This is a genomic window from Paenibacillus sp. BAC0078, assembly GCF_054483875.1.
On the sequence record NZ_JBTLRW010000033.1, the window covers coordinates 1 to 42294 of the forward strand.

The 42294-nt window shown below is 50.1% G+C and carries 47 protein-coding genes and 1 riboswitch; of the genes, 12 read left to right on the top strand and 35 right to left on the bottom strand.

Annotation, left to right across the window (positions count from 1 at the left end):
• Window positions 1-133: 133 nt before the first annotated feature.
• Both ACX1DY_RS30275 and ACX1DY_RS30280 read left to right on the top strand, forming a co-directional pair.
• Complete coding sequence (locus ACX1DY_RS30275; protein ID WP_458967828.1) at window positions 134-520, top strand: VOC family protein; 387 nt, start codon at window positions 134-136, stop codon at window positions 518-520.
• A 105-nt stretch (window positions 521-625) separates the two neighbouring features.
• Complete coding sequence (locus ACX1DY_RS30280) at window positions 626-886, top strand: hypothetical protein (RefSeq protein WP_458967829.1); 261 nt, start codon at window positions 626-628, stop codon at window positions 884-886.
• A gap of 62 nt (window positions 887-948) precedes the next feature.
• On the opposite strand, the gene ACX1DY_RS30285 is transcribed toward ACX1DY_RS30280, so the two are convergent.
• The 13 genes from ACX1DY_RS30285 to ACX1DY_RS30345 all read right to left on the bottom strand — a co-directional run bounded on the left by ACX1DY_RS30285 (window position 949) and on the right by ACX1DY_RS30345 (window position 8725).
• On the bottom strand, window positions 949-1869 hold the full coding sequence (locus ACX1DY_RS30285; protein ID WP_458967830.1) for a nucleotidyl transferase AbiEii/AbiGii toxin family protein: 921 nt from the start codon (window positions 1867-1869) through the stop codon (window positions 949-951).
• Window positions 1869-2477: a type IV toxin-antitoxin system AbiEi family antitoxin domain-containing protein gene (locus tag ACX1DY_RS30290; protein ID WP_458967831.1), complete on the bottom strand. Its 609-nt coding sequence runs from the start codon at window positions 2475-2477 to the stop codon at window positions 1869-1871. Before ACX1DY_RS30290 ends, ACX1DY_RS30285 begins: the two co-directional genes overlap by 1 nt.
• 160 nt (window positions 2478-2637) lie before the next feature.
• Window positions 2638-2982: an oxidoreductase gene (locus ACX1DY_RS30295; RefSeq protein WP_458967832.1), complete on the bottom strand. Its 345-nt coding sequence runs from the start codon at window positions 2980-2982 to the stop codon at window positions 2638-2640.
• A 162-nt stretch (window positions 2983-3144) separates the two neighbouring features.
• Complete coding sequence (locus ACX1DY_RS30300; protein WP_458967833.1) at window positions 3145-3726, bottom strand: hypothetical protein; 582 nt, start codon at window positions 3724-3726, stop codon at window positions 3145-3147.
• Window positions 3723-4094 carry a hypothetical protein gene (locus tag ACX1DY_RS30305; RefSeq protein WP_458967834.1) on the bottom strand — a complete coding sequence of 124 codons (372 nt, stop codon included), beginning with the start codon at window positions 4092-4094 and terminating at the stop codon, window positions 3723-3725. The genes ACX1DY_RS30300 and ACX1DY_RS30305 overlap by 4 nt, the downstream gene beginning before the upstream one ends.
• A gap of 42 nt (window positions 4095-4136) precedes the next feature.
• Complete coding sequence (locus ACX1DY_RS30310) at window positions 4137-4325, bottom strand: hypothetical protein (protein WP_458967835.1); 189 nt, start codon at window positions 4323-4325, stop codon at window positions 4137-4139.
• 4 nt (window positions 4326-4329) lie between these two features.
• On the bottom strand, window positions 4330-4782 hold the full coding sequence (gene lepB, locus ACX1DY_RS30315) for a signal peptidase I (protein WP_458967836.1): 453 nt from the start codon (window positions 4780-4782) through the stop codon (window positions 4330-4332).
• 477 nt (window positions 4783-5259) lie between these two features.
• Entirely contained in the window at window positions 5260-5409 is a 150-nt protein-coding gene (locus ACX1DY_RS30320; protein ID WP_458967870.1) for a DUF3953 domain-containing protein, read from the bottom strand.
• Between the two features lie 340 nt (window positions 5410-5749).
• Window positions 5750-6301 carry a hypothetical protein gene (locus ACX1DY_RS30325; protein WP_458967837.1) on the bottom strand — a complete coding sequence of 184 codons (552 nt, stop codon included), beginning with the start codon at window positions 6299-6301 and terminating at the stop codon, window positions 5750-5752.
• 178 nt (window positions 6302-6479) lie between these two features.
• The gene (locus ACX1DY_RS30330; RefSeq protein WP_458967838.1) at window positions 6480-6935 is read right to left on the bottom strand and encodes a hypothetical protein; all 456 of its coding nucleotides are present in this window, start codon (window positions 6933-6935) and stop codon (window positions 6480-6482) included.
• A gap of 23 nt (window positions 6936-6958) precedes the next feature.
• Window positions 6959-7294, bottom strand: a complete 336-nt coding sequence (locus ACX1DY_RS30335; protein WP_458967839.1) for a hypothetical protein — start codon at window positions 7292-7294, stop codon at window positions 6959-6961.
• 281 nt (window positions 7295-7575) lie between these two features.
• The gene (locus ACX1DY_RS30340) at window positions 7576-8337 is read right to left on the bottom strand and encodes a SagB/ThcOx family dehydrogenase (RefSeq protein WP_458967840.1); all 762 of its coding nucleotides are present in this window, start codon (window positions 8335-8337) and stop codon (window positions 7576-7578) included.
• A 163-nt stretch (window positions 8338-8500) separates the two neighbouring features.
• Window positions 8501-8725, bottom strand: coding sequence for a helix-turn-helix domain-containing protein (locus ACX1DY_RS30345; protein WP_019908812.1), 225 nt, complete (start codon window positions 8723-8725; stop codon window positions 8501-8503).
• Between the two features lie 386 nt (window positions 8726-9111).
• Between ACX1DY_RS30345 and ACX1DY_RS30350 the strand changes: the two genes are divergently transcribed.
• The 7 genes from ACX1DY_RS30350 to nagA all read left to right on the top strand — a co-directional run bounded on the left by ACX1DY_RS30350 (window position 9112) and on the right by nagA (window position 18596).
• Window positions 9112-10089, top strand: a complete 978-nt coding sequence (locus tag ACX1DY_RS30350; protein ID WP_458967841.1) for a LacI family DNA-binding transcriptional regulator — start codon at window positions 9112-9114, stop codon at window positions 10087-10089.
• Window positions 10090-10368: 279 nt separating this feature from the next.
• Window positions 10369-11256, top strand: a complete 888-nt coding sequence (gene efeO, locus ACX1DY_RS30355) for an iron uptake system protein EfeO (protein WP_458967842.1) — start codon at window positions 10369-10371, stop codon at window positions 11254-11256.
• A 5-nt stretch (window positions 11257-11261) separates the two neighbouring features.
• On the top strand, window positions 11262-12551 hold the full coding sequence (efeB, locus tag ACX1DY_RS30360) for an iron uptake transporter deferrochelatase/peroxidase subunit (protein ID WP_458967843.1): 1290 nt from the start codon (window positions 11262-11264) through the stop codon (window positions 12549-12551).
• A gap of 477 nt (window positions 12552-13028) precedes the next feature.
• A complete protein-coding gene (locus tag ACX1DY_RS30365) occupies window positions 13029-15275 on the top strand; it encodes an FTR1 family iron permease (RefSeq protein ID WP_458967844.1) in 2247 nt (748 codons plus the stop codon).
• 521 nt (window positions 15276-15796) lie between these two features.
• Window positions 15797-16675: a MurR/RpiR family transcriptional regulator gene (locus ACX1DY_RS30370; protein WP_458967871.1), complete on the top strand. Its 879-nt coding sequence runs from the start codon at window positions 15797-15799 to the stop codon at window positions 16673-16675.
• A complete protein-coding gene (gene nagB, locus ACX1DY_RS30375) occupies window positions 16675-17403 on the top strand; it encodes a glucosamine-6-phosphate deaminase (protein WP_458967845.1) in 729 nt (242 codons plus the stop codon). The genes ACX1DY_RS30370 and nagB overlap by 1 nt, the downstream gene beginning before the upstream one ends.
• Window positions 17391-18596, top strand: coding sequence for an N-acetylglucosamine-6-phosphate deacetylase (gene nagA, locus ACX1DY_RS30380; protein WP_458967846.1), 1206 nt, complete (start codon window positions 17391-17393; stop codon window positions 18594-18596). The genes nagB and nagA overlap by 13 nt, the downstream gene beginning before the upstream one ends.
• Before the next feature lie 127 nt (window positions 18597-18723).
• Here nagA and ACX1DY_RS30385 read toward each other — a convergent pair whose 3' ends face one another.
• Window positions 18724-19668, bottom strand: coding sequence for a YhcN/YlaJ family sporulation lipoprotein (locus tag ACX1DY_RS30385; protein ID WP_458967847.1), 945 nt, complete (start codon window positions 19666-19668; stop codon window positions 18724-18726).
• Between the two features lie 209 nt (window positions 19669-19877).
• On the opposite strand from ACX1DY_RS30385, the gene ACX1DY_RS30390 reads away from it, so the two are divergent.
• Window positions 19878-20948: a glycosyltransferase family 4 protein gene (locus tag ACX1DY_RS30390; RefSeq protein ID WP_458967848.1), complete on the top strand. Its 1071-nt coding sequence runs from the start codon at window positions 19878-19880 to the stop codon at window positions 20946-20948.
• 79 nt (window positions 20949-21027) lie between these two features.
• Here ACX1DY_RS30390 and ACX1DY_RS30395 read toward each other — a convergent pair whose 3' ends face one another.
• The 9 genes from ACX1DY_RS30395 to ACX1DY_RS30435 form a co-directional block, all read right to left on the bottom strand.
• Window positions 21028-21744, bottom strand: a complete 717-nt coding sequence (locus ACX1DY_RS30395) for a glycosyltransferase (protein WP_458967849.1) — start codon at window positions 21742-21744, stop codon at window positions 21028-21030.
• Window positions 21741-22748, bottom strand: coding sequence for an NAD-dependent epimerase/dehydratase family protein (locus ACX1DY_RS30400; RefSeq protein ID WP_458967850.1), 1008 nt, complete (start codon window positions 22746-22748; stop codon window positions 21741-21743). Before ACX1DY_RS30400 ends, ACX1DY_RS30395 begins: the two co-directional genes overlap by 4 nt.
• Window positions 22745-23584, bottom strand: a complete 840-nt coding sequence (locus tag ACX1DY_RS30405) for a dTDP-4-dehydrorhamnose reductase family protein (RefSeq protein WP_458967851.1) — start codon at window positions 23582-23584, stop codon at window positions 22745-22747. Before ACX1DY_RS30405 ends, ACX1DY_RS30400 begins: the two co-directional genes overlap by 4 nt.
• On the bottom strand, window positions 23581-24567 hold the full coding sequence (locus tag ACX1DY_RS30410; RefSeq protein WP_458967852.1) for a polysaccharide biosynthesis protein: 987 nt from the start codon (window positions 24565-24567) through the stop codon (window positions 23581-23583). The genes ACX1DY_RS30405 and ACX1DY_RS30410 overlap by 4 nt, the downstream gene beginning before the upstream one ends.
• On the bottom strand, window positions 24557-25651 hold the full coding sequence (gene wecB / locus ACX1DY_RS30415) for a non-hydrolyzing UDP-N-acetylglucosamine 2-epimerase (RefSeq protein WP_458967853.1): 1095 nt from the start codon (window positions 25649-25651) through the stop codon (window positions 24557-24559). The genes ACX1DY_RS30410 and wecB overlap by 11 nt, the downstream gene beginning before the upstream one ends.
• A 4-nt stretch (window positions 25652-25655) precedes the next feature.
• Window positions 25656-26039 (bottom strand): hypothetical protein, encoded by a 384-nt coding sequence (locus ACX1DY_RS30420; protein ID WP_458967854.1) that lies wholly within the window; start codon window positions 26037-26039, stop codon window positions 25656-25658.
• Window positions 26040-26069: 30 nt separating this feature from the next.
• Complete coding sequence (locus ACX1DY_RS30425; protein WP_458967855.1) at window positions 26070-27566, bottom strand: glycosyltransferase family 4 protein; 1497 nt, start codon at window positions 27564-27566, stop codon at window positions 26070-26072.
• A 239-nt stretch (window positions 27567-27805) separates the two neighbouring features.
• The gene (locus tag ACX1DY_RS30430; protein ID WP_458967856.1) at window positions 27806-28939 is read right to left on the bottom strand and encodes a CgeB family protein; all 1134 of its coding nucleotides are present in this window, start codon (window positions 28937-28939) and stop codon (window positions 27806-27808) included.
• A 31-nt stretch (window positions 28940-28970) separates the two neighbouring features.
• A complete protein-coding gene (locus ACX1DY_RS30435; RefSeq protein ID WP_458967857.1) occupies window positions 28971-30068 on the bottom strand; it encodes a CgeB family protein in 1098 nt (365 codons plus the stop codon).
• A gap of 203 nt (window positions 30069-30271) precedes the next feature.
• Here ACX1DY_RS30435 and ACX1DY_RS30440 point away from each other — a divergent pair, with 203 nt between their 5' ends.
• The gene (locus ACX1DY_RS30440) at window positions 30272-31033 is read left to right on the top strand and encodes an AAA family ATPase (RefSeq protein ID WP_458967858.1); all 762 of its coding nucleotides are present in this window, start codon (window positions 30272-30274) and stop codon (window positions 31031-31033) included.
• A 64-nt stretch (window positions 31034-31097) separates the two neighbouring features.
• On the opposite strand, the gene wsfD is transcribed toward ACX1DY_RS30440, so the two are convergent.
• From wsfD to ACX1DY_RS30500, 12 genes are all read right to left on the bottom strand, one after another.
• Window positions 31098-32522, bottom strand: coding sequence for a glycan biosynthesis hexose transferase WsfD (wsfD, locus tag ACX1DY_RS30445; protein ID WP_458967859.1), 1425 nt, complete (start codon window positions 32520-32522; stop codon window positions 31098-31100).
• A gap of 9 nt (window positions 32523-32531) precedes the next feature.
• The gene (locus ACX1DY_RS30450) at window positions 32532-34430 is read right to left on the bottom strand and encodes an LTA synthase family protein (RefSeq protein ID WP_458967860.1); all 1899 of its coding nucleotides are present in this window, start codon (window positions 34428-34430) and stop codon (window positions 32532-32534) included.
• Between the two features lie 406 nt (window positions 34431-34836).
• Window positions 34837-35040, bottom strand: coding sequence for a hypothetical protein (locus ACX1DY_RS30455; protein WP_458967861.1), 204 nt, complete (start codon window positions 35038-35040; stop codon window positions 34837-34839).
• A complete protein-coding gene (locus tag ACX1DY_RS30460) occupies window positions 35033-35155 on the bottom strand; it encodes a hypothetical protein (protein ID WP_458967862.1) in 123 nt (40 codons plus the stop codon). The genes ACX1DY_RS30455 and ACX1DY_RS30460 overlap by 8 nt, the downstream gene beginning before the upstream one ends.
• A gap of 59 nt (window positions 35156-35214) precedes the next feature.
• Window positions 35215-36414: an MFS transporter gene (locus ACX1DY_RS30465; protein WP_458967872.1), complete on the bottom strand. Its 1200-nt coding sequence runs from the start codon at window positions 36412-36414 to the stop codon at window positions 35215-35217.
• A 70-nt stretch (window positions 36415-36484) separates the two neighbouring features.
• The gene (locus ACX1DY_RS30470) at window positions 36485-37498 is read right to left on the bottom strand and encodes an ROK family protein (protein WP_458967863.1); all 1014 of its coding nucleotides are present in this window, start codon (window positions 37496-37498) and stop codon (window positions 36485-36487) included.
• A gap of 130 nt (window positions 37499-37628) precedes the next feature.
• Window positions 37629-38966: a 5'-deoxyadenosine deaminase gene (locus ACX1DY_RS30475; protein WP_458967864.1), complete on the bottom strand. Its 1338-nt coding sequence runs from the start codon at window positions 38964-38966 to the stop codon at window positions 37629-37631.
• 65 nt (window positions 38967-39031) lie between these two features.
• A riboswitch (purine riboswitch) is annotated at window positions 39032-39130 on the bottom strand.
• A gap of 190 nt (window positions 39131-39320) precedes the next feature.
• Window positions 39321-39842, bottom strand: coding sequence for a GNAT family N-acetyltransferase (locus ACX1DY_RS30480; protein ID WP_458967865.1), 522 nt, complete (start codon window positions 39840-39842; stop codon window positions 39321-39323).
• 158 nt (window positions 39843-40000) lie between these two features.
• Complete coding sequence (locus ACX1DY_RS30485) at window positions 40001-40423, bottom strand: hypothetical protein (protein WP_458967866.1); 423 nt, start codon at window positions 40421-40423, stop codon at window positions 40001-40003.
• On the bottom strand, window positions 40420-40731 hold the full coding sequence (locus tag ACX1DY_RS30490) for a hypothetical protein (RefSeq protein ID WP_458967867.1): 312 nt from the start codon (window positions 40729-40731) through the stop codon (window positions 40420-40422). Before ACX1DY_RS30490 ends, ACX1DY_RS30485 begins: the two co-directional genes overlap by 4 nt.
• Complete coding sequence (locus ACX1DY_RS30495; RefSeq protein ID WP_458967868.1) at window positions 40728-41066, bottom strand: restriction endonuclease subunit S; 339 nt, start codon at window positions 41064-41066, stop codon at window positions 40728-40730. Before ACX1DY_RS30495 ends, ACX1DY_RS30490 begins: the two co-directional genes overlap by 4 nt.
• A gap of 25 nt (window positions 41067-41091) precedes the next feature.
• Window positions 41092-41379: a hypothetical protein gene (locus ACX1DY_RS30500; RefSeq protein WP_028530565.1), complete on the bottom strand. Its 288-nt coding sequence runs from the start codon at window positions 41377-41379 to the stop codon at window positions 41092-41094.
• A 244-nt stretch (window positions 41380-41623) separates the two neighbouring features.
• On the opposite strand from ACX1DY_RS30500, the gene ACX1DY_RS30505 reads away from it, so the two are divergent.
• On the top strand, window positions 41624-42136 hold the full coding sequence (locus ACX1DY_RS30505; protein WP_458967869.1) for a GNAT family N-acetyltransferase: 513 nt from the start codon (window positions 41624-41626) through the stop codon (window positions 42134-42136).
• Window positions 42137-42294 lie beyond the last annotated feature (158 nt).

Here is a 42294-nt window from a genome sequence, read left to right on the forward strand (position 1 = left end):
GTTTTGATTATATCAGATCAAACCATGTAGGACAATTAAGCTGTCCAAAGACAGCCCTTGTCCTAAGCCGATTCATCCCATGCCTGAAGACGTTGGGCTTTCTCGGCTATATACTGTAAGGGAGAGATCGTCAATGAGTGCAGAATTTATTATTAACGGTATTGGGCAAGTGTCCATTCGTGTGCATGACATGGAGATTTCCACACGATTCTACCAAGAAACTCTAGGTCTTAACATGCTGTTTCAGATTCCAAACATGACGTTTTTCGAATGCAACGGCATTCAAATTATGCTGAGCATTCCCGAAAATCCTAAATTCGATCATCCCAGTTCTGTATTCTATTTCAAGGTTGACAACATTAACGCTGCGTACGAAGCATTAGTTAATCGTAATGTAGATTTCTTAGGTAAGCCACATAAAATTTCTGAGGTAGGTCAAACCGAAACTTGGATGGCATTCTTCCATGACCCGGACCAAAACGTACATGCCCTAATGAGCGAAGTAACTGTCAGCAAATAACTGGGTCCACTTTTCGAGCATTACTGAAGCTCCCAGCCTTGATCATACCTAATGAGTATTTCATCACGTTCATAGAAGCATTGCAATCGAAAGCGAGGTGATGCCATGAAATGGGGAGAGATTACCGAACTGCATCCAGGTCGTTTTATATTAGTAGAGGCTATTAAAGCAAACTCCATCAACCGTGTACGCCAATTGGAGGAGATAGCGGTCATTCAGGACTACGATAGTCCTCAGGAAGCCTGGAGTGGCTATAAAGAGCTGCACAAGCTGCATCCGACACGTGAATTATATGTATTTCATACCAGCCGAAACGATATTGAGGTCGTTGAGGAGTTTTTCTCAGGAGTGCGGCAGCGGACATGAACATACGACTCCGGCATGGCTTACCTATCGTTTCCATCAGTAAAACACGAAAGGTAATTAAATCAATTCCTGTTAAGCCATACCCTTTCATTACATTTCCATAGACCAAAGAACTCTTGTTCGTCCAGCATTGATTGATATACAGGTTCAAGAAAATCAAAAAGACAAGTCATCACATCCTGAAACGCAAGTTGTTCCTCAATCCCTAAACGACGCATGAAAGCTATCCATTGCTTTGTTCGGCTGTCATCATCAGCAAATTTAGTCTGAAACAAAGGATGTTCTTTTTCCAGTGCTGTGCCTCGACGTTGGAAGGTTTCGAACACTGCCTCATAAAGTACGCGTCCATCAAAATCATTGGTAGTCAACAGCATATATATATCGTAAAAATCCTTCATTCGACTATTCATGACCGACAATGTAATCATCGCCTCGAACTTTTCTGAAATGACGGATTCCTTCGAATATGCCTGCACCTGTGGAGTTTCCATATCAAGCAGAACAGGGTAGTCGATGAGCTGTGGCTTCGGAATCACAACATCGCCAAATCCGATGTCAAACTGCAGGCTCTTTCTCATTCGACCTAGAAGAGCCGTTACCTTGATTCTTACGCCCTTATAATCAGCATCCTCTTTAATTCTTTCCGTTGTCATTTCGTCTAGCTGAAATACAACTCCATCTTCAGGAGTGTCTATCGAGCAAATCGTCACAAACAACTCCCTTAATATTTCCAATTCATTTGCAATCTGTTTGGCCAGAAAGTCAACATCTTTCGTTGGACGCGCCTTGAATTGGGTCTGTGAAAACAGAAACAGTCCGCCCTTTAAGATGAATTTGTCCCTATAATCAGAAATAGACAAACGGTACAAGAAGCGCTCTTGAAAGTAAAGCAACAGCAAGGCATCAAATGCTTTTCCCGATGCCTTGGCTATATTTTTCAAACGCTCAGAAATGGAGGCAGGGATATTTTTAATATCACTCACTAGATCAACACCTCAAGATATTTTTGCAAAACAGTTCGAATCCGCAGCTTATCAGCATAGGAGACCAGCTTTGTTATATTTTTGTGGGGAGATTGAAGGTAACTCCTTAATCCCTCCTTCATCAAATCAATCCCAAGCTTCTCACGGTACCGCACAATATCGCAGATCGTCTTCTCGCGATCATAGATTTTAACGGCGAAGCCATCAATGCAAACCTCGTCTATACCCACTTTGTATTGTACATCTGCTAAATATATTATTTTAATGGGAGGATAGCCTGGAAGTTTTGGTTTTTTTCCACCACGATGAATGGCAATATGGTATTCCCAAGGATTGTAGGTTGTCAGTTCATAATAAGATAGGGCGGAGAGAAGACAAATGACCCCTTTGGGAACCAGCTTTGATACTTCAACCATTTCGTTTAATGGTTCGTTATCTTGGCTCGAATGCCGATAAACGCCTTGCTTTACTCGTTCGATTTCACCGACAGATTCCAGCTTTTTTATGTAGTAAGGGGATATGCCCGCCTCAATGAAATCTTTCGTTCGAGCAAGACCATTATGTTTATTCAGAACACGCTTGGCCGCAGTTATAATTTGCTCCTTCATATGCTCACCACCATTCACATTTACTAAAAAATTTCCGTTTCATAAGATATTCAATATTTCTTTATAATTTCCTTTCATTATTCACAAAAAGTTCTGCACTTAGACGCAAAAGCAGAAAAAACCTATAACCCCTAGTAGGGTATAGGGAGAGTTTTTCTGCTTACCCTGCAGTTCCAAATGTCTCATTTATAACTATTTCGTATTCTTCCCACTTAAAATAAAAAGGCCCTATATTAATAGCTTTATTACCAGGTTCTAGCTTGAAATCTCTCCATATAATAAGATCCCCTTCTCTCTCAATAAATACTGATATAAAGCCACATTCTTCATCTCCACACCAAGGGCAAACTAGGATTGGGTATCTGTAGTATAAATATTCGTGAGGTTGCTTCAATAAGAAATAATTAATTATCTGTCTTTGATGCTCTTCACTGCCCCAACCGAAAGACGGAACCATATCATGCTTTTTTAGCATTTGGTAAAGTGACTTGTCATCAATGATCATGTCATGTCAGCAAATTTAGTGTTTTTATTTCCTTCTTGTTCTGGATCACAGCTATCGTATCGGCTTGAAGGTTTAGTTTGTAATTGATTTATAGTTCTCATGAACCCTCCGCTCAAAAAATTATATGTGTTGATATGCGATGTATCCATCCGGCTTCTTCGACTATTCTCTCCACACAATCCTTACCTTTGTAATTTCATATTTTCTTTTTGTTGGCTTTTTCGGCTTAGAAAATATGCTTTGATGCTCAGGTAATTCGTCATGTAAGCCCTTTATAAACTTATATTCTTGACAATCGTTCTTTTCTGTAAAGTAGATATCATATTCTTGTACCCTTCCATTAATAATGGCTACTTGATAAGTAGTAAAAAGATTGGTTATTCCAGCGCTATTCGTAATCTGCTCTTCAATCTCACTCAATGATATATACTGCCTTAAATACATATCTTCACTGTGGCCAGTATAATCAAATAACAAAAAATCCCCGACTACAATTTCATCCCCTGTTAAGGGAGTCTCTCTTTTTCTGAAATAAAAAACGGTCTTGTCCAGATTCAACGGGTTTCTAAGATGAAGATTGTTCTCACCAATAACATCTACGTGTTCAAGTATATAATTAACTTCATTCTGGAGTTCTTCTGATGAGTACGACTCATTTTTTAGAAATGAATTACTTGCAATAATTTCAGCCAACTTAGAAATTTTCATTTCCATAATTAATAGTCCTTCCTGGATGTTTCTCATAACGTTTCCTCATTCCCAAATCCAAGGGCCTTGAGGGCCATAGCGTCCTTTAATCTGATCAATTCTTTTTTACCGCGACTTCCTTTTTTCGTTGTTATATTTCCCTTTTCGTCGGTTCTTCGCTGGATGAATTCTCCGGTCAAAAGATTGATATCATCTTCGTCAGATTTATCAATTGTCGTTGTTCCTGTAAAGTAACTCCCCATCGTTGCTCCTATTAAAAACCAGTCATTATTTTGATACCTGAATCTATATTTGTTGTACCATCTCCAATTGCTTCCCCCGTAATCGCTAACAAGGACAGAACCCCGATCAATGATTAGACTATCAAAAGGGTCACCCCATCCCCCACCCTCATCAGCTTTCAAAATGACATTATCGGCTTTATTGAAACGGAATATGTATTATTTTTACCGCCAAATGCAATTAATAGTGATCTTCTCAATTACTGTTGCAATGTCTGGAATACTATCTTTATTTAGATCGCCTTCAGCGATAACTGGCTCTCCTTTGATAAGCTCTAAAATATGCCATCCTTCTGGAATAATTGAATTTATACTTTCCACTTCCAATGCTTCTTTATCATCTTCGATTTTCAATCAATTATTCTATGATCTTCCCAACAATTTGTTCTTTACTAATCGTACCGAAAATTCTGCTATCCAAACTGTCGTTATAATTATCTCCGATTACAAAATATTGATTTGCTTCTGTCTCGTATTCACCAACTCTGGAGTTGTCGACCATTTTAACGGGTAATTCGACTTGAACATCATTAATTAGTACCTTGTCTTTCATTACTTTTATCTTTTCGTTTGATAACCCTACAACTCGTTTAACATACATTTTATTTTTCTCATCTATATAAAAGCAAACAAGCTCATTACGTTTTACTTCATGCTGATTATAATAATCTGTGTCTAGCTTAACAATTTGACCATCTTTAAATGTCGGTTCCATAGAAGGACCCATTATTTCCATTTTTTTAAAGTTTGTACTTTTACTACAAGCACTAATGACCACAAAACCTAATAATGCTATTATGCATCTCTTCATATTTACCGCCTTTTTTTGAATTTCTTCAAAATAATTATTGCCATACCAGCAGTTCAGGAAGGATTGGTTTCAGCTTATATAGAGGTTATTTGTTGACTGAGCCGTTCCTGGATATAGCGAAGTGCATGAATGCTAACCTTCTTCGTTACACCAGAGGTGGATAGAGCTTTCTCAAATGACTTTTTGCACAGAATGCTCGGTCTGGTGCCGGCTGAAGGTTTACCCAGGAATTAACCATTGACCTCATTGATAAGGTTGCTGCTGCTCGGTTTATTTACGTATTTTTCCTCCTCCAGTATATCAGCCATTCTAAATACTGGAAATCAAAAAAGGAACCCTTAATGTTCTTCAACCTCAAAGGGTTTTTGTAGTCATTATTAAGCTGTCACTGTATCCAGATCTTTCACACAGCCAGATTTTCACAACAAAAAACCTCCCCTCACCCCTAGGGATGAAAGAAGGCTTAAAAGCGTCCCGTTAATTCACTAACAAGGTCTGTATACTAACAACAAAAATAAACAATGAGACAACAATACTCATATACCAAAATCTCTTTTTACCTTTTTGAAGCTCTTCCAGACCCATCAACAACATAAGAGTTCCTAAGAAGAACATCATATACGGCATAAACTCAAAATTCTTAGTAATTAGAGCATAACTTGATGAAATAATTATAATTATTGCTACAACAAATTTACTGATTTTAAGCAAATTAACTCCCCCCCAACAATACAATCATCATATACCGCATGTTCATACATCCACTTTTGCCGATCTGGATTTGTACCCTAGTGTACTCCACTAATCATCCAGGATGCATTAACATAGGTTAATACTGATCGGTATGAAGCTATCTGCTCAGTGAAACGGATATGCTTCTTTGAAAATGCTCTTCGCGGACCCAAGGGCCTCATGGTTCGATGCTTTAATACTGTGAAGTTGCTGGCCTACTTTGAGTAAACCAACATTAAATATTTAGTGCCTCTAAATACCACCACATGACCTTATGATATCCGATCAACTTTGACCCGATTTCATTTACATCATCTATACTGTAATCATAAAAATATTCATTATCTTGCTGATAGAGCTGATATGTGCCATCATTGAGTATTTCATCTCTATATTTGTACAAGGCTACTACATATCTTGGATTATTAACGTTTCCGTTAACATTTAGATCTTCTTTCGTAATGTTATCAATTTCTTGAATAGCATGAATTGCGTTCTTGCTCTGTACTAATACGGGTGGGTTAAACTCTTGCGGATAACAAGCAATTGTTATCCATATCGTTATTAAAATCGTTATTAATATCTTTGAGATTTTAATCCATAGTACTTTCTTAGTAATAACTAAACAGAGTAAAATGACTAATGAATTCATAAATATTGTAACTGGAATTGATACAACTCTTCCTAATCCTGTATAGGGAAAAAGGTAGATTAGTAACACTAACAACAATACGGTTGGTAACAACAACAAGATAAATTTGAGAATGTATGACCATATATTCTTCACAGACACCCTACTCTCGAAAGGTTTTTTCCTTTTTACCAGAATTTTTATGTAACGTTGTTATATTCACGAACCCGTAAGGTTGCAAGCCTGCCATTCCTCGTTCTAGCGTCTGATAGACCAAGGAGCGTTAGCAACGTAGCATGAATCCGGTGTTTTGCGATTCCCTTGTCCTCTCGATTCAACTTTCAAGTAGAGGTATAGTTATGTCTATCAGTTCATTTTGGTTGTCCAAGTACTTTAGTGTTTGCTCAACCACTTCTGTATTCAGGGTCTTCATAATGATTAAATGCTTCATATGTATACTAGGCGGGTCCATAAATTCATTATTGAAGTGTTCAACTAGTTTTTCCGGAGTCGTTAAGTTACACCATCGCTTAGAACCATCACTAAAGCTTAGGGTCACTTCTACAAAACGATTGGATTCAATATCATCATCAAAATACCAATTCTGCATAATCAATACCGATTCATTGCTCGTTGAAAAGTAGTCCTTTGAAATCCATACTCTTCTTCCGTGATCTCCAACAATCCTGTATTTATCCTCAACCGCATCCACTACTTCATAGTCTTTTCCGCGAGTTAATGTATGCTCGTATACACCAATATTAGTGCACCTAATGATTTGATCATCCATGAGTTCACTTCCATCTCCTTGAATTACAGGCAAGATTTCTGTTGCCACTCGTTTATCTTTTGGATTTGACTGTTATTGTCTACATCCTTTGTTTCCAAACCGAACATTTGGGAGTTAATTCCTTGCATGAGTGGATTAAAAAATGAGATCACCTCTACTTCTTTACCAACTACATCCAGTCCTTTACCAATAATAAATCTCTCTTTCGTTTCATCTTCATACTTTTCCATTGTAATTTCTTCATTGTCTGTTGTTTCATCAAAAATGAGATTTCCTTTTAAGTTTAAGTACAACACATCTTTCTCGACTCTCCAATGAAATAAAGTTATATTCCCCATGCACTTCTGATGACCATACACCAACTAAATCTTCATTCTTTATAAATTCTTTTTGTATATTCATAGTTATTCGCTCTTTTCTATGTTTTTTGGGCTATTTCCTCTGAAGACCAAGGAGTGTCGATCCTTAATTCTCTTCAGTTTTATCTCTCCAATTTTCCTCCTCCAGTATACCAACCATTCTAAATATTAGGAATTAAAAAGAACCCTCAAGGTTGTTCAACCTCAAAGGTTCCAATATTTCCGAGTGAAGCTGGCGGTAGTAGCTCTCTACCATATTCGTGGCACCGATTCGCGAGTAGCTATTCTCGTTTCTTCCCAACTGCGCCAAGATAGATAACAAATTCTTCATCACCGTCTAATCCTAAAATCTCATCAATCAGCTTTTGATCATAGATTCCAATTGCGCAAGCACCTGCACCGATAGATTCACTGGCTAAATAAAGGTTTTGGCATACATGTCCAACATCAATAAGGATTTTTTTGTGAGCTGAAATATCATATTTCCATTCGGAGCGATAGGGTGTTGTACTCCAGGCAAACAGTACGGAAGCCTTTTTTGCAAAGTTAGGGACAAATGGCTGATCTAAAGTAATCGCATCAATCTTCTGTTCAAGCTCATCTAATTCAAACATAAATAATAGCTTATGTTCTAGAGGCAGGTATCTGTAGATTCCTTGCCCAATGCCTTCTACCCGCATAATAATTAAATAGGTTTCAAAGGTGTGTGTCGCCCCACTGCATGGTACAGTTCGCAGCGTAAGTCCGTTCTTATTAATACCAGTAATCCCTTGGGTAGCCCATAATAAATAGGATAACTCATCCAGACTTAAAGCTTCCGCAGAATAAAACCTTGTACTTCTTCTTTGATTTATACAATCAAAAATGTTGTCATTACACACAACGTCTTTACTGACCTTAGGCAAATCAATAATTATTGATTTCGAATCAAAAGGCTTAACAATTGGCGGTTGTGCAAGTCCCTTGATCTTATCTGTTTTTATATGTTTAAATTCATGAAAATTAGATTTTAGAAAACGCCTTTGCTGTTCGTATCTTGTCATAACAGATCCCCCTAGATTACCTTATTAGCTTTAATTTATCATTTCATAGAAATTAGATTGTGATCTAACTCACTAATTCAGTTGTTTGGGTGAGCAACAAAAAACCTCCCCTCGCCCCTAGGGGCAAAAGAAGGCTTAAACGCGTCACTCCGAAGCACGGTAGCTAAATTTTTAGCTCCCCAAGCTTAATCAGCTCGACAACCGCTTGCGAACGGCCTTTTACGTTTAATTTTTGCATGACGTTAGAGATGTGGTTGCGGACGGTTTTTTCACTGATGAATAACAATCCGGCAATATCCCGTGTTGTTTTGTCCTGTACAAGAAGCTCGAATACTTCGCGCTCGCGATGCGTCAACAGGAATTTGCTGTGATGTTCGTTCCCCTTCAATGGTGTCACCCCTCCTTGCCCTGGGTTTGTTTGGTATAACAAGGTAAAGGGATACAGTCAAATCATACTATGTAGAGGGAATGTCAATGGTGCGGTCACAGCATGAAAATGGGCGGAGGCCAGGAGGCTGATCACGGACAGTACGGGGATTAATCTTTTTATCAGCATATACAGTAAAAAAACCGCCTTCCGGCGGTATTCAAGCGCAGCTTACCGGTCCGTCACGCCCTTTTCGGTTACGCCGGTTTAGTCCGGTAATGCTGCTGCACCTTCAGTGTATTTTATGAAATGGATTCCATAGCAAGCTTTTTATTGTGAGAGTTTCCCAAAGGGCATTATGGTAAAATAGAGCCATATCATTACTGCACCAGGAGGCGCCACCGCCGATGGCCAATATTAAAGAAATCGCCCGCATTGCCGGGGTTTCCGTAACCACCGTATCGCGCGTGCTGAATAACCATCCTTATGTCAGCAAGGACAAAAGAGCCGCTGTCCTCGAAACAATAGAACAATTGAAGTATACGCGTAACATGAACGCCGTTCATCTGATCACTGGCCGCACCGGAGCGGTTGCGGTGATTCTTCCATATATCAATGCCTTTTACTTCTCGATTGTGATGGAAGGGCTTGCCCATGAAGCGCTGATTGCCCAGTACCGGCTGATTGTGTGCCAGACCAACTATTCCCCCGAAGAGGAGCTTAAGGTACTGGACATGCTGCGCAACAAGGAGATTGACGGTGTGGTCATCGTCTCAACAGCGCTAACGCCTGAGATCATCGCAGAATATACCGCTTACGGGCCGATTGTGACCTGCCAAAATAGCGGGAAGCACCGTTATTCTTCTGTATATATTGAGCATTATTCCGCTTTCCGTCATGGCCTGCAGTATTTGTACGACAAGGGGCACCGCAAAATTGGCTACTGTGAAGGCAGACAGAACGGCAGCAGCTCCTCTTTTCGCCAAACTGCGTATCATGAGTTCCTTGCAGAAAAACGTCTGCCCTTCCAAGAAGAGTGGATGATCTTTGACTGTATGAATGAGGAGAGTGGAGCGGCAATAGCACAGCAGTTACTAACAATGCCTGAACGGCCGGAGGCGATGATAATTGCCGGCGATCATATCGCCGCAGGTCTTATCATTGAAGCCCGCAAGCACGGCATGAGCATCCCGGGGGATCTGGCGGTGATGGGCATCGACAACCAGCCCATCGGGCGGCTGCTGGAAATCACTACGATTGACAATCAGCTCTATGAGATGGGGGCGGCCGCCTTCCGCATCTTCCATGAGCAGATTAACGGCGGCAGCCATTGCCCGGTATACCGGAAGCTCGAATACCGGATCATTGAGCGGTCTACAGTCTAAGCGGATGAATTACATCGTTGCCGTAAACGCCGTAGACACTTGCGAGGAATGGCCGCTCAAGCCAATGGGCGCCAGCGTAAGATCAACTTCAGCTATTTTTCAGCTAAGCAGCGGTTTCAGGTGTGATGCAGCCTCCCGATTATGGGAGGTTTTTTGTTGTGTCGGCATGGCTATGATTTAAATCACATTTTTGTGTTGACAGCCTATGTACGGGCATTTATGATAAATTCTATAATTGATAACGATTATCATTTGCATACACAAAAAGGGGTGTTTTTATTGAAGTTTAGTTATGCTGTTCCCGCCGGTCTGCTTGCGGCTTCTATTTTGTTCACCGGATGTGCGAGCAATGCCAACAATAACGTTGGCAGCTCAGAAAGTGGCAGTGCTGTGACCAGTGCTCCAGTTGCTACCGCTGACAGTGCCAATACCGCTCCCGCCGCTGACTTCACAGCCGCAATCGAACAATACCGCACCTATGCCACTCAGCAAAGCGATGAGTTCGTCAAACAAACCGAAGCCTTCACCAATGCTGTAAAAGCAGGCAAGCTTGATGAAGCCAAGGCACTATATGCCCCGGCCCGCATGCACTATGAACGGATTGAGCCTATTGCCGAAGCGCTTGGAGATCTGGACCCTAATATTGATGCCCGCGAAAATGATGTCGATCCGGCCGAATGGCGCGGCTTCCATAAGATTGAACAGGCGCTGTGGCAGAACAGCACTACAGAGGGTATGTCGGATGTGGCGGATGGGCTGCTGAAGGATGCACAACTGCTGCGGGCCAAGGTGGAAACTGTGGAGATTGACGCCAGCCTGCTTGTTACCGGTGCAGTAGAGCTGCTGAATGAAGTCTCCTCCTCCAAAGTAACCGGTGAGGAAGAACGTTACTCTCATACGGACCTTTATGATTTTGTGGCCAATGTGGAAGGGGCGCAAAAAATTTATGAGCTGCTGAAGCCTGAGCTGGCTAAAAAAGATCCCGAACTGGAGAAGACAATTGGCGAACGGTTCGATGCGCTGCTGGCTGAGCTGGCCCCGTTTAAATCCGGGGATGGTTATGTGTCCTACGAAACGCTGAAGGAAGACCAAGTGCGTACATTAAGCCAGAATTTGGATGCTTTGGCTGAGCCGTTGTCCAATATGGGGACTATTCTAGGAGTGTGACCGGGATGAAAAAGAAAAATCTTCTTAAGGACGACAACAAGAGCACTGGAATCTTTGACCAGAAGCTAAGCCGCCGCGAAATGCTGCGGCTTACCGGCGCCTCAGGCCTTGGACTGCTGCTGGGCGGCGGAAGCGTTGGCGGCATCATGGCTGCCGGACAGGCGGCGGCACCTCCGCAAGCTTCCAGTGCTGACAGTATCCCTTTCTACGGCACTCATCAGGCGGGTATTCTGACACCTGCCCAAAATTTTCTCTGCTTCGCGGCGTTTGATCTCACTACAACGAAGCTGGCTGACGTGAAAAAGCTGCTGCAAGCATGGACTACAGCCGCCGCAGCCTTAACCTCCGGCAGCCTGATCGGCAGCGTCAACGATAACCCTAATCTTCCTCCTTCGGACACAGGGGAAGCAGATGGACTTACACCATCCAAGTGTACGCTGACTTTTGGGGTGGGGCCTGCTTTTTTTGACGGACGGTTCGGGCTGGCCTCGAAACGTCCGTCCACACTCGCCGATCTCCCGGCATTTGCGGGAGACAGCCTGGAGCCGCAGTGGTCCGGCGGCGATCTCTGTGTACAGGCCTGCGCCGATGATCTGCAGGTGGCATTTCATGCCATCCGCAATCTCGCCCGCATCGCCCGCGGCACAGCCGTGCTGCGCTGGACGCAGGAAGGCTTCCAGCGCACGGGCGCCGCTGACCCTAAAGGAGCTACACCGCGAAATCTGCTTGGCTTCAAGGACGGCACAGGCAACCCGGATGTCACGGACGATGCCGAGATGCGCAAGGTCGTCTGGAGCGGGAGCGAAGGCCCCGCCTGGATGAACGGCGGCACTTACATGGCCGTGCGCCGCGTGCGGCTGCGGATCGAGGTGTGGGACCGGTCCACATTAAGCGATCAGGAGGCCACCTTCGGGCGGCACCGGCAGAGCGGTGCTCCCATTGGAGCTACCGACGAATTCGCCAAGCTGAATCTGGAAGCGGCAGACGCTACAGGCAAACCGGTCATTCCTCCCGACTCCCATTCCGCCCTCGCGCATGGTGACGGTACGGTAAAAATACTCCGCCGCTCCTACTCCTATTCCAGCGGAATGGATCTGACCACAGGGCAACTGGATGCAGGACTCTTGTTCATCAGCTTCCAGAAGGATCTGGTGAAGCAGTTCGTAACTATCCAGCAGCGGCTCGCTAAGAACGACCGGCTGAACGAATATATGGTCCACACCGGCAGCGCGGTATTTGCCTGCTTCCCCGGCGTCCGCGAAGGCGGTTATATCGGGGAAGGGCTGCTGGGCTAGGAGCTGACGGATAAATGGGCTAGAACGGCCGTTGTTTCTGGGCAAATCGGTTGTTCTGGCTTCGAAACAACGGTATTTCTGCCGTTGTTGCTGAGCAAATCGGCCATTCTGGCTTCGAACACAGCATTTCTGCCTAGGGCAATCGCTTACGAAATGAACCGCGAGATTGGATGAAGTGGAAAAAGGAAACCTAATTTGCGAATTTCACCGATTTTTTGGAGATTAGATGGAAAAAGTAGACTTAATTCTCTCCATTTCCATCCATTCAGTGATTTCAGAAGGAAATAAGTGGATTTTTTCCCACTAACCATCCGGGGGTGAGGTTACTCAGCGGAATGAAGTGGAGAAATTCCACGCCAGTTATTTATTCCTGAAAATTATCTCAAAAATGAAAAAGCGGGCAGGTTGAGTAACTATAGGATTACAAGGAACAAGCCTTAATCTGACTGCCTGGTTATAGTTGAAAGGGAGGGCCCGATGTTATTACTTTTGCAGGTTAAGGAGCATAGGTCGCAAGCTCGCGGCGAACAGCTAATGCTTATGGGGCCGGAAGAGTGCTCAGAGATAAGAGCGGCGGATTGCAGTGAGCATCCAGCATCTACAAGGCTGGAGGAGCGGCCAGGGATGAGTGCAGCGGCTCGCGGCGAGCAACTAGCACGTATGGGGCCGGAAGAGCGCTCAGAAATGAGAGCGGTGGAGTGCAGTGAGCAACCAGCATCTACAAGGCTGGAGGAGCGGCCAGGGATGAGTGCAGCGGCTCGCGGCGAGCAATTAGCACGTATGGGGCCGGAAGAGCGCTCAGAAATGAGAGCGGTGGAGTGCAGTGAGCAACCAGCATCTACAAGGCTGGAGGAGCGGCCAGGGATGAGTGCAGCGGCTCGCGGCGAGCAGGCTACGCGCTCGCAGCAGGGGGCAGTGCGGCGTCTCCGGCTGGCGGAGCGCCAGGGACTGCAGGCAGCCGTACTCTTCGGCTGCCTGCTTCTGCTGCTGCTCTGCAGGCCAGCAGCTATCGCGGCGGCGGAAGGGCCGCCGCATGACGAGCTGCTGCCGCCGGTCGGCAGCGCGCTCGTCGAAGCCGGCCAGGGCCGCTGGGACGCGGCCGCCGCCGATGTGGAATCGTTCGCGGCGCTGTGGCGCACCGCGAACGAAGGCACGCCGGACCCGGCACTCGCCGGTCCGTCTGCCAAAGTTGACGCCGCGCTCGCAGACGCGGCGAAGACCCTTGCGGCGGGCGGCGGCACGCCCGCCAAAGCCGCACTGTCCACGCTCGCTAGAAGCGTGGACGCGTATGTGAACGCCGCCTCCGGCACGGGCGGCGTGGACACAGCCGCCGCCGGGCGGAACGCGGCGGCGAAGCTGCTGCCCGCTGCGCAGCGCGTGCGGGATGCGGCGCGCAGCGCCGATTGGACTGCGGCGGCGGAAGCGTACCGCGCCGTAGTCAGCGGATGGAAGCCGGTAGAGCGCGGCATCCGGGGGGACAATCCGGCAGTGTACGGACTGCTGGAGACGAAGATGAGCCTGCTGCGCATCGCTTTGCAGGCAGAGCCGCGGCGCGAGGATGCGGCGAAGACGGAGGCGGAGGCGCTATATACACTGCTGGCTGATTACAGCGCAGGCAAAGCGGTCGATACCGCGAATGTATCAACCGAACCTGCAACCATTGAGGGGCTCATCAGCTACCTGAACAAAGCCTTGGCAGCCGCAAAGGCCGGTGACAGCGCCGGGGCGGCAGAAATCATGGAGCAGTTCATTTCCGTCTGGCCTTCGGCCGAAGGACAGGTGCAGATTGCTTCGCCCAAGGTCTATGCCAATATCGAGAATGAAAGCGCGGCTGTAACCGGAGACCTTCTCTCCAATCCGCCTAAGCTTGAACAGGCGCTCTCGGCAATAGACAATATGCTGGTTGAGCTGACGCCGCTGGCCGGTGATACAAGCTATACAGCCTGGGATGCTGCACTGATTCTGCTCCGCGAGGGCCTGGAGGCTATCCTTGTGCTCGCCGCCCTCCTCGCCTATCTCAAAAGAGACGGCACACCCAGAACACAGCGCTGGGTCTGGTCCGGTGCAGCAGCCGGTCTTGCCGGCAGCATTGGGCTAGCTATCCTGCTGAGCCTTACGCTCTCCAAAGCGGCCTCCGGGGGAGCACGCGAGCTGATTGAGGGCATTGCCGGACTTATTGCCGTAGTGATGATGCTGACCATCGGCCGCTGGCTGCATGGCAAGTCGAGTACTGCCGCATGGAATAACTATGTGGGCAGGCAGGTCGATGGCGCTCTGGCTAAAGGCAATCTGTGGTCGCTGTTTTTCATAGCCCTGCTTGCGATTCTGCGTGAAGGGGCGGAAACGACGATTTTCTATGTGGGAATGGCTCCTTCGATTGCAGTCTCGCAGCTCCTGCTAGGAATCGGAGGCGCGCTTGTGGTGCTCATTATCCTGGGTTACGCCATTATCGCCCTAAGTGCAAAATTGCCGATTGCCGCCTTCTTCCGTACAGCAACCGTGCTGATTTATTACTTAGTGTTCCGCTTTCTAGGCGAGAGTATCCACGCGCTTCAGGTGGCGGGCAAGCTGCCTGCACATTCCGAGAGAGGTCTGCCTTCCATCGGCTGGCTCGGCTTGTACCCGACCTGGGAAACGCTGGTGCCTCAGCTTCTTATCCTGCTCTTTATTTTCTGGGAGCTGCTGCGCGGCAGAGCATCCGGCAAATCGCGTACAACCGGATAAGCCTGCATTTCAGGCGGAGCTTATTTAATAGTAAAGCATCAGTTCTAAAGCTGTGGCTTAGGACGGAGCCTTTGTGGTTCGGGGAGAGAGGGATTCTTCATATCAATCCTCCTGGTTCTAGCGGACCGTAAAGCGCTTATTGCTTCTTCAGCAGGTATATTTGGGGTGAATATCCTCACTTAACGGCTCTGGAGTCCGTTCACTTGCGGAAAAATGACTTCCAGTAGAAATAAGAGCTGCTCAGTCCGTTTACAAACGGGCAGACGTTTCCGATCAGGAGCTGGTTCTATTTGTGGGGCCAAGTCTGACGATCTACTAGTAAAGCTTACCAGCCTCCTTCAGGCTTGCGGACCGCAGTTCCGCTGCCGCCTGAAGGAGGCTTTTTCTTGCTGCACGGGAAAAGTCCCTCTTGCAAGCTCCAGTATTTTGTTTTATTCTGATTATGAAAATAATTTTCTTGTACATTGCATTATTTATAAAAATAATTTTACTTCATATTTGGAGAAAAGAAGGTGGAGCTTTTGTCTCCTATCCTGCATGCTCTTGAGCATGACAAGTCCAAGCTCTCGCAAATGGAGCGCAAGCTCGCGGAGCGTATTCTGGCCTCTCCCGGGGAAATCGTCCATATGGGCATTACCGAGCTGGCGGAGCAGTGCGGAATCAGCCCTGCTACGATCACACGTTTTTGCAAGGTTCTGCATTTCAAAGGGTTCCCGGATTTCAAAGTTAAGCTGGCGGCGGAACTCGCCCATAGCGATGTTTTCCCGCAGGATGGCGGTTCCTCTTACCAGGATATCGTCGCGGGCAATCCGCTCTCAGTAATTGTCGACGCCATGCAGGCCAATCATCTGGCTTCGATCCGTGACACGACCTCGCTGCTTGACCTTGACCGGCTGCAGAGCGCCATTGATGTGTTATGCCGGGCGCGGCGGGTTGATCTGTACGGGATGGCGACCTCTTCCATCGTAGCTCAGGATTTCTACCAGAAGCTGGTCCGCATCGGTGTGAACTGCACTGCCTTTGCCGATTCCCACATGCAGATCACCTCCGCTTCTTCGCTCACTAAAGGCGACGTCGCGTTCGCAGTCTCTTATTCCGGGGAAACCCCGGAAACGATTGATGCCCTGAGCTGTGCTGCGGCCAGCGGCGCGGCCACCATTTCGCTAACCTCTTATGGCAGCAGCACGCTGTCCACGCTGGCGGACATTCCGCTGTTCTCTTCCTCACTGGAGCAGGGCATGCGGCGGGGCGATATGGCTTCACGGATTGCGCAGCTCCACATTATTGATATTTTGTTCACCTCAATGGTCAGCACGCGGTTTGGAGATTTTATCCCTAAGCTTGAGCAGTCTTATTTGAATGTCCAACATTACCGGCATAAACGGGGAGGTCAATCTTAATGAATATTTTAAAGTTTAAAAATGATGAGGATTTCGCACAGACCGGAGCAAACCTGATTGTCAGTCTGCTGCAGAGCAATCCGAAGGCTGTTCTCGGCCTGGCTACAGGAAGCTCGCCAATCGGTGTATATGCCAAGCTGGTGGAGATGCACCGCAAGGGCATCGTCAGCTTCGCCAAAGCCTCCTCCTTTAATCTCGACGAATATGTGGGCCTGCCCGGAGACCATCCGCAGAGCTACCGGAGCTTCATGAATAAGCAGCTATTTAACCATATTGATATTGACCTGGCGAAGACGCATATCCCTAACGGCAATGCAGCAGATCTGGATGCCGAGTGCATTGCATATGATAAGCTGCTGGAGGAAGACGGTCCGGTGGACCTGCAGCTACTTGGCATTGGCAGCAACGGCCATATCGGCTTCAATGAGCCGGATGCCAGCCTTAGCAGCGGCACACATGTCGTTGACCTGCTGCAAGAAACGCTGGATGCGAACGCCCGTTTCTTCGACAGTCAGGAGGACGTGCCCCGCAAGGCGGTAACGATGGGCATCGGCGGTATTCTTAAAGCACGGCAAATTGTACTATTAGTGCGCGGCGAGGAGAAGGCTGAAGCAGTAAAGAATGCGCTGGAGGGACCGATCACGACACAATGTCCCGCCTCTCTGCTGCAGAGCCATCCGAATGTCGTTGTGCTCCTGGATGAAGGTGCTGCAAAATGGCTGAAGTAAACAACACGAAGAGCACCACTGGCGAGCTGCTGTTCGGAAAAGTCCTGACTCCCTCCGGCTGGATTGATGATGGGGTTGTCGCTCTGTCGGAAGAGGCTATTCATTATGCCGGAGAAGCCTCTTGGCTCCCCGAAGCCTATACCCGCTGGCCTGTCGGCGAAGCAGAAAACAACGGCGGCCTGCTGATCCCGGGATTTATTGACGTGCATGTGCATGGTGGAGCCGGCCATGACTTCATGTACGCAGATGCGGAAGCCCTGGAGAGCATTACGCGGTTTCATGCTTCGCAAGGGACAACAACGATGCTGGCCACCACAATGACTGCAGACAAAAAGTCTATCGACCGCGTTATCGCTGAAGTAGATGCCTTCCGTGCCGCCGGGATGCCATATGCCCAGCTCGCAGGGGTGCATCTGGAAGGCCCGTTCATTAGCCCGAAATGGTCGGGTGCGCAGAATCCGGAGCATATTGTTCCCGCCAATATCGGTTGGCTGGAGCAATGGGAGAAGCAGTACCCGGGAATGATCCGGCAGGTTACACTGGCCCCGGAATGTGAAGGCGCGCTGGAAGCTATTCTATGGCTGCGCAAGCATGGAATAACGGCGGCTCTCGGACATACGAATGCTACTTTTGAAGAGGTTATTGCCGCGGCCGACGCCGGATTGAACCAGGCTGTCCATATGTTCAACGCCATGACCCCGCTTCATCACCGCAAACCAGGCGCAGCAGGCGCCATTATGTTCGATCCGCGTATCCGTGCAGAGATTATTGCCGACGGCATTCATGTGCATCCGGCAGCAATCACTGTGCTGTCCCGGCTCAAGAACGCCAATAATCTCATACTGATTACAGACGCTATGTCAGCAACCGGACTAAGCGATGGTGAATATACCATCGGTGATCTTCCGGTACTGGTCCGTGACGGCGTTGCCAGACTGAAGGAGAACCCGGAAGCTCTGGCAGGAAGCACCCTTACGATGATTCGCGGGTTCCGTTATCTGGTGCAGGAGATTGGCCTCAGTCTGGAGGAAGCCTCCCGTGCCGCCAGCCTGACGCCGGCAATTTCGCTCGGTATGGAGCGAACCACCGGTTCTCTGGAAGCCGGAAAACGCGGAGATGTCCTGCTGCTTGATGACGCGCTTGAATTGCGCGGAGTCTGGATAGGCGGGCGTAAAATGGCTGAACCATCGTAATTCTCAGACTATATGCCAAAATTAAAAAACGCAGCCATCCCCTGTCGGTTAAGCCGGAAGGGTGGCTGCGTTTTTTTGAATAAAACCATGATTCCTCAGGAATACTATCCCAGGTCAAGGTCAGCAATTAATACCCGCTGCGCGTAGGGAAAATACGCTCCACCATGATGCGGAATTCATTGGCAAAGCCCTTCAGCGGATGTCCCGCACGGACTTGATCAGCATAGAAGTTGGCCCGCTGCACGAAATCGGGATTCGCCGACACGTATACGTTATCGATGCCCTTGTGGTGTTTTTTCACCTCATCAGCAATCTTGTTCTTCAATTCCGTGGTAACCCTATCGTTGTGAGTCACGTTATTGGTGCTGTATGGGGCAATGTTACTATTAGGTGTAATGGTACGAGTTCCGGCCGCTGTCCCCATGTTTACATCAAGATCATGCTTTAAACGGCGGCCATCGACGGTATTATTCCCCACATAGGTTCCAGGGGTTGGGGGCACTAGTCCTGTTCCGCCAACAGTTCCTCTGCCGGTATAATGTCCCGGAACTCCCGTCATTGAACCTCCCATACCGGTCATTCCCGGTGTTCCTGTCACTGTCCCTCTTGTGCCTGGCAGGATTCCAGAAGGGTTGCCCATACCCGTTACTCCCGGTGTAGTCACCGTCCCTCTTGTGCCCGGCAGGATTCCGGAAGGTCTCCCCATTCCGGTATAGTTGTTCAAGTGTGAAGGGCGGCCGGTGATGCTTGTAGCATGCGTCCCAGCTGAGGCTTCATTGAGGGTTACAGCTACATAGGCGCTTTTTCCGGCCAGCATTACATGCGCAGAACGGATCTCCGGCAATGCTGCAATCCGGTTAGCCAGATCCTGGCTCATTTCCATATTATCAAAGTTGTTTACGTGCATTCTCCCCGGTACGGCGTTTACGTTCAGACGACCGTCATGCATCCCCCGTACACTTTTGGTCTGAACATTCCCCGTTGCTGTGTTATTGGCTCCGCAGCCTGTAATAGTTACCATACCCAGAAGCAGCGCGGCGGATACCGACAGGCTGATCTTCGATCGCAACATGTTTCATCCTCCATCTCTAATGTTGTAATGTGTGCAACGTAACAGTCATTAGGATGGCCTCCATCCCATTAGGCTATGCTGAAAGGATTTGGTACTAGCGCCTGTTATCGTCACCGGTAAGAGGAATTCAGCGTAACATATTAACATCAGGCCGTATTCTGCAAAGAGCGCCGGTGCTTCTCCGAAAGGTGAAATCAGGAGGGATAAGCATGAAGGTTTTATTTACGTTTTATGTACCGAGCGGCGGGGTGGAGACGCTGAACAAGCTGCGGTGCGAGAATCTTCAGCGCAGCGGTATTGAATGTCATGTTCTATATATCATGCCGGGTTCAGGTACACAGAATGTACCGACTTTCCCGGTGTTTATTGCTCCCGGGGATGCCGATATCAAGGCAGTGCTCGATACCCACAGGTATGATGCCATAGTTGTTACATCAGATTTTCTGATGCTTGAACGTCTGCGCCGGTTGGGATTCACCGGTACTCTGATCTACGAAGCCCAGGGCCTCGGAACCCGCAGTGCAGCACAAGAGCTGGTACAGCAAGCCTTACCCTTTTTAAGCAATTATAGCAATGCAGTACTGATTCCGCCCACAAATCATTTGCTGGAGCTGTTTACGTCGCTCTGTCCTTGGCTGCAGCTTTTTGTCATTCCCAATATTGTAGATGTTCAGTCATTCCAGCTAACTCCCGGAGATTCTCCTGCTGATCCGGTTATTGCCTGGATAGGACGCCTGGAGCCTAATAAGAATTGGAGCGAGTACTTGAAAATTGCCTTTCATCTCCGCCTCAAGAAGCCGAACCTTCACCTGTGGATGTTCCATGATCCGAAGCTTGCCTCAAAGGGGCAGAAGAAGCAATTCGACGCCGAGCTCATGTACTTGGGGCTGAACGACCGATTGAATGTTATTACCAATCTTCCTAATCATCTGATGCCCATGTATTACTCCGCAATTGCGAGGTCAGGCGGGTTCTTGCTGTCCTCTTCGATCACGGAAGGGTTTGGGTATGCGGTTGCAGAAGCTGTCTGCTGTACTTGTCCTGTGCTCAGCACCGATTCCGACGGTGTAAGGTCCTTTATTATCCATAATGTTACCGGCAAGTTCTACCCGCTAGGCAATGTTGAGGCTGCTGTGGGTGAAGCTCTGGAGCTGATGGATAATTTGCCGCTGCGCACTGCCATCCGTGAGCAGGGCCGGAGCCATATGGTCACCCATTTCGGTTCCGGGCAGTATGCCGTATCCTTTCGCCAAATGCTGAATTCCTTTTCCATATTCTAGATGCGGCAAAAATAAAGAACCTTCAAGCCCACCGGATAACGTTGAGCAGAAGGTTCTTTTTATTGTGATAGGGTTATACTCAGCCTCCCATTGATGTAATCATGGAGTTAAGCATAGGTCTGTAGCGGGCATTGGTTGCGGCTGCTTCAGCCTGAATGGCGTCATAATGCTTAATCGTTCCCATACCGTCATGCCGCCGGTACGCGGTTAAGGACTGGTTCAGCAGAATTGGCGGATACCCGTTCAGAATGGCACGGAACCACAGGTCATAGTCATGAGTGTAGGGCAGCCTTTCGTCAAACAGTCCGATAGCGCCGAACAATTCCCGTTTGATCATCACCGTACAGCCGTTAATCGGATTGCCATACAAAAAACTGCGCATGTATTCAAGATGACTAGGAAATGCCGAAGCCGCATTCATCTCGGTCAATTGCGAATTTCCGTTAACATAATTGAAATTGGTATGAGTGATCAGCAGCCGGTTCTGCTCCATGAACAGCACCTGGTTGTTGATCTTGTCGTGATAGAACATATCATCTGAGCTCAGCCAGGCCACATAATCACCCGTTGAATGCATGATGCCGTGGTTCAGTGCGGAGGCGGTACCACCGTTGCTTTTGCCCAGATAGTTGATTCGCTCCAGATATGGCGTAATCCGCTCTGTATGCATGGTGGAGCCGTCATCAACCACGACGATTTCACAAGGCTGCCAGGATTGGGCCAAGGCGCTTTGCAGCGCCTGTTCAATATATGGACAATTGTAAAAAGGAATAATTATCGACACTTTCGGCTTCATAAAAAACCTCCTTTGCTGCTAGCCCGGTAATACTCCATGATATCCGCGAGAGAACGGGGCAGCCCGATTTGCGGACTCCAGCCGAGGCTTCCGGCATTGTCTTCACAGGATGAACAGGATGAGGATAATCCTCCATTAGTAGCAGATGATGCCGGCTGTGTTCCTGGAACGGCAGCTGCCTTGCTGGCGGCTGTCTGTTGTGCTGCGCTCTCTGGTCCCCAGTCTATTTCCACCGGAACCGCTGCATGAACCAGCAGTTGTTCCGCAATCTCTCCTAACCCCCGCTGTGTTCCGGAATCAATCCGGTACACCCTTCCTGTCTCTCCTGTACGCAGAATGCAGTCATACGCTCTAACCGCATCGCGCACATCCAGGAAATCACGCAGGGCGTAACGCGAGGAGAGCTTGAAGGGCGGCTGAGCCAGAGAAGCGCCTGCCGCAGCTTCACTCCGTACAATATGCTGCGCAAGCAAGGAGCAAAACCCGGTGGATGGGCCGGGGCCGATCAGATTGCAGGGCTCCGCCAGCAGCACGGGCTGCTTGAACAATGTGCCCCAGGCTAGTGATACCAGCTCTTCAAGGGTTTTGCTTAGACTGTAGGGGTGAGGCGGCCCTGCTGAAAAACCCGGACGGAACTTGAGCCGGGAGCCGGCCACCAGAATACGGCGGGCCGGCTGGCTGCGCAGTGCATCAAGCAAATACAGTGTAGCCATAACATTCGTCTCCATATAGAGCAGAGGGTCCCGCCAGGATTCCGGCACCGAATTTTTGCCGGCCAGGTGCAGCACTTCATCCGGCTGGACCTCTTCAATCATCGACCTGACCGCCTCGCGGTCGCTCAAATCACATACCTGCTGCCTCACACCATTTGGAAAAACGGCTGAGTCCACCACCGGATGGCGAACCACGGCAGTTACTTCAGCTCCTGCCTCCCTGAAGTAAGCCACGGCATGCCTTCCGGTAAATCCGGCGGCCCCGGTAATGAGCACTCTCCGGGCCGTCATGTGTGCATTCCCGGCTGGTTCATCCAGGCCGCAAGCTCCGCCAGCATGACAGGATATGAAGGAAGCTGCACATGTACATCTGTTCTAGTGCTGATCAGCGTGCGATCCTGAATATGCGTTGCCTCGGGAATGATTTCTACATCTCCTTTTTCAAACGCAGCCTGCATGTGAAGAAGCAGCTCATATTTGCTGAGCGGCTCCGGATGAGCCAGATGAATCAGGCCGGAGACCTCCGAATCCAGCAGGGAATCCACGGCTTTAGCCAGCTCCAGAGTGGTCACACCATTCCACATGACCCGCTGATAGCCGGATACCGGACCCTTTTGCGAGAGAAACCATTCCATCAAGCCGATGCCGCCGGAGCGGATTTCCGGCCCGATAATGGAGGTGCGGATGGTCAAATGTCCAGGCTCCCGCACCTCTCCAAGACTTTTGGTTATGGCATAAACGGAGGTGCCGTCAGGCGTATCGTTTTCGGTGTAACCGCCGCGCGTTCCTTCGAACACGCAGTCGGTGCTGATGTGGATAAGCCGGGCGTGAACACTATCCGCGGCGCGCCGCAGGCGATGAGGCAGAAACCCGTTAACATGGTATGCGCCTATTTTATCGCGTTCGGCAAATTGATTAAGCACGCCAAGCGCATTGATGATGCAATGGGGAGAGACGATTTCGACCAGTTTTTCTACTCCGGTGATATCGTCAGCATCGATATACAGCCCGCCAAGATCCCTCTTATCCCGGGTTGTATGGAAGACGTGATGCTTGCCCTGGCGGCGGAAATAATCCGCCAGCATATGACCCGCCATACCGTTTCCGCCGAGGATAAGCAGCTTCATTGTAGGAACCCTCCCCGGATCAGGATGTTCTTGATCTCCTCCTGGTCCATCAGGTTATTCTCCGAGCTGAAGCTGCTGAAGGATACATGCGGATACACGCTGTAATGGGCTTTCAGCCCCGGCATATCCAGCGTAGGGAGAATGACCAGGTACTGCTCATCATAGACGACCGTTGTCTGGCTCTCGAAATCGCTCATTAGGATTTCATGGATTTTTTCCCCGGGACGGATGCCTGCTTCGATGATGCTCACATCCGTTTTACCGGAAGCCTTAATCAGCACCTCTGCCAGATCCACTATCCGGCAGGTCGGCATGGTCATCACAAAAATCTCCCCGCCAATGCTCACCTCAGTAGCTTTGAATAGCAAGGTAATTGCATCGCGCAGGGTGAAGAAGAACCGGGTCATTTTCATATCGGTAATGCGCACCTGTCCCTTGTCCTTGATCTGCTTCATGAACAGATGGACCACACTGCCGTTTGTACCCAGCACATTGCCGCCGCGTACAGTTACAAACTGAGTCTGCGAGCCAAGCAGGTTAGCATAGACGAACAGCTTCTCGCCTATTGCCTTAGTCATACCGTAGAAGTTGGACGGGTTAGCGGCTTTATCCGTGGAGATGTAAATCGCTTTTTCCACATTGTTCGCAATAGCGGCTTCAATGACATTCTGTGTGCCAACTACATTCGTCTTAAGCGCTTCATATGGCTGGTCTTCGCAGACTGGAACATGCTTGAGCGCCGCCAGATGAAAGATATAATCAACACCCCGGCAGGCTGCCGTGAGAGCGTCTTTGTCCCGGATGTCGCCGATGGTGAAGCTGAGACGGGAATCTTCATATTCGCGGCTCATCGCCACTTGTGCAGACTCGCTGCGGGAGAAAATCACAATTTCTTTCGGATTCTGAGGCAAAAGCTGCCGGATGAGTTCATGCCCCCAGGAACCGGTTCCGCCTGTGACAAAAATCCTTTTATTATTGAACATGCAGGTTCCCTCCAAGCAGAAATTTGACTACCTTAACTGAGACATCCGGGGTCAAATAACCCTCCGGCGCCTCCCATTTCGGGCTCAGTGACGTCATAAGACGGGTGCAGCGCAAAATGCTGTCCCGCTCCACCCCTGACACTACATTGCTGCCGCAATCAACGGTTTCCGGCCGTTCTGTGGTTCTGCGGATCGTTACGGTCGGCACACCCATCAGGCAGCATTCCTCCTGAACGGTTCCGCTGTCGGTGATCGCGCACAGGGCATACCGCTCCAAATGGACAAAATCGAAAAATCCGAAGGGCTCATGAAATTCCACCAGCGGATTCATTACCAGCTCATCTTGACCGGTAAGCTTCGAGCGGGTACGCGGATGGATGCTGCAGATCAGGCGGAGGCCAAAGTGCTCAGCCACCAGGTTCAGTCCTGACATAATCTGCAGCAAGGACCCGGGATCATCCACATTCTCCGCCCGGTGGGCGGTGACCAGAAAATATTCGCCTGCCGTCAGATTCAGCCGGGTCATAATTTCGCTGCTTCCTATCTGCTGTTCATAATGTGTGATGACCTCATGGATCGGATTGCCTGTTAATACAATGCGCTGGCTGGGAAAACCTTCGCTGAGCAGATGTCTTTTACTCTGCTGCGTATAGGGCATATTAATGGTGGAGACGGCATCTATGACACGGCGGTTTTTCTCCTCAGGCACTTTCAAATCATAGCAGCGGTTGCCCGCTTCCATATGCACTACAGGAATGCCCATCCGCTCAGCGAGAATTGCGCAGAGTGCGCTGTTCGTATCACCGAGGAGCAAAATCCGGTCCGGCTGCTCCTTCACCAGGATGCTCTCCAGGCTGCCGAACATCGCGGCGAGCTGCCCACCCAGTCCCGCCTGCTTATCCTGCAGCACATAATCCGGTGCCCGCAGACCCATCTCCGCGAAGAAGATTCCGCTGAGACTGGCGGTGAAGTTCTGTCCAGTATGCACCAATACATGCTGCTCGGCATGCTCATCGAGCAGCTGGATAATAACACTAAGCCGGATGATCTCGGGCCGTGTGCCCAAAATCGTCATGATCTTCATGGGTTCACTCCCTTTTGATTAGCAGTAATTCTGCCGCTGGGTGACATGTGAAGCCGCATTTTGCGGCGATATTAACGGCAGATTTGCCGTTGTTAGCTGCGCGTGGAGCAGGTGCGGCGATATTAACGGCAGATTTGCCGTTGTTAGCTGCGATCGGCTCGGGTGCGGCGGATTTAACGGCAGATTTGCCGTTGTTAGCTGCGCTTAGCGCGGGTGCGGCGGTTATAACGGCAGATTTGCCGTTGTTAGCTACGCTTAGCGCGGGTGCGGCGATATTAACGGCAGATTTGCCGTTATTGGCTGCGCGTGGAGCAGGTGCGGCGGTTATAACGGCAGAATTGCCGTTGTTAGCTGCGATCGGCTCGGGTGCGGCGGTACACAGCCGCACCTGTCCCGGCCAGCGGTTTCCCCGCTGGCCTCAGGCCACTTTGCGCCGCCGCTTCGCCGGGCGGCGCGCGCGGTGGCCTGCGCGGCGCTGCTTCGCGCCGCGGCTCTTCCGGCGCGCGGCTGGCGCTGCGCGCCGTTTGCGTTCCGGGCGCGAGCGCCTACGCGCCCGGGATTTGGCGCGGCGCAGCCTGCCGCGCCGGAGCTTGCCGCGACGCAGCCGGACGCTGCTGCGCGCAAGGCCCTTGCGCCGCGGCGGCGATTGCGCCGCGGCGGGTATGCCGCTGTCCGAAGCTTCGGCAGCGGGCAGTTCTGGTGCGCCGACAACTTCCGGCGGCGGCGCAAGGCAATAGCGGAGATGCCACCTCTCCGCAAGCCCCAGCAGGCGGGCACGGTAGGCTGCCGGCCCATAGACGGCCTCGACGCGTTCCCGCGCCTGACTGCCGATCGCTGCCGCCAGCCCAGGCGCAGCCAGCAGGCTGTTCACCCGTTCGGCCAAGCCTTTGAAGTCCGCCACAGAAACAAGCTGCTCGCTGCAGCCTACAGCCAACAGAATTTCCTGCAGCCCGCCGGAATCATAAGCGACCACCGGCTTTCCGAATACCATTCCTTCCAGCGCAGTCATGCCGAAGCCCTCGCGGATCAGGCTGGGGACAACCAGCACATCCAGCGCGCAATAAACCTCGGAGAGACGTTCCTCATAACCGACAAACTTGAAGTGGGAGGTCAATCCTTCCAGCTTCACCTTGCGTACACAACGGTCATAGTAGCTTTTATCTCCGGGTGTACCGACAACAATATATTTGGCTTTCGGATGCTGCGCAGATACAAGGACGGCCATCTTGACGAAATGCTCCAAGCCCTTTTCCTTATTAATGAAGGAAGACACATAACCGACCAGCGGCTCCTCCGGTGCCACCTTCAATTCACGCCGCCGCTCGCCCCGCAGCTTGCTCCAAGCCTCAAACATGATCTCTGTGTCATTCCAGGACGGCGGAAGCTGAGTCACCTTGCCCTCTCGGATATCCTCGGGAAAACATGCCGCCGCCGTATGTGAAATAGCCAGGATTTCATCACTGTTCTTATGAATCAGCTCCACACTGATCGAAGTGTAATCATTATCCGTTATCGTCTCTGAAATCTTCCATACCACCGGAATACCCAGCGATTTCGCCGCGAGCGCCGGCAAAACATGAACACAAGTACTGGTAATGACAAAAGCCGGACGCAGTGCAGCAAGCCAGTCTCTCAGCTCGTGATACTCCCGGCTGTCCTGGAGTTTGCGGATATCCGCTTCCAGTCCGGCATATGGTGTGTAAATTCCATAGACCAGAGGAATTGGCAGCAGCTGCACATTCAGACCGTAATTACGTGCCTGACGTGTCAGCTTGCCTTCTTGGGGCGCTACTAGAATGCAGTTAAAGTAGAGGGAGAGCTCCCGGCTGAAGAACAGCAGCAGCTTCTCGGCACCCGTAATACTGCGTGTATTGGATACATGGGAAAAGAGTACGATTGTCGCTTTGTCGGCCATGGTGTTTCGGCGCTCCCTGGCAGGTATGGAGCCGCCATTCACCTCCTAAAAGTTTTACGGAGCAACGCTTCCTGACTCTCTTCATAATAAAACTCACTTCGTAAGCATTCGCTTTACTGCTTGCAGGCGAGTGCCGGAGCCCGGTACTCCAGTATATTGAGGGGGAACAGATGCAGGCACGACACCTGTCCCCTGATATGCGCACATTTTCACTTTGTCTGCGCCCCGCTCCGTTACAGTCAGCCATAAATGACAGTTAACAACTGATGCAGGCGTTTGGTGTATGTGTGATCGCTCAGCGTACGCTCAAAGGCACGTAGTGCCATTTCCCGGCGTTCTTCTTCATGGGTCAGGTAATAACGGATTTTTTCCATCATTTCCTGTGGGGTTGTGAAGGTGTCGATTTCTTCTCCTACCTTGTAAAATGAGCCCAGATCATCTCTGGCATCGCTAAGCTGCAGCGTTCCGCTGGCTGCGATCTCAAAGGTGCGGGGATTCGGCGAAGCTGCAGGAATGAACAGCTTATTATTATTGTCCACCTCGTCAACGTGGGAACGGTGGAGGTTAATGACGATCTTGGAGCCGCTATAGGTGAGCGCCGTTTCCTGCGGTGACATCCATTTGCCAATCTCGATGCGCTCCCCATAAAGCGGCGCCTCAGGCAGACGGTCCCACCAAATGCCGTTGATAATCGTGTTGTAGCTCATCAGCTCAGGCATGATGTCACGGAAGAAGCTGATCCGGTTCCAATAAGCGGAGCCGATGAAGCTGATGTCCCGGCTCACCGGCGAACGTCCTGTCGTCGGACGATAGTGCTCCCTGTGGGCGGCGAAGGGCAGATAGTGCACCTCTTTGCAGCCAAGGCTACGGTAGACTTCCACACAATTAAGCTCCAGTGTGAATACATAGTCGTAATGCGCTACAATTCTCATCGTGAAATCCGTGTAATAGGGATCATCCGTCAGCCAGATCGCTGTCTTGATGCCCTTGCCGCGCAGCGAAGCAATTTGCTCCAGCGGCAAATCCATCCCATCCAGCACCAGCACCAGATCGGGTCGCTGCGCTTCGGCAAGCTCCACCAGATTCTTCCGCACATCGGTGATCGTGACCTGAGCAGTTAATCTCTGCAGCGAATTGAGAACCGCATCATCCAGCGGTGAATAAGGGTACCCTTTTCCAGAAGCGACGTACATAACGTGGATGTTGCGGACAGGAATCGGCTCCTCCGGCCGGCCGTCCAGAATAGCGAGTCTTCCCCGCAGATAGCCTTCATCGTACCCGATCTTAAAACCGCTCAGCCGTCCGCGCAGCTTCTCTTCTTCGGCAGGCGTCTGTAGAAAGGGCGGTGCAGGCATAATAAAATCATTGTTCATGAGTATTCGCTCCTTTGATCCAAATTGGATTTCACGCTTGTGCAGTAAGAACATCCAGCAAATGAGGCAGACGCGCTGTAAACGTATGATGGCGAAGTGTCGTCTGCAGCCCCTGAAGGGCAAGCTGCCGGCGCTCCTTCTCATGCTTCAGATAGTGATCAATCTTGAGCTTCAGCTCATCAGCATTGGAGAAAATATCCAAATCCTTACCCGGACGATAGTGGTTGCCCAGATCGTCACGGACATCTGTCAGCTGCAGCGTCCCGCAGGCGCTGATTTCATAGGTCCGGGGATTAATCGAACGTGAGGGGAGCTGATAGCTGTTCCGGTTGTCCTGCCCGCCCTCCCACGGACGGTGAATGTTAATGACCAGCTTTGCCCCGCTGTAATAATTCGCCGTTTCCTCCGGCGGGATAAAGCCGTCTTTAATAAAAGGCGACAGCTCTTCAAAAGTAGTCAGACGTTCCCAGAAGCCGCCGGCAATCAGCACCTTCTTACCGTGAAGAAACGGGGCCAGCTCGTCAAACAGCTCTGTCCGATTGCGGAAAGCATTGCCGATAAAGACAAGATCGTATTGATATTGCGGACCGGTGCGACGCGGATAGAACATTTGCGGATTGACACACAGTGGAAGGTAATGAACAGAATTCACTCCCAGCGACCGGTAGAAGTCCACACAGCCCAGTTCATGCGTAAATACATGGTCGTAATGGTGGCAAATAACCGAAGTATCCTTCGTAAAATAAGGATCATCTACAAACCAGATCGCCGTAGTAATACCCAATTTTCGTATTTCCGCAATCTGCTCCAGATGATTCTCGGGGAACACATGCAGCCCGTTCATTACAAGCACAGCCCCCGGCATCTCATGAGCCGCCATCTCCAGCATGGTCTCCGGCGAGCCGATCAGAAGCTCGCTTACAAGCTGCCGCAAGGCTTCTGTTACTCCTGTATCAATGGCTTGAAAGCCCTGGGGGATATACATCAGCTTAAGCGGCCGGCACGCTCCCGCTACCGGCGGATTCAGGCGCATCACAGCTTCACACAAGCCGAGGCGGTAACCTTCCTCGTAACCGTCGAGATAATCCTGCGGACGCGGTTTTCTCTTTTTTGCTTTCACGGCTTTCACCCTGCCCTGTCATATTCTCAAGACAATATAACTATATGCGGAGTCAGCATCCGCCTCATGGACATATGTCTGTATCCTGCCGAAATTGGCAGATGCCCCCTGTCTATCACCCGACTCGCCCGAACCTTTGCAGATTTTATCCACGCAGGATAAACTTATAGAAGCTGTCCATGAGTCTATTAGAAGATTGGGAGAGTGAGATAATGTACGCGATGGACAACGCCATGCTGTATATCCGCCAAGCGGAGCTGCTCCGCGAACGGGTTCCTTCCTTTCAGAGCTACCCGTTTGATCTGCCGGTAATCCGCAGCTTTGAACGGCTTGCTTTTCAGAACCGGGTTACCTTTCTTGTCGGTGAGAACGGGACGGGGAAATCTACGCTGCTGGAAGGCATTGCTGCAGCCTGGGGCTTCAACCCGGAAGGTGGGACGCTGAATTTCTCATTCAATACCCGTTCCTCGCACTCCAGCCTGCATGAGTACCTGCGGCTTGTTAAAGGAGTGAGACGACCGAGGGACGGCTTCTTTCTGCGCGCGGAGAGCTACTATAATGTGGCATCCTATATTGATCAGTTGGATGAGGAGCCAGGGGGAGGCATGATTAAAAATTCCTACGGGGGCAAGTCACTGCATGAGCAGTCACACGGGGAATCGTTCTTCGCCGCCTTTGTCCACCGCTTTGGCGGACAAGGCCTCTATATTCTCGACGAGCCGGAAGCGGCGCTCTCTCCGCTGCGGCAAATGTCGCTGCTGGTACGGATGCACGAGCTGGTGGAGCAGCATTCGCAGTTCATCATCGCCACCCACTCGCCGATTCTGATGTCCTACCCCGGCGCTGACATTTACCTGCTGGATAGCGGAGGCATCCGGCCCGCTTTGCTGGAAGAAACAGAACACTACACAGTCACCAAAGCTTTTATGAATGACCGCCAGGGGATGCTGCGTGAGCTGCTGGGGGATGACTGAAAGAAACAAAAAAAGACACTTGCACGGTTACATAGCTTCCGTATAAGTGTCTTTGAGTGTATTTTTATTTCGTAAAGAATTTTATAACCTTAATGATCCTATGCACAAGCCAGCCGAACATCGTCACAGCCATCATATCAAAGCAGACATTGAACAGAAACAAATGCTTCCCGATATCAGCCCGGCCATCCCCGAGAATCGGGACCAGGAAGGAGAAGAGGCCAATCAGGCCGAGCAGCATCAGCAGCTCTGCGGCAATCCGTTCGCTCCGCCTCCGGCTGTGGAAATGCTCATGCAGCACCCCTGCGTAATAGACGAGATAGAAGATTAAGAGGAAGCCGAGCGTATGCGGCAAGTAATCTTTTTTCAGTTGGCTCCAGAGATTGTAGGTATAGGATAACGCCCCTGCGGGCTTGCCCTCGGATTTCTCATAGTTCCCCAGATAATAGGGACGGATGTCCATACTGTTGCTGGCGGCATATTTCATGCCCTCCAGAAGACGCGAGGGATGCTTGATATAGAAGAAAAGCACATCCTTATGGGATACCCTGTCATAGAAATCCGCCTGGAGCGAAGGATCATCCTGCTTAATGGCGGTGTCCGTCTGAAAATAGTTCGTTCCCGCCAGCACCTCCAGCCTCTGCGGAAGCCCCAGCTCACGCAAATCCCCCTGCACATCCGGCGACTCGTTCAATATCCCGTAGAAAACTGTCTGATAGAGATTGATATGCTTCAGCTCTTTAGGAGCAGCGACGTACATAATGACAGATACAAGGGACACCGCCACTGCGAACCGCAGAGCCAGCTTCCGCCAGTTGCCCATCCCATCCAGGGTCATCAGCCGCAGGAAGATCAGCGAGAAGGCGAGGCCCACCGGCGCATTCTGAATTTTGGAGCAGATTAGAAACAGCACGGCGATGAAGAACAGCGTCAGACCTTTGGTGGTCGGCCGTTCCTGCATAGCCAGTCTTAGCCCCAGCGCAAAGGTCAGCAGCATGGCCACCATCGACACCGGTTCACCGAACAGTGAATTGAAGTAAGCCAAATAGCCGATGTCATAAAATACGACCAGCATTGCCGCGCCCAGCAGCAGTCCCGCAATCCAGGAGCCCCGTGCGCCCGTCTTGACGATCAGCCAGGAAGCCGCCAGCAGCAGCAGGGCATACACCGCCGCCAGCAGACGGATATCAAAATAGCTGCCATGCACTAGCCCCGCCAGCAGCCTCGGCACCAGCACCAGCAAAATTTGCGAGGATGGATAAAAGCCCTTGAACAAATTCTCATAGGAGAATCTTGCATGGCTGAAGCTGAAGAAGCGGTCGGCATAGCTTTCAGCGGCATCATAGTAATTCAGCCCGACCGTATTCATCATCCGCAAAAAATCGCCGTTGTCGGCAACACCGACAAACGGCTGCAGAAACAGCAGATAAATGATCAGCCCGCAGCCGCCCAGCACAGCGAGATTTTCCGCCTTGAATAATCGTTTCATAGTACCTCCCTACCGCTGCGGAAGCAGCTTCACATATTCATCCGACAAACTCATCAGCTTCAGCACATAGTCATAGTCACTCTGGTATTTGCTGAAATCAGTGACCGGCTGGAGCGTGTCCAGCGACACCGCTTCGCCGTCCTCGAAGCCTTTCCCCGGCACGAACATAATCTCATCATTAAAAAAGGTTCCTGTCGGCGAATAATACCGCATGCCAACCACGTTGCGGTCAATGTTCAGCAGATCATGGCCAAAGGCCGTGAACCCTTCCTGCTTCAGCGACACACCCAGCAGATTGGCAAGGGTCGGCAGAATATCCAGTTGCCCCCCGGTCCGGTCCAAAACCTGCCCGGCTGACATCCCTGGCACATGCACAATCAGCGGAATATTGAAGCGGCTGACCCGCGAATCATAAGGGATTCCAAGCGCATCCTGCACCTGCTCCGGCGGCACATCCTGCGGCTGGAGGCCGAAGTGGTCACCGTACAGCACCAGCACAGTATTGTCCCAGAGCCCGTTCTGCTTCAGCCCTTCAATCAGCGTGCCGATGGCATAATCCGTGTAATTGATGGCTGTCAGATAATCACCAAGCATTGTATTCTTCAGCTTCTCCGGCAAGGTGATTCTTTTGAAGGCATCCGGGATTTTGAACGGATGATGGCTCGAAGCCGTTACCAGTTGCGCATAGAAGGGGGTTCCTTTCTTCTTCAGCTCTGTCAGCTTCTCTACAGCAGTGATGTAGAGCTGCTCGTCGGAAGCGCCAAAGGAATTGAAGTGGTCATTATGGAAATAGCTCTTGTCATAATAACCTGTGAAGCCCAGTGCCGGATACAGCTCATTGCGGTTCCAGAAGCCGACCTTGTTCACATGAAAGGTGTAGGCTTCATACCCTTTAGTCTCCAGCAGACGCGGCAGGCTCGGCAGCACCCGGTCCCCGAAGCCCGTTGACATCGCCAGCGAGGCGATCGGATAAATGGAGGTATTACTCATAAACTCGGCATCCGAGGTATTGCCCGCGCCAATCTGCTGATAGACATGCGGGAAATAAAAGCCTTCCCCGGCCAGTTTGTTCAGCACCGGCGTCAGCTCCTGCCCCTCCAGCGACTGATGCAGCGGAAAGTTCTGAAAGGCCTCCATCTGAATCACAATTACATTTTTGCCCTTTTGCGAACCAAAGTAATCCGGCACGGTCCCCGCAGGCTTGCTGCTGTAAGAATAAGAAGCCTCAAGAGTGTCAACCTTGGCAATGGTTTCCTTGATGTCTCCGGTGCCGATGAGGCCATTATCCTCCTGCGCTTTAATAGCCGCGAACACCTCATAGTTCAGGAACCCGGCACTCTCGGCCTGCACCAGCTCATTCGTAATGCCGCGTGCTGCGTGAATAGAGTAAGCAGACAGCGAGCCGCCACCAACAATCGCAGCCAGAATGACGATCCACTGGACGCGCCGCGCTCCCGGCGAGACATGGCGCCGCAAGGGCAGCGCCGGCCCTCTTTTCCATCTGCGAAATAGACTGTAAGCAATCATGACCACAAGATCCGCGAAAAACAGATAATCAATACTCTGAATGGTCGATTCTACACTCTCTTTCACCTGAAACACCTGATGAAGCTCATAGAAAGCCAGATACGTCGGCACCGAGCCAAAATGATTGAAATAGACACTGGACGCAAACAGAATCAGCGATAATAAGCCGTTGAAGCTCCAGTAGACCGCAGTCTTCATCCTCGCAGGAATCACAAATGCTAGAATCCCCATCAGCAGCAGCACAGGAGCCAGATCCGCCGCGATCCATTCCCAGGCAATCCGTTCAAAAAACAGCCCTCTCAGCAGCAGCAGCTTCAGCCAGATCAGCCCTGCTACAATATAGAAATGTGCCCCCACCCGCACATGCTTACGCTCATTCATTGCTTCCCCTCTTAACTTGTATATTAATTTTGTAAAGCCAGTTCTCTTTTTCTGTAAAATATCACATTTAACTAGTATAGCAAATGAATCCTGAATCACAAGTCTTAACTGCTTCGCATATTGGGTCTAGTCGTAACTACGGGGAATGTTTGGACTTCCGGCCGCTGCCCGCCTGCAGATTTCTTGATTTATACCGCTCTTCGCGGTGGAAATCCGCAGACTGCTTATGCTTACGATGCCAGCTTTCCTACGGAAAGCTCTCAGGCGGTCGCTACCGCTCCTCCAGTTCCAAACTTCCCCTTCGTCACTTCTGCCCTTTTTATGTTTTCTTTAGTTCAACTGATCATTAAAAAAAGACGCGGCCGATTGTTGGCCTGCGTCTCTGATTCTCTTATTTATGGCAGGATCAGGGGGCTTGGATAAGCCCTACACTGTACACCTCTCCTTTAAGATTATAGGATACCTTGATTGCGGGAGCTGTCCCCTTGCTCATGTAAGTAACAATTCCCGGCGTTTTTTTATTTTTAACAAGCGTGTACTCCTGAAGACGAACTCCGAATACTTCATTGACTACAGCCGCTGCAGCGCTCGAAAACTGGGCATTATCCATATCCAGCACCCTCCTCTGCACGCTGTGCGGCATCGTCAGACTTCGGGATGAACAGGGCCATGTCGGACAGCTCTTTTACCGAATGTGTGGCATAATCCAGCGAGCATTTTATCATTTCACACTGCTTTAATGAACTTAGCCGGGTTGCCGCCTACGACCACACTTGTTCCTCTCTTATATGATTTCTCTCCGTTTGGATAGATAGAAATATAAAAACAAACCGCTGACCGCACTTAACGCCGCACATAAGCCTATAATTCCGTATCCTGCCTGAAGCCCGCGAAGCAGCCCTACCTGTGTATCTGCACCGAACAGCCTTTTGACCGCTTCGATAACCCCGCCGACTACATAATTACCGATCACACTGCCTAATCCCATCAACGTAACTGTAACAGTAATTGCTGTATCGCTTTCCTTGGGATATCTTCGGGCAATAAGCGCCATAACCGTCGGATAGATCATGGCAATACCTGCGCCGGAAGCGGCAAACAGAAAGGCCAAGCCTTCTCCGCCCAAGATCGCCACAAACGTGCAGACGGCCGAAAAGCCTGAAAATATAATCAACGATAATGTAAAACCAATTTTATCCGTTAACGGACCCAGCAGCAGCCGTGCAAGCGCGAAGCATAAGAAAAAGGCGGACAGCATCCCCGAAGCCGTAATCGTGTCCCAACTGTACGCTTTTTCCAGAAAGTTCACAAGCCATCCGCCCACAGCCAGCTCCGATGTAACGCCAAAGGAGAGAATAAGCACCATTAGCCATAGCACCGGGTCCTTCAGCAAGCTTTTAAAAGAGATGCGCTCCTCATGCTGAACGTTATCCCCTGGAAAAGTACTGAACATCGCAAAAAGTATCGGCACCACGGACAATAAAAGCATAATCAGATACATTCCGCGCCAGTCCAGCGTATGTCCGTTGATTGTGACCTTCATCAGCCCTGTCGCTATCAGCGGGGCAACCGTGGAGCTAAGCCCGTAGAAGCCGTGGGATAAATTCATCATCGTTCCTGTGTTTTTCACAAATATACGTGCGCCCAGCACGGCCAGGCCGATCTCCAGCATCCCGTTCCCAATGTACATCAGGAAATAAGAGGCTGAGAACAAAGGATAACTGTGCGAAAAGTAAATGAGTATGCCGGAAACAGCCATCGTGCCCAGAGCCGTGACCGTTACGGTCTTGATTCCCCATATTCTAGTTAAATACGCTGTAAAAGAACAAGCGATCAAATAACCAAGGGCGTTCAGGGACAATAATGTCCCGAGCTGCGATTCATTCAGCATAAAATCAAATTGAATGCGCGGGATCGCGGGCCCTTTGATATTTTCCGAAAATCCAAAAATAACGAATCCTAAAAAAATTGTAGCCAACTGCATGGCATAAGTTTTGTTGAACTTGCTATCACGCTTGCCCACTGTATTCCTTCTTCCTGATTATTGTCTTTTTTCAATGAAATTGCGATGGGGAGTTCAAGCCTTCCAAAGTCGTCATAATCACTCCCTTCATATATTCCCGGCGTGTATCGTTGTGAACGAAAAGCAGCGGCATATGCTCTTCCGGTATATTCTTTAGGCAGCCCTTATGAAAATCGTCAAGCTGCGCTTCCTGCGGTAGTTCCCCTGTAATCGCAATGGTGACCGGATTAATGACGGCAATCACAGAGGTTAGCACATGAACAGCCAGCCGGACAAAACCTTCAGCGGTATGAAGCTGCCACAGCTGCTCCTCACGGGAAATGCCGAAAGGCAAAAAGGATACTTCCCCGCCGAATTTCGTATTCCCTGACAATATTCGTCCATCCACGATAAATCCGGCACCTGGAAATTGGTTCTTAGGAAAGGTGACAACAGCAAATGTTTTTTCTTCTTCAAAATGCTGCAAATGATAAAAGCCGTAGACGGTCATGTTCATATCATTTTCTACCGTGACAGGCATTTCATATTTTTCTTCCAAATAAGGTCCTAACGCCTTGCCAACAAGATCAGGAACATCGCAAACCCCAATTACACCGCCGGAGACGACACCGGGTATTCCAATGCCTAGCGCCATAACATGATTGCTCCCGCCTGCGAGCTGTCCGATGAGCTGATCAATGACCTCCATATCTACATGCTTCAGTTCCTCAAGCGTCTCCTCTTTAACGATGTCTCCAACCAGATTTACGATGCTGTAGTCAATGGAGTAAAGGTCTCCACTCGTCTTCACAAGCAAACAAATGGCTGAGCCAAAGTCAGCGTTGTACTTATATTTTTTGGCGGGCCTTCCTCCACTGGATTCATTCGCTCCCAGCTCTATCACTTCGCCGGTAGCAACAAGCTCATTCAATATTGTGTTACAAGTGGCTATGCTCAGGCTGGTTTGACTGGCAATCTCCGCTTTCGTTCCCGACTCCTGTGTCTTTAAAGCCTGCTTCACCAAACCAATATTCATTTGTTTAATTTGTAACGTACTGTATGTCACAGGATATATGCCCACATCCTTTTAAATTACTTTTTATAAGATTAATAATAAATGTACAACAGTGTGCCATTATCTTCAAGACAATGTTTTGGGGCATTGGAACAATGCCCCCACTGCCGAATCAGGAGAATTAACCAAGCGGGGTGTATGACAGCAGTCTTTTTATGGAACGGTTGGCTTCATGCAGTACAGTGTCCTTGTCCACCGTCTTCAGCAGCCCTTTGTCCATCAGGATTTCTCCGTCTACAATGGTTGTCTCCACATCGGCCCGGGTAGCGGAATAGACAATGCGGGAGATCGGGTCTACATCGAAGGAGGGGAAGGTGTGAAAATTGTAGAGATTGAGAATCGCCAGATCGGCCTTTTTGCCAATTTCAATGCTGCCAATCTGATCCTCCATACCTACCGCTCTGGCCCCGCCAATGGTTGCCATGCGGAAGACGCTTCTCGCATCCATCGTAGTCGGCCCATGCTGCGGCTTCTGGATAATGGCGGCCAGGCGCATTTCATTGAACATATCCAGGTTGTTGTTGCAGGGCGCACCGTCTGCCCCAAGGCTTAAGTGAATATGATCCTGCAGCATGCCCGGCGTGTCGGCAATACCCGAGGCCAGCTTCAGATTAGAGCCGGGGCAGTGGCTGACATGGACCCTGCGGTCGCGCAGAATCCGCCGCTCCTCCTCATCCAGCCATACACAGTGCGCCAGAATCAGGCGTTCATTCGCCAGCCCCAGATGATCCAGATAGACCACATTACGCATACCTGTCATCGCCTGAACAATCTCGATCTCCCCCAGGTTCTCCGAGGCATGAGTGTGTACCTTGACCCCGTACCGCTCTGACAGGTCACGTACCTCTCTCAGCAGCGGCTCGGTGCAGGAAATTACAAAACGCGGCGAGAACGCGTATTGAATCCGGCCGTTCCCGTAGCCGTTCCACTTCTCCAGCAGATCGACGCTCTCCTGCAGCGAAGCAGCCGTCTCCTCCTGCAGCGCCGCAGGCGCATCCGCATTCTTCTGATCCATCATCACCTTGCCGGACAAAGCCCGGATACCGCTCTTCGCAATAGCCTGAAAAGCAAAATCCGTATGGTTCACCGTCTCCATATCGACAATCGTTGTCGTGCCGCTGGAGATCAGCTCTCCAATTCCCAGCATAGCGGAATAGTAGAGCGATTCCTCATCATGCGCCGCTTCCAGCGGCCAGATCCGCTTGCGCAGCCAGTCCATCAGCTCAAGATCATCGCCTTTGCCCCGGAAGAGCGTCTGGCAAAGATGAATGTGGGTCTGTACGAAGCCGGGAATAACAGTGCGGCCCGTTGCATCTATTACCGTCTCCTCCCCCTGCGGGGCAAGACCGCTGCCGATCTCGGCAATCATGTTGCCCTTTATGCGGATATCTCCGTGGATGATTTCCTCCTGCTTGTTCATCGTGATAATCTCTGCGTTCTTGATCAGAATGTTCGCCATCTTCATCTTCCCCCTTGTCTTCTGCAGCCCTAGCCGCTTTTGTAACACAAAAAGGCCACAAAAATATGCCTTAAGCATATTTTCGTAGCCAGAAATTTACGGTTCCCGGTAGAGACCCTTAAACCAATTATTAAGGATATACGAAAAAAAGGATTATTCAATTGCCTGCTGAATAATCCCATCATAGAATAAAGACAACTTTATTGTCAACATAGGTTAGCAATAATGACATTAATATATTTTTTCATCCATTTCGATAATTTTATCGCAAATTCATTCGTTACATGTTATGTTTACTGACAAAAGCAATAAATAAACATGTATGTTGCTTGCCGATAGAATGCTTGTCCAATATTACGCTCCGGTTGTCAGCACTTTCTCAAATACAGGGAAGTTCGCTGTCCGCCCCGGAAAATCGACTTCGCCTCTGCGTTCATACCCAAGCGAAGGATACAGCGCCAGCGCTCTTATATTCTTGGCATAGGTATCCAGCCGGATGCTGCTGTAGCCGCCGCTGCGGGCAAATTCCTCGGCAAAAGCAACCAGCTTGCGGGCGATGCCCTTGCCCTGTACCTCCGGATGAACGGCCAGCCGGTGCATAATCAGATGCGGCCCTTGCTCCTGCGACCAGTGAATGGCTTCGTACTGCTCCGCCTGGTCCTCGTCCAGCACAATGATGGCGGATATGGCTGCCTGCTCTTCATAGACAAACAATGTACCCTTGTCCACATCCTGCGTGATGATCTCTCTGTTCGGGTAGCTGGCGTCCCATTGGTCGCTTCCGCCGTCCTGCATAACTTGGACACATCTGGCAATCAGCTCCATGATCTCCCCGATATCCGCTCTTCGCGCCTTGCGAATCTCATTCCCACTCATATCCATCCCTGCTTTCCTCTCGGCATCTGAACCAGTATAGACTCTGAAAGAAGTCTACCATATCCGGCAAGCAGAAACGATCCTTCATTGTCCTGCTTACAGAGGCGGCTTGTTTCATCCGCCTCCATAGAGCGCCTCTTCCTGTGACTCTGGACGCATCAGCCCAGCTCCAGCTTATGCCCGTCCTCGAAGCCCTTGGCGAAACCTGCGTCGAATCCCACGTTGTATGCTTCGGTGTAGCCCTGCTGAAAGGCGTCTCCCGGGGGCGTTTCCGGAGAGACGCCCAAGTCCGGGGGGAGCGGAACCACCTGCGGCGCGGGCGGCGCATCGACGGTTGTCACGGCCGGCACGACCTGCACCGGCGGCTGAACCACCTGAATTTTCTGGACAACAATCCGGCGGCGGATTCTTCTTTTTCTGCGTTGCAAAGGACTTCTCTTGGTCTTGCCTATCCGGGGTACAAGTCTTCTGCGTGATTTACGTCCAATGCCTTTGCGGACCCTCGCCTTCCGGGACAGCAGCAGTGTACGTCTGCGGATTCTGCCGCCTGAACGCGGCTTCCCAAGTTGTTTTCTCTTCATCGTTCTACTCCTCCTGTACTCCATGTACTCTGGAGGTTCCCGACTGCGCCGGCCTTGTTCAGCCAAGGCGCAGCAGGAATTCCCAGTTTGGGCTGATGCAGCGAAATACCGGATATCATCCGGCACATCGAGCTTTGATATTGGCTTAAGATTCGGATATTGTCGCTAAGCTTGCGGGCTGTCAGCTCCGATTGCCCTGTAATTTCCGCGATACTCTCCAAAATGTCCGCAAGTGCGGCTTGACTTCGGGCGATGGAGCGGATCAACTCCAGCTTGACGGCGTGTTCGGAGAGAAGCCCGCCGCTCATTTGCTGTCTTCTCCGAAGTCGAAGCCTTCGCTGGTCAAAGCGCCTAAACCTCCGCTCTCTTCTTCACCGCTGCCCAGCACTGCTTTTAGATTGCTGTACAACCCGTTTTCCAATTTGGTCAAACCCTCCACCAGCTCTACAACCACTTCGTGAATGGAGATAGATTGCTTCAACTGATCTTCATGGGAGTCGAACGCTCTAGGGTGGATATGGTGCTGGGTCCACTGCTTTACTTTTTCCGCTTCCACCGCTTTGGCTTCGAGAATCATCGCAATGTTCCACTGGATAGTAGCGGTCGACTCCAGCATTTGCAGATAAGCTTTTTCTCTGCTCATCTTTCGCCTCCTGCTCTCTTTAACGCTACTCCTCTTCCGGACCGTTTAATTCCTTGATGACTCTTCCTACCCCTTCAGCCATCGCCTCTTCCAGATCGGCAAGTGCGTTCAAGTATGCAATAATGTTCTTGTTCACCTGACCTGTGCTTTCCACCAGCTCGCTGAATCCGCCAAAATCCGGCTCTGCATCCGGCAGATCATGGACAATTTGCGACATACGGACGGCCACGTGGCGTTCGGCATCGAGAATCCGCGCCATCTGTTCGTGCGTATGGGCCATGTGCTGCAGGACCTTTGTTATTTTACTCTGCACCTTCATGTCTCCTTTGCTCAAACGCCCTGCTACAGCATATGCGGCTATAGCCTTGGCGGTGCGGGACTTTCCTGTAAGTTGCAGAGGTGCTCCCTTGGAATTTGTGATGCATAAATTTGGCGGTAATCAGGGAGCCGGCGGAGGATTTGACAGAGGGCAGAGCCCGGGATTATGCTGGGGATGGATTAGGATTTTTTTCCACGAAAAAGCTATAAACAGTGCTATTGGAACTGGAGGTATTCTATTGAAACTGGTAAGCAATCGCCTGGAGCTAAGGCCTTTAACACTCGCGGAGCTATCCTTGGCGGGCGTAAATTTCGCCGGACTGGAGCAGGGGTTCGGCCTGAAGCCCAGCGGAACTGTGCTGGATGATGAAATGCAATACGCCATGCAGGTTAGACACTCCAAGGTACTGCAGGACCCCTTGAACTATCCCTGGCTGACCAACTGGGCGGTTATTCAGCGGGAGGAGCAGCGTCTGATCGGCTTCGTCATTCTTAAGGGCCGCCCGAATGCGCAAGGCGAAGTCATCGTTGGATATGTAATAGACGAGAGCCACCGGAAGTTGGGCTACGCCACCGAGGCAGTGCGGCGCATTAGCGAGTGGATTTTCAGCGATCCCCAGGCCTTGTGGACCATCGCCGATACCGAAAAGGACAATACCGCCTCACACAAGGTCCTTGAGCACCTGGGAGCACAAAAGTACCGCGAGACTGAAGACCTTATCTGGTGGCGGATTGCCCGGCCGGAGCTGTAGGCGGCAAGGGGTGAGGAAGGACGCGGCAGCGGAGTTCACAATCAGAACCACCCGTCCAACGGGTGGTTTGCACTTGGGGTATAACCCCCTGTTGCCAAACTGCGCCTAAAGACGCTAGCCTGACAATAAATTGTTCAGGCTCAGTGTAATTTGTCCCT

Excerpts from the sequence above, each read along its gene's own strand:
- ACX1DY_RS30275 (WP_458967828.1), top strand. The coding sequence starts at position 134 with ATGAGTGCAGAATTTATTATTAACGGTATTGGGCAAGTGTCCATTCGT.
- ACX1DY_RS30280 (WP_458967829.1), top strand. The coding sequence starts at position 626 with ATGAAATGGGGAGAGATTACCGAACTGCATCCAGGTCGTTTTATATTA.
- ACX1DY_RS30290 (WP_458967831.1), bottom strand. The coding sequence starts at position 2,477 with ATGAAGGAGCAAATTATAACTGCGGCCAAGCGTGTTCTGAATAAACAT.
- ACX1DY_RS30295 (WP_458967832.1), bottom strand. The coding sequence starts at position 2,982 with ATGATCATTGATGACAAGTCACTTTACCAAATGCTAAAAAAGCATGAT.
- ACX1DY_RS30300 (WP_458967833.1), bottom strand. The coding sequence starts at position 3,726 with ATGAGAAACATCCAGGAAGGACTATTAATTATGGAAATGAAAATTTCT.
- lepB (WP_458967836.1), bottom strand. The coding sequence starts at position 4,782 with ATGAAGAGATGCATAATAGCATTATTAGGTTTTGTGGTCATTAGTGCT.
- ACX1DY_RS30320 (WP_458967870.1), bottom strand. The coding sequence starts at position 5,409 with ATGCCGTATATGATGTTCTTCTTAGGAACTCTTATGTTGTTGATGGGT.
- ACX1DY_RS30330 (WP_458967838.1), bottom strand. The coding sequence starts at position 6,935 with ATGGATGATCAAATCATTAGGTGCACTAATATTGGTGTATACGAGCAT.
- ACX1DY_RS30340 (WP_458967840.1), bottom strand. The coding sequence starts at position 8,337 with ATGACAAGATACGAACAGCAAAGGCGTTTTCTAAAATCTAATTTTCAT.
- ACX1DY_RS30350 (WP_458967841.1), top strand. The coding sequence starts at position 9,112 with ATGGCCAATATTAAAGAAATCGCCCGCATTGCCGGGGTTTCCGTAACC.
- efeB (WP_458967843.1), top strand. The coding sequence starts at position 11,262 with ATGAAAAAGAAAAATCTTCTTAAGGACGACAACAAGAGCACTGGAATC.
- ACX1DY_RS30365 (WP_458967844.1), top strand. The coding sequence starts at position 13,029 with ATGTTATTACTTTTGCAGGTTAAGGAGCATAGGTCGCAAGCTCGCGGC.
- nagB (WP_458967845.1), top strand. The coding sequence starts at position 16,675 with ATGAATATTTTAAAGTTTAAAAATGATGAGGATTTCGCACAGACCGGA.
- nagA (WP_458967846.1), top strand. The coding sequence starts at position 17,391 with ATGGCTGAAGTAAACAACACGAAGAGCACCACTGGCGAGCTGCTGTTC.
- ACX1DY_RS30385 (WP_458967847.1), bottom strand. The coding sequence starts at position 19,668 with ATGTTGCGATCGAAGATCAGCCTGTCGGTATCCGCCGCGCTGCTTCTG.
- ACX1DY_RS30390 (WP_458967848.1), top strand. The coding sequence starts at position 19,878 with ATGAAGGTTTTATTTACGTTTTATGTACCGAGCGGCGGGGTGGAGACG.
- ACX1DY_RS30395 (WP_458967849.1), bottom strand. The coding sequence starts at position 21,744 with ATGAAGCCGAAAGTGTCGATAATTATTCCTTTTTACAATTGTCCATAT.
- ACX1DY_RS30400 (WP_458967850.1), bottom strand. The coding sequence starts at position 22,748 with ATGACGGCCCGGAGAGTGCTCATTACCGGGGCCGCCGGATTTACCGGA.
- ACX1DY_RS30405 (WP_458967851.1), bottom strand. The coding sequence starts at position 23,584 with ATGAAGCTGCTTATCCTCGGCGGAAACGGTATGGCGGGTCATATGCTG.
- ACX1DY_RS30410 (WP_458967852.1), bottom strand. The coding sequence starts at position 24,567 with ATGTTCAATAATAAAAGGATTTTTGTCACAGGCGGAACCGGTTCCTGG.
- wecB (WP_458967853.1), bottom strand. The coding sequence starts at position 25,651 with ATGAAGATCATGACGATTTTGGGCACACGGCCCGAGATCATCCGGCTT.
- ACX1DY_RS30425 (WP_458967855.1), bottom strand. The coding sequence starts at position 27,566 with ATGGCCGACAAAGCGACAATCGTACTCTTTTCCCATGTATCCAATACA.
- ACX1DY_RS30430 (WP_458967856.1), bottom strand. The coding sequence starts at position 28,939 with ATGAACAATGATTTTATTATGCCTGCACCGCCCTTTCTACAGACGCCT.
- ACX1DY_RS30440 (WP_458967858.1), top strand. The coding sequence starts at position 30,272 with ATGTACGCGATGGACAACGCCATGCTGTATATCCGCCAAGCGGAGCTG.
- wsfD (WP_458967859.1), bottom strand. The coding sequence starts at position 32,522 with ATGAAACGATTATTCAAGGCGGAAAATCTCGCTGTGCTGGGCGGCTGC.
- ACX1DY_RS30450 (WP_458967860.1), bottom strand. The coding sequence starts at position 34,430 with ATGAATGAGCGTAAGCATGTGCGGGTGGGGGCACATTTCTATATTGTA.
- ACX1DY_RS30455 (WP_458967861.1), bottom strand. The coding sequence starts at position 35,040 with ATGGATAATGCCCAGTTTTCGAGCGCTGCAGCGGCTGTAGTCAATGAA.
- ACX1DY_RS30460 (WP_458967862.1), bottom strand. The coding sequence starts at position 35,155 with ATGATAAAATGCTCGCTGGATTATGCCACACATTCGGTAAAAGAGCTG.
- ACX1DY_RS30465 (WP_458967872.1), bottom strand. The coding sequence starts at position 36,414 with ATGCAGTTGGCTACAATTTTTTTAGGATTCGTTATTTTTGGATTTTCG.
- ACX1DY_RS30475 (WP_458967864.1), bottom strand. The coding sequence starts at position 38,966 with ATGGCGAACATTCTGATCAAGAACGCAGAGATTATCACGATGAACAAG.
- ACX1DY_RS30480 (WP_458967865.1), bottom strand. The coding sequence starts at position 39,842 with ATGAGTGGGAATGAGATTCGCAAGGCGCGAAGAGCGGATATCGGGGAG.
- ACX1DY_RS30485 (WP_458967866.1), bottom strand. The coding sequence starts at position 40,423 with ATGAAGAGAAAACAACTTGGGAAGCCGCGTTCAGGCGGCAGAATCCGC.
- ACX1DY_RS30490 (WP_458967867.1), bottom strand. The coding sequence starts at position 40,731 with ATGAGCGGCGGGCTTCTCTCCGAACACGCCGTCAAGCTGGAGTTGATC.
- ACX1DY_RS30495 (WP_458967868.1), bottom strand. The coding sequence starts at position 41,066 with ATGAGCAGAGAAAAAGCTTATCTGCAAATGCTGGAGTCGACCGCTACT.